The sequence below is a fragment of the Reyranella sp. genome (genome assembly GCF_052439685.1).
In the GTDB taxonomy this organism is placed as follows: Bacteria; Pseudomonadota; Alphaproteobacteria; order Reyranellales; family Reyranellaceae; genus Reyranella.
The window spans coordinates 1-42254 of the sequence record NZ_JBQVQG010000037.1 but is presented as its reverse complement, the minus strand read 5'-3'; the positions used below and the strand labels follow the sequence as shown (position 1 = coordinate 42254).

The following is a 42254-nucleotide window of genomic DNA, read 5'->3' as shown; positions in this document are numbered from 1 at the left end:
CGCTGTGGAGCCGCGCAGCGGCAACAGCCTCCGCTACCAGACCACGCAGATTCAGAACGGCAACAAGCGCGAGACGAAGGGGCGGGTCCAGCGCGCCCAGGGCGAACTGCGCGCCGAGATCGCGACGGCCGGCACCCAGCCCTCCCAGTTCTTCCTACCCTTCGCCACATTGATGCCGGTGGCGGCGATCGACCACCTCACCGAACGGCTGCGCGCCAACGCCACGTCGTTCCCCGCGCTGATGTTCGACCCCGAGGTGATGGGCGACGGATTCCTGATCGACGTGACGCAGCTGGAAGACGGCCGCCTGCGGGCGGCTCGGCCGGTGGACAAGCAAGTTGCCCTGCCCAAGGGCAAGTCCTGGCCGGTGTCCATGAGCTTCACGCGTGGCCGCGACCAGGCCCAGCGCCCGCTCTTCTCCGTGACGGCACAGGTGTTCGAGAACGGCGTCCTCGACCGGCTGACCGTCGATACCCGCATGCTCACCGTGACCGCAGATCTCCAGAGCCTGGAGATGCGGCCGGCGCCCAACTGCCCGCGCTCCTGACCTAGCTCAAGGCTGATCATCCGTTCGTCCGCCATGTGCGTATCCCGCACATGTCGGTTTCGATCGTCTGGTTCCGCTGCGACCTACGCCTCTCGGACAACCCCGCGCTGATCAAGGCGCTGGAGGCCGGGCGTCCGGTCGTGCCGGTGTTTATTCTGGACGAAGAAACCCAGGGCGTGCGGCGGCTCGGTGCCGCTTCGCGGTGGTGGCTGCACTACAGCCTCCACGCGCTCGACGCCTCCCTGCGTCGGCTGGGATCGCGCCTTGTCTTGCGCCGCGGCCCCGCCCACAAGGTCCTCGGCGACCTCGCGGCCGAATGCGGGGCCTCATCCGTGTTCTGGAACCGGGTGTACGACCGGGCTGCACGCGAGCGCGATGCACGGTTGAAGACGTCGCTGTCCGAACGGGGTATCACGGTCGGGAGTTGCAAGGCCAACCTGCTCTACGAACCTTGGGACGTGACGACCCGCGGCGGCGACGCATTCAAGGTGTTCACGCCGTTCTGGCGCGCCTGCCGCACCCTGCCGCCGCCCTCCCCCCCGTTGCCTGCCCCGCAGCATGTCCCGGCGCCCGAATCGTGGCTGGCCGGTGACCCGCTCGCCTCATGGCACCTGCTGCCAACCGCGCCCGATTGGGCAGGCGGAATCCGCAACGCCTGGACGCCGGGCGAAGATGGCGCGAAGCAGCGGCTCGCCCATTTCCTCGACGAGGCGCTCGAAGATTATCGACAAGCGCGCGACCTGCCGGCGGTAGAGGGGACGTCCCGCCTGTCTCCCCATCTCGCGTTCGGCGAGATTTCACCCCGTCAGATCTGGCACGCCGCGATGACCCGGGGCGCCTCGGCCGCCACCGAAAAATTTCTGTCGGAAGTCGGCTGGCGCGAATTCGCCTACCACTTGATCTTCCACAACGACGGTCTGGCGGAGCGAAACTTCCGGCCCGAGTTCGATGCGTTCCCGTGGGCCGATCCCAACGAGGCGCTCACGGCCTGGCAACGCGGTCGGACGGGCTATCCCATCGTCGATGCCGGGATGCGCGAGCTCTGGACGACCGGCTGGATGCACAATCGCGTGCGCATGATCGCGGCGTCCTTTCTGACCAAGGACCTGCTGATCGACTGGCGCCAAGGGGAGCGCTGGTTCTGGGACACCCTGGTCGACGCCGACCTGGCGAACAATGCCACAGGCTGGCAGTGGGTCGCCGGCTGCGGCGCCGATGCCGCCCCCTACTTTCGTGTGTTCAATCCGGTTCTTCAGGGCGAAAAATTTGATCCTGACGGGGATTACGTCCGGCACTGGCTGCCGGAGCTCGCCCACCTGCCCGACAGCGCGATTCATCGTCCCTGGGAGGCTGCCGTGCCAACCGGTGTTTATCCGGCGCGGATCGTCGAGCACGGCGCCGCCCGGGACCGGGCGCTGGCCGCCTTCCAAACCATCAAAAAATCAGCTTAGAAGCATCGAGGGGAGCTTTCGAAAATGAAAATCGCCGTCATCGGCGCCGGCGTCTCCGGTCTCGGAGCCGCCTGGCTCCTCAGCCGCCGCCACGACGTGGTCGTCTACGAACGTGAGAACCGTTTCGGCGGACACTCCTGCACCGTCGAAGCCCCCACGACGCAGGGACGCCTGCCCGTCGATGTCGGCTTCATCGTCTTCAACGAGCGCAACTATCCCAACCTGATTGCGCTGTTCGACCATCTCGGCGTGCCGACCGAACCGTCCGACATGTCGTTCGCCGTCAGCCTCGACGAGGGCGGGTTCGAATATGCGAGTTCGTTCGCCGGCTACTTCGCCCAGCGCAGCAACCTCGCCCGTCCCTCCTTCCTGCGGATGACCCACGACATCCTGCGGTTTAACCGGATGGCGCCGCAGCTGCTCGACAAGTCGGAAGACCTAGACTTCACGATCGGCGACTTCATCGAGGAGGCAGGCTTTGGCGCGGCCTTCCGCGACCGCTATCTCGTGCCGATGGCGGCCTGCATCTGGTCGATGCCGTTGGGACGCATGCTCGACTACCCGGCACAGACATTCGCGCGCTTCTTCAACAATCACGGCCTGTTGACCATCGGGCCGCAGCTGCAATGGCGCACGGTGAGCGGCGGCAGCCGTTCCTATGTCGAGCGGATCGTTGCGCCGCTGCGCGCGCGCGCGCGGCTGGCGACGCCCGCCAGCGCCGTCCGGCGTCTTGGCGAGGGCGTGGAAGTGCGCGACGCGGGCGGCCACTGGGATCGCTTCGACCGGGTCGTGCTCGCCTGCCATGCCGACCAGGCTCTTTCCCTTCTCACCGACGCCGACCAGTCGGAGCGCGACCTGCTCGGCCGCTTCGCCTACTCGACCAACGAGGTATGGCTGCACGGCGACGAAAGCCTGATGCCGAAGCGCCGCAACGTCTGGGCGAGCTGGAACTACGTTGCCGACAGCCGCAGCCGCGACACTAACGTCAGCGTGACCTACTGGATGAACCGGCTGCAGAACCTGCCCGACAGCGCCCCGCTGTTCGTGTCGGTGAATCCCGGCCGCACGCCCGCGCCGGCGACGGCGCATGCCCGCTTCTCGTTCGAGCATCCGATGTACGACGCCGCAGCTATCCGAGCGCAGCGCGATCTGCATCGCATCCAGGGGGTACGCGGCACCTACTTCTGCGGCAGCTACTGCGGCTATGGCTTCCACGAGGACGCTTTGTCGGCGGGCCTCGACGTTGCCGAGCAACTGGGCGTCCACCGCCCCTGGCCGCGTCCCGACGAGCACCGCCGGATCGGCGACCCGCCGCGAGTCGTGGCCGACAGGCCGTCGATCCCGCCGCTGCCGATTCCGGTGGCCGCCCGCACCGCGGCCGAGACACCGTGAGCCGCGCCTCACCTCATTCGATCGTCGCCGCCACCGTCGTCCATCGGCGGCTGAGGCCGCGCGAGAACACGTTCCGCTACAAGGTGGGCTATCTCTGCCTCGGCCTCGATGCGGTCGAAACCGCGGCCGGCCGCTGGCTGAAGGTCGATCGCCGCGGCACCGTCTCCTTTCGCCGTGCCGACCATGGCGCAAGGGATGGTTCGGACCTCAAGCTCTGGCTCGGGGAAATCCTGCGCCAGCAGGGCGTCGCCGACTTCTGCGACGGCGAGGTCGTGCTGATGACGATGCCCCGCATGCTGGGCTACGTGTTCAACCCGGTGAGCTTCTGGTTCTGCCGCGACCAAACGGGGGCGCTCCGGGCCGTCCTCTGTGAGGTCAACAACACGTTCGGCGAAAGCCACTGCTACCTGGTCCATCACGACGACGGGGCGCCGATCGAGCCGGACCAATGGTTCGAAGGCCGCAAGGTGTTTCACGTCTCGCCTTTCCTGCCGATCGAGGGCGGCTATCGCTTCCGCTTTCGCCTCGACCACGAGCGCGCGCATGTCGACGTGAACTACCATGACGACCAGGGCCTGATGCTGGCGACGTCAGTGGGCGGGCGACGCGAGGCGCTGGACGATCGCGGCATCCTGCGGCGCTTCCTCGCCAACCCGACCATGACGCTGGGCGTCATGGTCCGGATCCACTGGCAGGCCTTGCATCTGTGGCGGAAGCGGGCGAGATTTTACACTAAGCCAGCACCGCCGTCGGAGCTCGTGACCCGCTGACTTGAACTTCGGACCGCATGCCCCTCGCCGCCCGGTTTATCCTTAAGTCCCTGGAACGTCTGTCCGTCGGTCGCCTGAGCGTGCGACTTCCCGACGGCAAGGTGCGCGTCTTCGGAAAGCCCGACGCATCGCCTTACGCCGAGATCGACGTGCGTGACTGGCGTTTCTTTCGCCGGGTGCTGCTCGACGGCGACATGGGGTTCGCCGAAGCCTACATGGAGGGCTTCTGCGAGTCGCCCGACCTGCCGACCCTGATCGGCCTGCTGCTCGCCAACGAGCAGGCTCTGGGGAAGATCACACGAACGAATTTCTTGCACGGGCTGCTGCTGAAGTTCCTGCACCGGCGGCATGAGAACACACGCGAGGGATCGAAGAAGAACATCCATGCCCACTACGACCTGGGCAACGAGTTCTATGGCCTGTGGCTCGACCCTTCCATGACCTACTCCTCCGCCCTCTACGAGGGCGCGGCGGAGAAAGCGCTCGAAGCCGCCCAGACAGCCAAGTACGAGCGCATCCTCTCTCAGCTCGGTGCACGCCAGGGGGACAGCATCCTGGAAATCGGATGCGGCTGGGGTGGCTTCGCCGAGGTCGCGGCGCGGCGCGGCATGCGGGTGACCGGCGTGACCATCTCCAAGGAGCAGCTCGACTATGCCCGTGCCCGGCTGCAGAAGGCCGGGCTGGCCGATAGCGTCGACCTCCAGTTCCGCGATTATCGCGACATCGAGGGCCGCTACGATCATATCGTCTCGATCGAGATGATCGAGGCGGTCGGCGAACGGTACTGGCCCGACTATTTCGCGACGCTGAAGCGCCATGTGGTGCCGGGCGGTTCGGCGATCGTACAGGCCATCGTCATCGCCGACGATTTCTTCGAGCGCTACCGCAAGCATCCGGACTTCATCCAGACCTACGTCTTCCCCGGCGGCATGCTCCTGTCTCCCTCGAGCATGCGCGAACAGTGCCGGCAGGCCGGCCTCAAGGTCGCCGAGCTCTACAGTTTCGGACTGGACTATGCGCGAACGCTGGAAACCTGGCTCGGGCGCTTCGACCGTGTCGCCGACCAGGTCGGTCGCATGGGCTTCGATGACCGCTTCCGGCGAATGTGGCGGTACTACCTGGCCTATTGTGCCGCAGGCTTTTCCATGCGCCGGACAGACGTTTTGCAGGCACACTTCAGGCATATATAACTGTCGGCAATCAAGAGGCCGCCGGTCAAAGGTGAGCCGAACAGGAAGGCAAAATCCGCGTGCATGCGCCCAAGTCCGGCCTCAGCTCGACGACGTCCATAAGGCTGCGTTTCGACCGTCTCGTCGCCTACTCCACCAACCAGCTGCCGCTCAACATGGCGGCCCTGCCTGTGGTTCTCAACGTCAGCCACTTCTACGGGGAGGTGCTCAAGGTGCCGCTCGGCATCATGGGCCTGATCTTCATCGCGACACGCGTGATCGACGCGGTGCAGGATCCGGTGATCGGCCTGATCAGCGACAAGTTCACCCATCGAGGCCCGCGCGGCCGCCTCACCTTCGTGGCGCTCATGCTGCCGCTGCTGATCGGCGGCTTCTATATGCTGTTCCATCCGCCGCAGTCCGTGTTCACCCAACCGGTATTGCTGGCGACCTGGCTGTTCGTCGCCCTTCTCGTAGTCCATCTCGGCTATGCTGGCGTGTCGATCAGCTATCACGCCCACGGGGCGGAGCTGACCGACGACTACAACGAGCGCACCCGGGTCACGGTCGGCCGCGAGGTCTTCGGCCTGATTGGCATGACCATGGCGGTCGTGCTCCCCACCTACTTCACCGCCCAGATGGGCGAGCATGCCGGCTACGTCTACATGGGGCTGATCTTCATCCCGATCGCCGTGCTTTTCTCCCTGCCGACCCTGCTCTGGTCGCCGCCGTCGGTGCATCCGCCGGTCGTGCGCGAAAATCCGGAGATCCATGTCCGGTATTTCCGCGACTGGTTGATCAGCCTGATGCCGTCGCTGTCGCGACCGACCCGAAACATGGAGCGAAGCTCCACGATCAAGACGCTGATCCCGTTCTTCGCGCCGCTGAAGAACAGGCTGTTTCGTCGCCTGCTGCTCGTCTTCATCGTCAATGGCGCGGCGCTGGGCGTCGCGGTCTCGGTAATGCTCTTCTACGTCGAGCATGTGCTGAAGGGGAACAAGCTGCAGGCCGGCATCATCCTGCTGGTCTATTTCGGCGCCGCCGCCGCCAGCGTGCCGCTCTGGATGCTGCTGTCCCGCCGCTTCAGCAAGACCGCCGCCTGGTTCATCGCCATGGTCCTGACGGCGGTGGCGATGTCGTTCGGCGTCTTCCTCGGCGCCGGCGACTTCGTCTGGTTCATGCCGATTGCCATCATCACCGGCTTGGGCATCGGGGCCGACTACGGCCTGCCGCCCTCGGTGCTGGCCGACATCATCAACTCCGATGAAGGCAAGGACACGAAGGGCGACACCGGCGCCTATTTCGGGCTGTGGGCGCTCTCGACCAAGTTGGCGACGGCCATCGGCGCCGCCGGCTCCCTGCCCGTGGCCGCGGTGCTGGGGTTCAATCCGTCGCAGGACCAGTACAGCGGGACGGCTCTGGTCATCGTCTATATCGTCGTTCCCGTGATCATCAAGATCATCGCAGCGCTGCTGATCTGGTACATCCGGATCGAGGCCGACCGCGGATCCGTGCGAGACGAACTCCTCGGGCGGGGCGTCTCCACGATCAACTAAGAGAGGAAACTCAGCCTCTGCGGCTGGCGCAGGCCGAAATCGTACGACTGGCCCCAGCAGCCCCGGGCCAGCGTGGCGAAGACGTTGCGGAAGTCGACCGCATGCCTGAGGTCTCCGTCCTGGAGATCCGACAGTGACGGGTAGGCGCCGTGGAGGCCTCCTTGTACGCTGCCTCCCATGACAAACTGCGGCGCTGACGTGCCGTGATCGGTACCGCCGCTGGCGTTCTGCTTGGCGCGACGGCCGAACTCCGAATAAGTCATCACGACGACGTCGCGCCACAGGTCGGCCGCGATCAGATTCCGACGCAACGTTGCGAGGCTCGCGGCAAGAAAGGCCAGCAGACGCTCGTGCGTGGGCGCTTGGTTGGCATGAGTGTCGAAGCCGCCCAACGCCACCTTGATGGCCACCACCGGCACCTTGGCCGCGAGGATCCTCGTCGCGAGGTCGAGTTGTCGACCCAGCTGATACTCCTGGCCATAGGCTTCGGCTGGCGCCGGCACGTCGTGAAGCCGGTCGCGGAGCCCCGCCGCTGCGGCATTGATCTCGCGCCGTACCGAGAGCAGGTGATGGAGAGCTGGATTGCCGCCATCGCCGGGCGCTGACGCCGAACGGATCGCGCCGGCCTGGCGCAGGAAATTCTCGGCGTCCTGCATCACGATGGTGCGCAATGACGGTCCGGTCGCCGGCAGCGCATTGGTGTCCGCCACGATGCAGTCGACGCCGACGCCCTTGGCCAGGCTGGCGCCGTTGAACGCCTGCGCGACCCAGCCCTCGCTCAATGTCTGCGACGACGCCGAGGCCGTATCCCAGATCTCGATCGACCGGAAATGCGAGCGGTTTGGATAGGGGTAACCGACGCCCTGGACGATCGCGAGATCGCCCGCCTCCCATGACTCCATCAGAGGCACGAGCTTCTCATGGAGACCGACCCTTTCGTCGAGCTGCAGGATGCGATCGCGGGGAACGCCGATCCCGGCGCGCAGTTCGCGGTACCTGGGGTCGGCATAGGGCACGAGCGTGTTCAGCCCGTCATTGCCCCCCTTCAGCTCGACCAGTAGGAGCGTACGGCCCATCCTGCCCTCCTCACTTCAGCTGGTAGGACGTGTCGAGCAGCGCCGACGCCACGATCGCGCCCGCGGACCCGCTCGGGTCCATGCCGTCGACCGGGTCACCCGGCAGGAGCGTGCGCAGCAGTGTGGCACTGTCGGCACTGGCCAGAGAGGGGCCGAGGCGCACCTCGTTGCCGGCATTGCGCAGGCTGCGGCCTTCGACGGGACGCGGCGGTTCCATCATCGTCCTGGCATCGGCGGCAGGAAGCTGCTCGCGGCGATCGGCCCGTCGATTGGGGCGGTCGGCCATCCGCATGCCCGCCTCCATCGGCGCTACGGTGGTCGCCTCGATCATGCGACGCAGGAACTGCTGGCGAAGCAGCAGCGTGTAGGTCGAGATCCAGCTCTCGCCGCCCGCCCACCCCTTCACGTTCGGCGGATCGAACGGCACCTGCCCCAGCCCCTGCAGCATACGCACCAGGCCCGTCTTCTCCGGCACCGGCAGGCCGAGCACATGGACTGATCCCACGATGAGGTCGACCGGCGACTTGATGAGCGCGCCGCGGTTGGCGCGGTCGCGGAAGGCAGCCGACAGGAAGAGCTCACGCATCAATGGCCCGATCTCGTAGCCCCCCTGGCGAAACCCTGCGGCGAGGCGCGTCACTTCGATAGGGTCGGGCCGCAGCGACACGAATTCGTGCCACAGCTTCTCGACGATCATCTCGGCCGTGCGCGGATGGGTGAGCAGGATCGTCAGGATTTCATCGCCGCCGAAGCGGCCGGACTTGCCGAGGAAGGTCTTCTGGCCGCCGTCATGCTGGCCAGGATGATCCACGAACTGTCCCGACTCGCGGTCGACGCTCCAGCCGGTGAACGCGCGCGCCGCCGCTTTTATGTCGGCCTCGCTGTAGTGCCCCTCACCCAGGGTGAAAAGCTCGAGCAGCTCGCGGGCGAAGTTCTCGTTGGGCTGCCGCGCCACCGACCCCCGGCCGTCGAGATAAATCAGCATCGCGGGATCGCGCGCGACGGCCTTGAGCAGGGTCGCGTAGTTGCCGAGCGCCTCCCGCCGGAACAGCGCGTTCTGGCGAAACAGGGACGACGGATAGCGCACCTTCGCCAGCGAGGAGGTGAAGTGGCCGTGCCAGAAAAGAGTCATGCGCTCGACCAGCGGCTGATCGGTCGCGATCATCTCCTCGACCCACCAGTTCTTCAGCTCGCGCCCCTGCTCCCGAACCGGCAGCGTGACCTCCAGTTTCTTGCCGTCGATACCCTGCTTGCGCTGGGCCTCGGCCGCCCTTTGACGGCGCTGGAGTTCCGTCGGTCCCATGCCGATCCAGTCGGGCGCGGGGGTCGTCGCCTCCCGGCGCGGATTGGAGACCAGCCGATCGACCGCGGCCGTGTAGTCGAGCACTTCGAATGCGTGGATTTCGGCCGGCGTCACACCGAACGAGGTGCGGGACAGCAGATGCCGCGCCTCGTCGAAGCCCATCGCCTGGGCCGCTCGTGCCGAATGGGCGAAACACAGCCCCGAGGAGAGGCCCACCGACAGGGCGGTGGCGCCTCCCACGAAGCTGCGACGGCCGAGGCGTGCACTCATGACAGCCCTCCTATTGCTGCGGTCGCGGCGGGCCTCCCGCCGGCGGACGAGGCGGTGCCGGCGGCGGAGCGACCCGATCGACCAGCAGTTCCAGCAAGCGTTCGCGCTGGTCCGGCCGCAGGGATGGCTGCAGTTCCATCAGGGTGCGCAGCGTTTCCTTCTGCTGCTCCGCGCGCAACTGGCTGACCTGGTCGATGAGACCGTCGATCTTGGCCATGTCCACGGGCGTACGTCCTATCTCGATACCCGTCTGCTCGCGGACTTGCTGAATCTGCCGCAGCCTCTCGCGGCGCTCGTTGGCGTAGCGATCGAATAGGTCCTTCATCCTCTGGCGCTGTTCGCCATCGAGACCGAGATCGCGGACGACCATCTCGACGGGATTGAAGCGCGGACCGCCCGGCTGTCCGGGCTGACCAGGTCCACCGCGTGGCGGTGGGGGTGGGTACATCTCGGACGGCGGGGCGATCCAGCTCCGATAGACGAAGCCGACCAGCACGAAGGTGTTCAGAAGCAGCGAAAGCGCCAACAGGGCGTGGAGAAGACGCGAATTCATGTCAGATGCCGTCGCCCGCGAAAAACTCGCTGACCTCGTTGGAGGCCGTCGTCTTCACATAGGCCGACTCGGTCGCCGAATATCCGTCGCGCTGCTGGGCGAGCGATTCGCCCAAGCCGCCGCCGACAACGAAGCCGCCCGTCGCGATCACCAGAGCCGCCACCGCCATCACGCCCTGCTGAAGCGCCTGACGCGGACCAGCGAAGAACCCCCGTCCGGAGAACCACCGTCCGAACAGGCCGCCGCGGGCGGTCCCCCGCTCCATCCCGAAATCGACCAGCGCGCGCGCCCGCACGATCATCCGCTCCGGCGCGGCCGGCAGCGGCGCGCCCAGGATATCGGCAAGGTCGAGCGCGGCCCGGCGCAGCACCGGATCGGCCGCGACAGCCGCCTCGATCGGCGCAGCCGCCTCTTCCGTAAGCCTGCCTTCGAGCCACGCGGCAAGATCCATCTCGCCGACCGCGGCAGGCGCGACCGACGGCTGGCTGGCGAGGCTCCGCCACAGCTCCTTGTCGCTCCTCGGGGTCCGCTGGGTACTCATGGGTTGCTCCTGCCCATACTACGCCAAAACATCGCACTTCATCCCCCGCCACCAGGCTCTTCCTCGCGGAAATGCGCCCGCAGCCGCTGCAGCGCCTTGTGATGGGTGCTGCGGATGGTCTGGGCATCCACCGACAGTATTTGTGCGACTTCCGTAACGTCTCGTTCCTCGTCGTACAGATACTTCAGGATCAGGACCTGTCGAGCCGTGAGCAAGCCGTCGGGGATCTTCAGCTTCTCGACATGCCGGTCCTCGACGCCGAGGAAAGCCTCCGGGACGTCGTCGATCGGCTCGGTTGCCTGTCGGCGCCGGCGCATATGATCGATGGCGCAGGACCGTGCCACCACCGACAACCATGTCGGCAGGCCAGCCCGGGCCTGATCGTAGGTTTTCAACAGCCTGAAATCCTGCGCGCACAGGCGGACGAACACGTCCTGGGCGGCGTCCATCACGTCGTCCTCTCCGACCCGGTAAGAGCTGAGCGTCCGGCGGACGACGGCGTTGATCAACGGCGCGGCGGCAAGGACGAACGCATCCCATGTGCGCTTGTCGCCCTTGGTGAGCGCCTGCAGATCGATCTGGTTCAGTTCAGCCACGCCCACGATCTTTCTGCCTGTCCGCCCTGCAGTTTAACGGGCTTTGTGGCGAAAAGGGGCCCCGCTACAGTCACTTCCCCACCTGAGGAGTATTGATGAGCGAGTCGCTGACACGGCAACTGAAATTCACAAAGCATGCGGTTCGCGGCAAGGGCGTCGTCGTCGCCCAGAACGCCAAGGCTGCCGAGGTCGGTGCCTCGATTCTGCGCAAGGGCGGCAACGCGATCGACGCGGCGGTGGCCACCGGCATGGCCATCGGCGCCCTCGAACCCTGGATGAGCGGCATCGGCGGCGTTGGCTTCATGACGATCTGGAGTGCCAGGGAGCGGCGCGCCTGGACGATCGACTACGGCCCCGTCTCGGCCAAGAAGCTCGATCCGTCGGTCTATGAGATCGTCGGCCCCGGCCCCGCCAACCCGTTCGCCTGGCCCGACATCAAGGAACAGCGCAACGAGGTCGGCTATCACTCGATCGCCGTACCCGGCATGGTCGCGGGTCTGGCCAAGGCGCTGGAACGCTTCGGCACCGTCGCCTGGAAGGACGTCCTGCAGCCCGGAGTCGAGATCGCCCAGCGCGGCATGGAACTCGACTGGTACATGCAGGTGATGATCGCCAACGGCGCCAAGCATCTCGAGAAGTTCCCCGCCTCCAAGGCCAACTATCTGTGCGACGACGGACGCGTCCCCGCCAGCGACTGGGCCGGCACCCGCCGCTACATCAAGCTCGGCAACCTCGGCGAGACGATGCGCCGGCTGGCCGAAGCGGGCCCGCGCGAATACTACGAAGGCAGCCTGGCGCGCGACATCGCCGCCGATCTGCAGGCCGGCGGCTCGGCCATTTCCTACGACGACCTGGCGAGCTACGAAGCGAAGATCGTCGATCCCCTCGCGTTCGAGCATAACGGCGTCACCATCAACGTCGCGGGCGGCCTCACCGCCGGTCCGACCCTGCGCCGTGCCATCGAACTCGCGGGCGCCGCGACCAAGGGCACGGGCGCGCCCGGCGCCGACTTCTTCGCCGCCATCGCCGAGGGCATGCACAAGGCCTACGAAGAGCGGCTGAAGACGCTGGGCGACAAGCCGACCGATACCTGCACCACGCATTTCTGTGTCGCCGATTCCGAAGGCAACATGGTGGCGCTGACCCAGACCCTGATGAGCCTGTTCGGCTCCTGCGTGATGCTGCCCAAGACCGGCATCACCATGAACAACGGCATGCTGTGGTTCGACCCGGAACCCAACCGCCCCAACTCGATCGCCCCGGGCAAGAAGCCGCTTTGCAACATCTGCCCTGTCGTCGTGGTGAAGGACGGCCAGCCGTGGTTCTGCATCGGCGCGTCCGGCGGGCGGCGCATCGTACCGGCCGTCTCCCAGCTCTCGCTGATGATGATCGACCGCGGCATGGACGTGGAAGCGGCCTTCCATCAGCCGAGGGTCGACATTTCCGGCGTCGGCCCCATTCGGGTGAACCGCGACCTGCCCGACGAGGTGAAGAAGGCGATCGCGGCGAAGCTGCCGATGGTCGAGGTCGACAATCCGGTCTCGCCGCTCGGCTTCGCCAATCCGTCCTGCATCGTTCGCGATCCCAAGACCGGCGAACTCACCGGCATGAACGAAATCATGTCGCCCTGGGCGGGTGGCGCGGCGCAGTAGTCTCCAGCCTCCTCCCGCTGGCGCCCTGCCGGCGGGAGGATATTCGGCGCGCCGTCGCGGTCGTTCAGTGATGGCGGCCGGGCGGCTGGGAGATGCGGTCGACGATGGCGATGCCCACGGCCGACAGGATGAACAGGGCGTGGATGATCGCCTGCCACATGATGGCCGCTTCCGTGTACGTGGCGTTCGGCTTTCCGAGGCTGCCGGCTTCGATGAAGGTCCTGAGCAGGTGGATCGACGAGATGCCGATGATCGCCATCGCCAGCTTGATCTTGAGCACGCTCGCATTGACGTGGCTCAGCCATTCCGGCTGGTCGGGATGGCGGTTCAATTCCATGCGCGACACGAAGGTCTCGTAACCGCCCACGATCACCATGATCAGCAGGTTGGAGATCATGACCACGTCGATCAGGCCCAGCACGATCAGCATGGCCTGCAATTCGGTCACGCTGGGGCTCTCGACGACGAGGTGCAGCAGTTCCTTCAGGAACAGGAAGACGTAGACGACCTGCGCCACGATCAGCCCCAGATAGAGCGGAAGCTGGAGCCATCGTGACGCGAAGATGAACCGGGGGATCGGCCGCAGGCTGCGGGGGTCACGTGCGGGTTCGGAACGCGCTTCTTCGGTCGCCATGTATGCCCTCTCCAGAGATTCGGGAGGCGCATTTGCCCGATCTGCCCGGGCACGGCAACCGGTCTGCGACTACAGCCTCGAAGAAAGCTCCATCAGCCCGCCGCCGCCGGCACGTTAGCGGGTGGAGGAACCAGTGGCAGGCCGTCGTTGCCCGAATCGTTAGAGGCCGAGCCGGTGTGCACGACGACGTTGGCGCCGTCCTTCGCGAATTCGAAGCCGAGAGCCGGGAACGTGCTGAACATGCGCTTCATGGCCTCGCGCTGGATGGCGGCCGGATTGCCCGGCCGGGCCGTGAACTTGAACCGCACGAGGATGGCGTTGCCGGTGATGTCCGCCACACCCTGCATCTTGAAGGGCGCCAGAATCTGGTCGGCGATGGCCGGCATCTCCATCATGTCGGCGCCGATCTTCTTGGACGCCTTGCGCAGCTTCTCGATGTCCGTGTCGCGGGCGAAGCGCAGGTTGAACTTGGTGGTGATCCAGTCACGGCTGAAATTGGTGATCTGGCCGAGCTGTCCGAACGGGATCGTGTGCACCTGGCCGTTCTGATGGCGCAGCTTGATCGAGCGCAGGGTGAATCCCTCCACCGTGCCCTTGGCCTTGCCGCAGTCGATATACTCGCCGACCCGGAAGGCATCGTCCGAAAGGTAGAACAGCCCCGAGACGATGTCCTTCACCAGCGTCTGGCTGCCGAAGGAGATGGCGATGCCGAACACCGAGGCGCCGGCGATCAGCGGGGTGATGTTGATGCCGAAATCCTGCAGCGCGATCATCACCGCGACCAGGATGATCAGAACAGCCGCGGTACGCCGCATCAGCGGCATCATGGTGCTGAGCCGCGAAGCCGGACCAGCCGCCGCGTCGCCGTCGGCAATCGCCTGGGCGGCATCCTTCGTCTTCGGCCCCATATAGGGCTCGGTCATATATTTGAAGAGCTCCCAAGCCACGAAGGCCACGAACAGCGTGACTCCCGCAGTCCGCGAAGAATTCGTAAGCTGCTCCCATTCGCTGACGTTCACCAGACCCAGCACATTCACGACCCAGCTTTCGGCGATCACCACCGCGGCGCCGATGAGAACCGCGACGCGGATGCAGCGTGCCACCACGTCCGGCAGCTTCGGCGTCGAGCTGGCCGGGGTGCGACCGGCGAGCTGTGAGTCGAGACGACGCACGAAGGCCTGCATCAGCGTCTCGAAGATCAGAACGCCGACGACCAGGTTCAGCGTCAGGACCATCGCCGAGCCGACATGCATGGCCCCGGAAACGGCGCCGTAGATGAGGGTGATGCCCAGTGCGATGAAGAACAGGGGTGCGATCGGGATCCACCTGCGGCCGAGGCCGCCGATCACGGGCGCAAGCTCTCCCAGGCCGCCGAACCACTGCTGCGCGGCAACGCGCGAGCGGTAGGCCAACCACAGGAACGTCACCAGATAGAGGAAGCCGCCGAGGACCTGGAATGCCGCGAGGGCGTCCACCGGCGTACGAATGGCGACCAGTATCTGGCCCACGATACGCATCAGGACGATGACCAGCATCACCGCAGCGATCCGCAGGTACATGGCCTTTGCCTCGCGGTCGTCGACCGCACAGAGCCGCGCCGTCGGCAGCTCTGGCTGCAGGACGATGCGAAACAGCAGGACATAGAGACGCCAGGAGAAGATGCCGGCCAGCACCGCGGCGGCCAGCCTGTCCTGCCCGGTGGTTCCGGTGAACCAGGCGCCGGTAGCAGCGTTGCAGATCAACCAGACGGCAAGCACGCCCAGCCCGTCCAGCAGGGCGAGGCCCACGAGATGGGCGATTGATCGCACGCCAAGCTCGGGGGCCGCGCCCGCCGCGAGGCGCACCCTGAACCGGTGGAGAAGGAGGCGCAGGATGGCCTCGGCCGCGACGGCCGCCACCGCCACCGCGCACAGAAGAAGCAGGAAGGTCGACGCCCCTCGTCCGCCGACCGTCTGCTGGTCGAGGAGGTTGGGAATGCGCGCAAGCTGAGTGCCAAGCACCGGAATCGCATTGGCGACCTTGACCGTGCCATCGATGAATGCGGCGAAAGGATCGGGCCCGGTCTTCGGTTCAACCCGCACGATCTTGGGCGGCGGCGGCGCCTTGGACTTTGCCTTGGATTCGGACGCTGCGGGCGCCGGAGTCGCGGCTGGCGCCGACACCGCGGCCGGCGCGTGGGCACCTTCGGCCTTCAGCTTCTCGGAGACGGAATTGCTGATCGCATCGACCAGCGAGTCGAACTGCTCCTGCGATAGTCCGGCGGGCGGCGACGTCGGCACCTGAGCCTGAGCCGAGACGCCCAGACCCACGGCAAGCGTCAACGCCAATGCGAGCATGCGAAGAGCGTTCACAATCCAGATCCTTCCGTAAGCCAGGTGCCGTCGAGGCAGTAGTTTCCGTCTTCTACACTACTTCCGTATGTTTTCGAACCCTGTTCAGGGTTGCGTGGGGACGGCCTTGTCATTGGGCGAGCGGCTCGTCACATTTCCGCTCAACCGGCGAATGAGCTTCGCGCGACGTCATGAACAAGGAGTTGTTGCTCCTGGCCTGGCTAGCGCTGCCCTTCACCTCACCCCAGGTGCGAGCCACCGTCCCCAGCTGGTTCGGACGCTGATTATCCCAGGTCCATTTCGCGGTAGCCGGCGGCCGCGACCTCGTCGCAGCGGGCACGATAGGCCGGGGCGCTGCCGCTATAGCGCGCGATGCGCCGGATCTGCTTGCCCTCGACATTCGTATTCACGCCGGTGAACCACGAATTAACCTCGTTGGACAGCAGACCGGCCGACGCTTCTTGGACGGTCTTCATCCAGGCCTCCACCCCGTCCGGCCGCGCATCGATCCTGGTCAGGCCGCGATCACGCATGAAGCGCAACAGATCGGTCACCCATTCGACGTTGTATTCGATACTGCGCGGGATGTTGCCCAGCGCCGTGTGAGGTCCGAGCAGCATCAGCATGTTGGGGAAACCCTCCACCGACATGCCGACAAAGGTTTCCGCCCCCTCCGCCCACTTGTCCTTGAGCTTCGCGCCGCCGACGCCGCGGATGTCGATGCGGTCGAAGGCGCCGGTCAGGGCGTCGAACCCCGTGGCATAGATGATCATGTCGAAGTCATAGTCGCGCGCGCTGGTTCGGATGCCGGCCGGGGTGATCCTTTCGATCGGCGTCTCGGTGAGATCGACCAGCTCGACGTTGGGCTGGTTGTAGACCTCATAATAGCGGGTCTCGAGCGGCACGCGGCGGGTGCCGAAGCCGTGGTTCTTCGGAATGAGCTTCTCGGCGACCTTGGGATCCTTTACCCGGCTCCTGATCTTCCGAGCGACGAAGTCGGAAATCAGGGCGTTGGCTTCCCTGTTGGTCAGGATGTCGTTGAAATTCCCCACCCAGATACCGAATCCGGGCTCGCCATAGAGCTTTTCGAAGAACGCCTCTCGCTCCTCGGGCGTCACGTCGAACGTGCCACGCGGATCGGCGGTGTGCAGGAAGCAGGCAAAGGTCTCCTGGCAACGCCGGAAGATCTCCGGATAGTCCGCACGGATACGTGCCATCTCGGCGGAATCGATCTTTCGGTTGTGCAGAGGTGCGCACCAGTTGGGCGTGCGCTGGAAGACGGTCAGGGACTTGGCCGTCTTGGCCACCTCCTGAATGGTCTGCACGCCGGTCGCGCCGGTGCCGATCACCGCTATTCTCTTGCCCTCGAAGCTCACCGGCTCATGCGGCCAACGCGCAGTATGGCAGCTCTGGCCCTCGAAACTGTCCACGCCGTCGATGCGCGGCATCGTGAAGGCCGACAGGGGCCCGATGGCCGTGATCAGGAAACGGGCCGTGCTACGGCTGCCATCCTCGAGCGTCACCTGCCAGCTCCGGCTTTCCTCGTGCCAGTGGGCGGACATGACCTTGCTGCGGAACTGGATGTCGCGGCGCAGGTCGAACCGGTCGGCGACATGGTTGAGGTAACGCAGGGTCTCGGGTTGGGGCGAAAAGTGCTCGGTCCAGTCCCACTCCTCCAGCAGCTCCTGGGAAAAGGAATAGCCGTAGGAATAGCTCTCCGAGTCGAAGCGTGCGCCGGGATAGCGGTTCCAGTACCAGGTGCCGCCGAGACCCGTACCAGACTCGAACACTCGGACTTTCAGGCCGAGTTCGCGAAGGCGGTAAAGCTGGAACAGGCCGGACATGCCGGCACCGACGATGATCGCGTCGAAATCAGGACCTTGCTCGGAAGACATGGCGCTACCCTAGCGGCCCGTGTGGCCTGTCTGCAACGCATCACCACCGCACAGCGCCCTGCGTTCGGACGCAACCGATGTGCATGGTTCCCGTTGCGCTCCATCAATTGAAGTCAAAGGAACGCCCATGATCAAGTCAATCGTTATCGTTACGCTGATCGGCACGGTTGTCGCCGGCTGTTCGGTTCGCAGCGAACGCGTCGTGGAGGTTCCGGCCCAGACCACGACCCAGCGGACCACGACTGTCTCGTCCGATCCCTATACGCCGACGACGACCACCACGACTTATTCGACCCCTACCCGCTAATCTTTTCCGAGAGACGTCTAAGGGCGCGGCTTCACCGGATTCGGGAGAGCCGCGCCTTTACCTTGTCGAGATAGGTTTCGCGCGACCTCGGGGTGGAATGATCCATATCGTAATGGGCCAGCCAGAAGGTCGACACGCCCTTGGCGCACATCTGCTTCAGCCCGCGCGTGAACACCTTGCGACCAGGGTCGCCCGCGAACAGGCGAACAATCCACCACGGCGAGCCGAAGGTCGTAACAACCCCCAGCAGCTTGATGTTTCGGAGGTTCGGCTCGAGGTGGTTGTCTGTGGCATCGTAGACAAACGCGGTGCCCGGTCCCCAGACGCGATCGACATATCCCTTGAGCATGGCGGGCATCGAGTACCACCAGTGCGGAAAGCAGAAGATGACCCCGTCGACGGTGGTCAGGGTTTCGACGTAAGGAGCGACGGCCGAATCGTCGTACCCGTTGCCCATATAGGTTCGGCGCTCGGTCTCCGTCATCGCTGGTTGGAAGCCCTCCTGGTAAAGATCGGTTGCGACCACGTCGTGACCGCTCTCCTCCAGTGTCTCCACGATCGCCTGGAAGAGTGCGTGGTTGAAGCTGTCTGGGAGCGGATGGCAGTAGATGACCTGAATGCGCATGACGGACCCCAACGCTGTCGGTAAGGCCGCGTTGCGCGACCAGCCCCCCGCCCTAACGCCCGGAGCAGGTTCCAGCGTAGTAGGCCTCCGCCTCGCACAGCTTGCCGTTCGGAAGGGCACAATTTCCGAGTTCCGGCATCGCACCGGGAGGGGACGTGACCGAATAGCGCCCGCCGGTAATGGCGCAGTAACGCCCCGCCGGGGTAGCGAAGCCGGTGACCCGCAGGCCCGTCTTCGGGCACTCACCCCGCAGGAGCGCCCATTCCTCGCACTGGTAATTGTCCGCGAAGACGCAGACCCCGAATTCGCCGCCGTCGGGCCGACGGTCGATCGTCAGCGTACCGCCCTGCTGCCCGCAGTTCACCGACGCCGGATTGGCCAAGCGGGGCTGAGCGCCGGCGCCTGCCGCCCATAGCAGAATTATGACTGAAACGATGGTCCGGTACATGCAGGCCTCCTGTCGAACACTATACGAATCGGTGCATTGCGTCCGCAGCCGGTCCGGGGCCAGACTGAGAACGAAACAGACATGAGCGCGCCTTCCTCCCCCCTGCCCGACGACAGCATCAAGCGGCTCCTTCCCTGGCTGGTCGCCGTGGCGTTCTTCATGCAGTCGCTCGACACGACCATCCTGAACACCGCCGTGCCGGCCATTGCCCAGGCGATGGACGTGACGCCCCTCAATGTGAAGTCGGTGCTGGCGAGCTATACGCTGAGCCTTGCGGTCTTCATCCCCGTGAGCGGCTGGATGGCCGACCGGTTCGGGACGCGCCGCGTCTTCGTGGCCGCGATCGCCGTATTTTGTCTCGGATCGCTGCTCTGCGGCATCTCGACCAGCATCGATATGCTGGTGGCGTGCCGCGTGCTGCAGGGTGTGGGCGGCGCCATGATGATGCCGGTCGGCCGCATGACCCTCGCCCGCACCTACGGCAAGGCTGATCTGGTCAGGGCCATGAGCTTCGTCGCCATTCCCAGCCTGATCGGCCCCATGATCGGCCCGGTGGCGGGCGGTGCGATCGTCCACTGGCTGCACTGGAGCATCGTCTTCTTCGTCAACATTCCCGTAGGAATCGTCGGCCTTTACTTCGTCGGCCGCTACCTGCCCGACTATCGCGAGCAGAAGACCCATCGGCTGGACATCCTTGGCTTGGTCCTGTTTGGCGGGGGCATCGCCCTGCTCTCCTATGTGCTCGAAGTTTTCGGCGACAACACCCTCTCAGGCCAGGAGATCGTCGTCCTTCTGGCGGTGTCGGCGGCGATGCTCGCGGGCTACGGCATCCGCGCCATGCTGACCGAATTCCCGCTGCTCAATCTCGGCCTGTTCAGGATCCGCACCTTCCGGGCGGCCGTGAACGGTGGCTTCTTCACCCGGCTGGGGCTGGGCGGCATCCCGTTCCTGTTTCCCCTGCTCTATCAGATCGGGCTCGGCTTCTCGCCGATCCAGTCGGGCCTGCTGGTGCTGCCGCAGGCCGTCGCCTCGATCGGGCTCAAGAGCTTCATGCCGGCGATCCTGGCCCGCTTCGGCTATCGCAACGTGCTGGTCTTCAACACGATCGTCGTCGGACTGCTCATCATGTCGTTCGCCACCGTCGGCGCCGAAACGCCGATCTGGCGCATCGTCCTGCAGGCCTTCGTGCTGGGGCTGTTCACATCGATGCAGTACACGAGCATGAACACGCTGGTTTATGCCGATGTGTCAGGGCCACAGACCAGCGGCGCCAGTACGATCGCATCCACCGGCCAGCAGCTCTCGATCAGCTTCGGCGTGGCCGGGGCCTCCCTGATCGCCGCGATGTTCGTGCCCGCCGAGATGCACTCCCATGCCGGCGCCATGATCTACGGCGTACAGCGGGCCTTCCTGATCCTGGGCGTCATGACGATAGCCTCATCCGTCGTGTTCATGGAGCTGAAGGCCGACGATGGCGGCGACATCAGCAAGCACGACAAGTCCGCCGATCATCCGCACGAGCACTAGTTCAAGCGCCAGACGGCAATGTTCAGGATCGTCGCGAAGGCGATCCAGGCCAGATAGGGTATCAGAAGCCACTCTGCGAAGCGGTCGACCCGCCGGAACATCAGGGCCGTTGCCAGCACGAGCAAATCGAGCGCGATGATGACGATCACGGCGAGGCCGGGATTGCGGAGTCCGAAGAAGGCCACGCTCCAGCCCAGGTTGACCGCCAGTTGCAGGGCGAAGACCGCGAGCGGGCCACGGGCCGTGTCGCGGTCGGCCGCGCGCCAGACCCGCCAGGCGGCCACGCCCATCATGACGTAGAGCGCGGTCCAGACGGGGCCAAAGACCCAGTTCGGCGGATTGAACGACGGCTTGTTCAGCGTCGGATACCACTCCATCACGCTGGAGGCGGTCACAGCACCGCCCAGGCCCCCGATACCGAGGCAGATGCCGACCGACAAGGCGAGGGCCAGCAGGTCTCTGCCGGTGCCGGGATCAGATCGTTTGGCGCTCATGACAGCAGGCTCGCTCCGACGTTGATGGTGAGGGCGAGGATCGCCGTATTGAATACGAACGAAACGATGCCGTGGACGAGTGTCACGCGCCGCATGGCAGACGACACCGTGCCGACGTCGCCGGTCTGCGCCGCGCAGCCGATCACGAAGGAATAGTAGACGAAGTCCCAATAGTCCGGCGGACGGTCGCCCGGGAATTCCAGGCCGCCAGGCCCGTCATCGTCGGGCCGGTAATAGACATTGGCATAGTGCAGCGTGAACACGAGATGCGTGAACGTCCAGGAAAGGGCCACGGTTGCGCCGGTGAGCACGAGCGCCTGCCAGAGGGAGCCCTGCGGCGCCTTGAGGACCGCCAGTTCGGCGAAGATCGTGGCGAAACTCGCGCTGGCGCTTACGACGACCACCAGGAGGATGACCCAGTCGCCTTCGTCGTAGTAGGCCGCCCGGGCGTAGCAGGTTTCGACCGTGGACCTTGCGATCATGACGAGTGTCATGACGATGTAGGCCAGGGCCATCAGGTCCCATCCGAGGAGGATCCTCGTAGCCATCCGCATGTCCTGCGGCAGCATCAGAAACAGGGCGAACCCTGCCGCCAGTGCGATCAGCAGCCTCGTGCGGGCTCGGACGAAGCGGCGAAAGCCGCTGGACGGGACGGAGGACTCGGTCATGCGGGTTCCCATTTAGCACTCGGCGGCTCGGCGGCGGACGGCAATCGCTGTAATGTCCCGGGATGTTCTTCGACGCGATGGATCTGGCCGCTACGTTCGTGTTCGCCATCAGTGGTGCCACGCGGGGCGTGCGCAAGCAGCTGGATCTGTTCGGCGTGCTTGTGGTCGCCTGGCTGGCCGGAGTCGCCGGCGGACTGGCGCGCGACCTTCTGATCGGCGCCGTGCCGCCGGCCGCCATCGTCGACTGGCGCTATCTGGCGGCAACGGCGGCGGCGGGGCTGCTTGGATTCTTCGCTTCAGACGTGATCGACCGGCTACGCACGCCGGTCCTGCTATTCGACGCCGCCGGCCTCTGCCTGTTCGCCGTCACAGGGACCGAGAAGGCCCTTCTGTATGGTCTCAGCCCGCTGATGGCGGCCATGCTGGGCACGGTGACCTGCATCGGCGGCGGCGTGGCGCGGGACCTCCTCACCCTCCAGGTCCCGACGGTGCTTCGCTCCGAGCTCTACGCCGTAGCGGCCCTCGCGGGAGCCGGCACGATCTCCCTGGGCTTCTGGGTCGGCTGGCCCATGCTTCCTACCGCACTGGCAGGGGCCGGCATCTGCCTGTTCCTGCGCCTGATGTCGATCTACCGGGGGTGGCGCCTGCCCGTTGCGGTCACCCGGCACAAGTTTCACCCGGAGACTGACTAATATTTCGCCTTCTTCTCGCCTGATTGCTCCTCCTGCCCTTGCCGGGTGGGGTGCGTGGAGGCTAAACACACGGCCGTCATTTTGTCGCAAGCGGCGTGGGGGAAAAGAGCAGCATGGCGACGAAGAAGAAGACCAAGTCGGCTGGAACCGCGCCCGCAACCAAGGCGGCCAAGAAGTTGACTCCAAAAGCGAATTCGGACCGCGCCAGTGGGACACCGGAAGCGCGCGACACCGCCCGTCTCCTGCTGGAGATCGAGGCCATTCATTGCCGCCCGGAAAACCCGTACATCTTCACCTCCGGGCGGGCGAGCCCGGTCTATATTGACTGCCGCAAGATCATTTCCTTTCCGGAGGCCCGGGCCAAGATCATGGCCCACGCCTACAAGGTGATCGAGAAAGCGATCGGCTGGAACAAGATCGACGTGGTGGCCGGCGGCGAGACCGCGGGCATCCCGTTCGCCGCCTTCCTGGCGGCCCTCTCCAAGAAGCCCATGATCTACGTGCGCAAACAGCCGAAGGGATTCGGGCGCATGGCTCAGATCGAGGGCGAGCTGAAGCCCGGCAAGCGCGTCCTCCTCGTCGAGGACCTCGCCACCGATGGCGGCAGCAAGCTGGTGTTCATCGAGGCACTGAAGAAGGCCGAAGCCAAGGTCACCGACTGTTTCGTGGTCTTCCACTACGGCATCTTCCCGCAGAGCATCGAGATGCTGGCCGCGGCGGGCGTCAAGCTGCATGCGCTGGCCACCTGGTGGGATGCGCTGGAAGCCGCCGAAAAGCACAAATACTTCGACGAGATGGGCCTGACCGAGACCCGCGCCTTCCTCGAGGAGCCCGAGAAGTGGTCGGCCAGCCACGGCGGCCGTCCGCCGTCGCGCGCGCTGGGCCGCTAGCCGCCTGTTTGATACGGTGCGGCGGACATGATCCGCCGCCTCCTCTCGACCCTTCTGGCGCTCGGCGCCCTCGCCTCTCCTGCCGCCGTCAAGGCGCAGGCCAAGGACGAACTCGTCGTGGCCATGACCCAGATGCCAGGCACCTGGAACCCGATCATCAGTTCCATGCTCGCGAAGTCGCTGATCGCCAACATGACGGCGCGGCCGGTCACGGCGTATGACGCCGACTGGAAGTTGGTCTGCCTGGTTTGCACGGAATTGCCGACGATCGAGAACGGCAAGGCCCGCGTGGTCGATCTTGGCAACAACAAGAAAGGCATGGAGATCGACGTCGAGCTGCGCGACATGCGCTGGGGCGACGGCACGCCGGTAACCGCGAAAGACGTGGCCTTTACCCTGGAGGTTGGCAAGCATCCACTGTCGGGTGTCGCTTCTTCAGAGGGTTACAAGCGGATCATCAAGCTCGACGTGAAGGACGACCGTCGCTTCACCATGACGATCGACCGCGTCACCTTCGACTACAACAGCATCGGCCTGCAGCTCCTGCCCGCGCATATCGAGAAGCCGATCTTCGACGCCAACCCGGCCGAGTATCGCAACAAGACCGCCTACGACACCCAGTCGACCAATCCCGGCCTCGCCTTCGGCCCCTACCGCCTCACCGAGATCGTTCCCGGCAGCCGGGTCGTGCTGGAGCAGAATCCGACCTGGACGGGCGAGAAGCCGCATTTCAAGCGCATCACGGTGCGCATCATCGAGAACACCGCCGCGCTGGAAGCCAATCTCCTGTCGGGCAGCGTCGACTATGTACTGGGCGAACTCGGCCTGTCGCTCGACCAGGCCATCGCCTTCGAGAAGCGCCACAAGGACAAGTACAACGTCGTCTACAAGCCGGCGCTGATCTGGGAACATATCGACGTCAATCTCGACAACAAGCTGCTGGCCGACCGGCGGGTGCGCCAGGCCATGCTGCTGGCGATCGACCGCAAGGCCATCTCGGAGAAGCTTTTCGAGGGCAAGCAGCCGATCGCCCATGGCGGGATCAGCGAACTCGACCCGATGTTCAGCCCGGCGGCCCGCCAGTACGGCTACGATCCGGCGGCCGCCCGCAAGCTGCTGGACGAAGTCGGGTTCTCGACCCTCCGCAACAACGTCCGCCACAACGCGGCCGGCGAGAAGCTGTCGATCGAGCTGGGCACGACCGCGGGCAACAGGGTGCGCGAACTGGTGGCGCAGGTGATCCAGAGCCAGCTCCGCCAAATCGGCATCGAGGTGCGCCTCAAGGCAGAGCCCCCGCGCATCTTCTTCGACGCGATGGGCAAGCGGACCTACAGCGGGCTCGGCATGTATGCCTGGGTGCAGCGGCCGGAGGGCGTGCCGCGCTCGTCGCTCCACTCCCAGGAAATCCCCTCGGTCGCCAACGGCTGGAGCGGCCAGAACTACCCGGGCTACGCCAACCCGGAGATGGACAAGGCACTGGACGCCGCCGAACGTGAATTTGACGTCGTCAAGCGACGTGCTCTGTTCGCCGAAATCCAGAAACTGGCGGCCGACGACCTGCCGTCCCTGCCGCTGTTCTTCCGCGTCGACCCGTTCGTGATCCCCAAGCCGCTCAAGGGCGTGACACCGACCGGCACACTCAACAGCTCGACCCTGTGGGTCGAACAGTGGCGCTGGGAAAATTAGATGACGACAAGATCTCCGGGATGAGGGCATGAGCCGCTATTTCGTGGCGCGCGCCGTCCAGACCGTCGCCACCCTCCTGCTGATGAGTCTCGTCGTCTACCTGCTGATCGGGCTGATGCCGGGCGATCCGATCGACATGATGATCTCGGGCGATCCGACCATGACCAGTCAGGACGCCGCCCGCCTGCGCGCCGCCTACGGTCTCGACAAACCGCTGTTCGAGAGATACCTGGCCTGGCTGCTGCAGGCCCTGCAGGGCAATTTCGGCTACTCCCGCTCGTTCGGCCAGCCGGTGCTGACCGTGCTGTGGCCCCGTCTGCTGAACACGCTCCTCCTCGCCGGCGTCGCCTTCGTCATCTCGGTGGCCGTCGCCCTGCCCCTCGGCATGTGGGCCGCCGCCCATCCGCGTAGCCGGGCCGACTATCTGATCAACCTGCTGTGCTTCGGCGGCATCTCCGCCCCGCCCTTCTGGCTGGCGCTGCTGCTGATCACCCTGTTCGCCGTGAAGCTCGGCTGGCTGCCGGCCGGCGGCATGGCCGACATACGCGCCGACACGCCGTGGACGACGGCCCTGGCCGAGCAGCTGCGCCACCTCGCTTTGCCCGTGCTGACGCTCACCCTGGTGCAGCTGGGCGGCTACACCCGCTTCATGCGCGGCGCGATGATCGAGGCGCTGCGCCAGGACTATGTCCGGACGGCCCGGGCCAAGGGCGCCTCCGAGCGCGTCGTGCTGTGGCACCACGCCTTCGCCAACGCGCTGTCGCCGGTTCTGACGATCCTCGCTTTGTCGTTCGGCGGGCTCGTCTCGGGTGCGCTGATCACGGAGACGATGTTCGCCTGGCCCGGCATGGGCAAGGCGATCTACCAGGCCATTCTCGAGAACGACTACAATCTCGCCCTGGTCGGCCTGCTGGTGGCGACGGCCGCCACCATTGGCGGCAACCTGCTGGCCGACCTGGCCTATGCCTGGGTCGACCCGCGCGTCTCCCTCGCGGATGCCAGATCGTGACGGCGGCCGCCCTCCAGCCAACGGCTTGGCGGCGCATGCTGCGCCATCGGCTCGCCTGGATCTCGCTGGCCTTCCTCGCGGTCATGGTGGTGCTGGCGCTCGCCGCACCCCTGCTTGCCGAGCTGCGCGGCATCGATCCGACCGAGACCGATCTGTTCCGCCGCTTCGAAGGCCCCTCTTCCCAACACTGGCTCGGCACCGACGATCTCGGACGCGATCTCTTCCAGCGCTTGCTCGACGGCGGCCGGGTGTCGCTGCTCGTCGGCATCTCAGGTGCCGTCCTGTCGGCGATCCTGGGAGCCTTCATCGGCGTCCTGGCAGGCTATCTCGGCGGGCGGCTCGACGCGTTCCTGATGCGCCTCACCGACGGTGTCATCTCCCTGCCGCTCCTGCCGCTGCTGATCGTGCTGGCGGCCGTCGATCCGCGGAAGCTGGGCGTGCCCACGGAGATCGCGCAGTCCGAGATGTTCTCGCTCTATCGCATCGTGATGATCGTGGCCCTCACGGGCTGGACGACCGTGGCCCGCTTGGTGCGCGCCGAGACGCTGTCGCTCAAGGCACGAGACTTCACCCGCGCCGCCGTGGCGCTGGGCGCCCGCCCGCAGCGAATCATGTTCCGCCACATCCTGCCCAACACGGCCGGTACGCTGGTCGTCGCAACCACCATGTCGGTCGGCACGCTGATTCTCTTCGAATCGACCCTGTCATTCCTCGGTCTCGGCATCCAGCCTCCGGCCGCCAGCTGGGGTAACATGCTGACCGGTGCCCAGGAGTTGCTGCAGGAGGCCCCCGTGCTGGCCCTGTGGCCGGGCCTGCTGATCTTCCTGACCGTCATCGCCTTCAATTTCCTGGGCGATGGACTACAGGATGCCCTCGATCCCAGAAGCGAGAGACGCTGATGACCGACACGACGCTCAAGTCCACGGAGTTCACCGCGATGAGCCGGCTGACGCCGGACATCGACCTCAATGCCGAGGGCAAGGCCACGGGCTTCGTGCGCGTGCCGCATTCGGTGCATCGCTCGGCTTATGGCTGGATCCCGATCCCGATCGTGCGCATCAAGAATGGCGAGGGGCCGAACGTGCTGATGCAGGCCGGCAACCATGGCGACGAATGGGAAGGCCAGATCGGCCTCGGTAACCTGATCCGCGCCCTCTCCCCGAAGGACATCAAGGGCCGCCTGGTGATCCTGCCCTCGGCCAACTTTCCGGCCGCGATGGAAGGCAGGCGCACCTCGCCGATCGACGAGGGCAACCTGAACCGCTCCTTCCCCGGCGACGCCGAGGGCACGATCACGCAGCAGATCGCCTACTGGATCGAGCATGCGCTGCTGCCGGGCTTCGACTACGCCTTCGATTTCCATTCCGGCGGCAGCTCGCTGACCTATATTCCCAGCGCGCTCGCCCCCCGCCATCAGGACGCCGCCCGCATGGAGAAGGTCATGGGCCTGCTGAAGGCGTTCGGCGCCCCGGTGAGCTACATCTCCGCGGCGCCGCAGGGCGGCGGCCGGACTTTCACGTCGGCCACCTATCGTCAGGGCGTCGTCGGCATGGGAACGGAACTTGGCGGCGGGGGTCTCGTGACCCCCGGTTCGCTCAAGGTCGCAGAGGACGGCATGCGCCGCGTGCTGGCCCATGTCGGCCTGCTGCAGGGGCCGGTGCCCGCGCCGACCGAGACGCGCTTCACCGAGATCGGCGGCGACGACTACTACGTCTATGCGACGGACGGCGGCCTGTTCGAGCCGCTGGTCGAGCTCGGCGACGAGGTGAAGGCCGACCAGCCGGCCGGCCGCATCCACTTCCATCACACGCCGTGGCGCGAGCCCGAGGTGGTGAAGTTCAAGCGCGCCGGCCTCGTCCTCTGCAAGCGCATCCCGGCGCGCTGCGAACGCGGCGACTGCCTGTTCCATCTCGCGACGGATCTGTCGGCTTAGTTTCATTGGAGCGCGCCACTCCTGTGGCGCTCATATCTTGAGAGCTTGAAGCGCCACTGGAGTGGCGCGCTCCATTGCTACGCCGTGCGACAGCTCTTGCAGGAGAGCTTCGGCGCGGTGCGTCGCCCGTCCTTGCGCGGCCGGGCCTCGGCGTAGCCGCAGGCATTGCAGCCGTCGATCTCGAAGTCGATCCAGTGGGTGGGATCGCCACAGGATTCGCAGGGCAGGCCGCGGCGCGACTGGATGCGGCCAAAGCCCGGCGCGTGGCACTTCGGGCAGAGACACTGCAAGCGTTTGGCGAGCTGCCAACCTGCCGCGCGCAGCACCTTCATGCGGGTCGGATTGCGGTGCGCGCGCATGTCCGAATAGAGCACGGCGAGCCCTTCCGTGGAGCGCTCGGCCTCGCGGTCCATAGTGGCGATCACCTCCGCCTCGGTGGCGAGCCCCTTCACGGGATGGTCCATGTCGCTGCTGCAGGCGACGAACACGCCGTAGCGCGGGAAGCCCATGGCGCGCAGCACCGCAAGGCGCGCGGGATCGCCGGCCCGAAAGCGCGACAGCCTCCAGGTCGTATGATGCGTCGGGAAAGTATCGACCAGCCGGATACCGCGTTTGCGATCGATGAAAGCCAGGATCTCGACGCCGCTCGAGACCAGCGGCACGCGATCGATCGGTCCGTAGCTCCCCTCGCTCGCGATCGCGCAGTCGACGTCCATCGTCCGGAAGGCCAGCTCGGCCTTGAGCAGCGAAGTCTCGACCAGCGCATCCGGTCGCGGTACCTCGCCGGAAAAGGTCCCGAGCGTGTCGGTGTCGAGTTCGGGCACGGCAACGATGTCCGCCCCGAGCACGCGGCGGAAGGCGGGCCCCAGCGCCCGCTCCTTCTCATGCATCGTCGCCAGCGCGATGCGGGCGCTGGCGTAGGGGTGCGTGCCTGACACGACCGTGCCCGCGGACACGGGAAGCCGGTCTACTCCGCCGCCTGCGGCAGGGCCTCGCGGGCGAGTTGCTGCTCGACCAGCGTCGCCCAATAGGACGCGCCGAGCGGCAGGATCTCGTCGTTGAAGTCGTAGCCCGGATTGTGGACCATGCAGCTGCCAACGCCGTCGCCGTTGCCGACCCAGATGTAGCAGCCCGGCTTCTTGAGCAGCATCCAGGCGAAGTCCTCGGAGCCCATGGCCGGCGTCGGATTGCGGTTGACATTCTCCAGCCCGACCAGCGAGGCCGCGGCCTGGGCGGCGAACTCGGTCTCCTGGACGCTGTTCACGGTCGCGGGATAGCGCTTCTCGTAGCGCCACTTCACCACCTCGGCGCCAAAGCCCGCGGCGACGTTGCGCGCGATCTTCTCGATGTTCTGCTCGATCAGGTCCTGCACCGGCTTCTTGAAGGTGCGGACGGTGCCGCGCAGCACGCATTCCTGCGGGATCACGTTCCACGCGTCGCCGGCATGGATCTGCGTCGTCGAGACGACGGCGGTGTCCATCGGATCGACGTTGCGCGCCACGATCGACTGTAGTGCGGTCACGATGTGCGCGCCGACGACCACCGGATCGATCGTGTATTGCGGCATCGCGCCGTGGCCGCCGACGCCCTTCAACACCACCTCGAAGATGTCGTAGGCGGCCATCATCGGGCCGGGGCGGACGGCGAACTTGCCGACCGGGATGCCCGGGATGTTGTGCATGCCGTAGACGCCCTCGACCGGGAACTTCTCGAACAGCCCCTCTTCCACCATCACACGCCCGCCGCCCTCGTTCTCCTCGGCCGGCTGGAAGATGAAGTAGACCGTGCCGTCGAAGTTCTTCGTCTCGGCGAGATACTTGGCGGCGCCCAGCAGCATAACCGTGTGACCGTCATGACCGCAGGCGTGCATTTTGCCGGGGATCGTCGACTTGTGATCGAACTGGTTGGTCTCGTGGACGTCGAGCGCATCCATGTCGGCGCGCAGGCCGATCGCGCGCTTGGACGTGCCCGAGCGCAGCACGCCCACGACGCCGGTCTTGGCGAGGCCGCGATGGACCTCGATGCCGAAGCTCTCCAGCTTCGCGGCGACCACGTCGGCCGTCCGCACCTCCTCGAAGGCCGTCTCCGGGTGGCTGTGAATGTCATGACGCCACGCGGTCATATCCTTGTGGAACGAGGCAATGCGGTTGATGACCGGCATCCTTAAGTCTCCGTTGAAATTGTTGCGGCGGATCGTAAGCGAGCCCCGGCGCAGATCAAGCGCACTCGGCGTCCGCCTATGCACATCAGGCCTGACGCAGGAGTGGTCCTGCCGGACGCGTCAGGTGTTGAGCGCGTAGGTCCGGTCCTCGATCGGCAGGCGACCCTCCTCGATCGCGTGGCAGGCCACCGTGCCGCCTTCGATCGGCAACGCCTTGGGGCGCTCGGCCTTGCAGCGGTCATTGGCGAACGGGCAACGCGGGTGGAAGGAGCAGCCCGAGGGCGGATTGATCGGGCTCGGGACCTCGCCGCCGACCGGGCTGCGCTCGCGGCCCGTCATTTCGAGGTCGGGGATCGTGTCGAGCAGCATCCGCGTATAGGGGTGCTTGGGCCGCCGGAACAACGTGTCGGTCGGCGCAACCTCGACCAGGCGGCCGAGGTACATCACGCCCACCCGCGTGGAGATGTGATAGACGACCGCGAGATTGTGGCTGATGAAAAGATAGGTGAGCTGCAGCCGGCGCTGCAGGTCGACCATCAGGTTCAGGATCTGCGCCTGCACCGAAACGTCGAGCGCCGAGGTCGGCTCGTCGCACACCAGGAATTCCGGCTCGCTGGCGAGCGCGCGCGCGATCGAGATGCGCTGCCGTTGGCCGCCCGAGAATTCGTGCGGATACTTGCGGCCGTCGGCCGGGTTCAGCTTCACCTGCCGCAGCAGCGCCGCGACACGCGCTTCCAGATCGGCCTTGCCGGTCGAGAGGCCGAAGGCGCGGATCGGCTCGGCGATGATGTCGAACACGCGCCAGCGCGGATTGAGGCTGGCAAACGGATCCTGGAAGATCATCTGCATGCGCCGCCGCAGCGCAGCCATGTCGGACCGGCTATGGTGGCCCGACATGTCGTTGCCGTCGATCTGGATGCGGCCGGCCGTCGGCGGATAGAGGCCGACGACGAGGCGGGCGACCGTCGACTTGCCGCAGCCGGACTCGCCCACCAGCGAGAAGGTCTCGCCCTTGGCGATCTGAATATCGATGCCGTCGACTGCCTGCACGACCTGGCGCGGCCGGCCTTCGAGCTTGCGCACCAACCAGGGCGCGGAGACATCGAAGTGGCGCTTCAGCCCTTCGATGTGGACAAAATCGGCGCTGCCGTCAGGCATCGACCGTCTCCTTGAGGATGGGCGCGCCGACGCCGCCACGATCGTGGAGCCAGCAGGCTGCCCGTGTGGCGCCGGCCGGCATCAGGTTCGGGCGCTCGACCAGACAGCGCTGGCCTTTGAACGTGCAGCGCGGGTTGAAGGCGCAACCCGTCGGGATCTCGGTGAGACGCGGCATGGCGCCGTCGATCTGGGTCAGCTTCTCGGTGCGCACGCCGAGGCTCGGGATCGAGCCCATCAGGCCCTTCGTGTAGGGATGCTTGGCGTGCTTCACGACCTCGCGCACCGGACCGATCTCGGCCACCCGGCCGGCATACATCACGGCAACCCGGTCGGCGGTCTCGGCGATCACGCCCATGTCGTGGGTCACCAGCATCACCGCCGTACCGTGCTCGCGGCACAGACGTTTCAGGAGGGCGATGATCTGCGCCTGAATCGAGACGTCGAGCGCGGTCGTGGGTTCGTCGGCCACGATCAGCCGCGGGCCTGCGCACAGCGCCAGCGCGATCACAACTCTCTGGCGCATGCCGCCAGAGAACTGGTGCGGATAGTGGTCGATGCGCATCTCGGCGCCGGGAATACCCACTTCCTTGAGAAGTTCGATCGCCCGCGCCTTGGCCTGGCTGCCCGAGAGCGGCATATGGGTCTGGATGGTCTCGACGAGCTGGCGGCCCACCGAATAGAGCGGATTGAGGCTGGTCAGCGGATCCTGGAAGATCGCGCCGATACGCGCGCCGCGGATTTTGCGCATCTCCTCGTAAGGCAGGTCGTCGATCCGCCGCCCTTCCAGCCGGATCTCGCCGCCGGCCACGCGGCCCGGCGGCTCCAGCAGGCCGATGATGGCGTTACCGGTCAGCGACTTGCCGGCGCCGGACTCGCCCACCACGCCCAGCACTTCGCCGGGCGCGATGTCGAAGGAGACGTCGTCGACGGCAAGCAAGGTGCCCCGGCGCGTCGGAAACTCGACCCGCAGGTTGCGGACTTCGAGGAGCGGTGCGGTGTTCGATGCGGCGGCCATCGTCGTGACTATCGCAGTTTGGGATTGAGGGCGTCGCGAAGCCAGTCGCCCAGCAAGTTGACCGCCAGGACCAGGGCCGCGAGCGTGGCGGCGGGGAAGACGGTGATCCACCAGTCGCCCGACTGCAGCACGTCGTTGCCGAGCCGAATCAGCGTTCCGAGCGACGGTTCGGTCGACGGCAGGCCGACTCCCAGGAACGACAGCGTCGCCTCGGTGATGATGGCGAGGCCGAGATTGATGGTGGCGATCACGAGCACCGGTCCGGTCACGTTCGGCAGGACGTGGCGTACCATGATCAGCAGCGGCGACAGGCCGATTACCCGCGCCGCCTGCACATATTCCTTGTTCTTCTCAACCATGACCGAGCCGCGCACCGTGCGGGCATACTGGACCCAGAAGCTGAGGCCGATGGCGCCGACGATCACCAAGACCGCGATCTCATCGTGGCGCTGCACCGAGATCACGCTACGCACGATACCGTCGATCAGCAGCGCCACCAAGATCGCGGGGAAGGTGAGCTGCACGTCGGCGATGCGCATGATCAGCGCGTCGACGGCGCCGCCGAAATAGCCGCTGAGCAGGCCGAGCGCGATGCCGATCGACATGGCGACGACCACCGATGCGAAGCCGACGACCAGCGAGAGCCGCGTGCCGTACATGATCGAGGAGAGGATGTCGCGGCCCTGGTCATCGGTGCCGAGCGGAAAGGCCCAGTCGCCATCGGGCGACAGCAGCACCGGCGGCTTCAACCCGTCGCTGAGGCTGAGCGTCGCCGGATCGAACGGTGTGTGCGGCGCCAACACCGGGGACAGGAAGGCGATCAATATGATCAGGATCGTGCCGATGGCAGCGACAACCGTGAGCGACGAGGACTTGAAGCTCCACCAGATGTCGCTGTCGGTCATCCTGTGCAGCCAGCCGGGCTGAGTGGTCGAACGCTCGCTCATCTCAATGCCCCGCCACGCGCGCCGCCCCGCCCTGGCTGCGCAGCCGCGGATCGACGACGAAATAGAGAAGATCGACCGTGAGGTTGATCAACACGAACAAGAGACCGATCAGCATCAGATAGGCTGCCATCACCGGGATGTCGGAAAACTGCACGGACTGGATGAACAGCTGGCCGACGCCCGGCCAGGCGAACACCGTCTCAGTCACGATCGCAAAGGCGATCAGGGCGCCCAGCTGCAGGCCGGTGACGGTGATCACCGGCACCAGCGTGTTCTTGAGCGCATGGCCGAAATTGATCGCCCGGTTGGTGAGCCCCCTCGCCCGCGCGAACTTGATGTAGTCGGTGCGCATCACTTCCAGCATCTCCGAGCGGACCAACCGCATCAGGAGCGTGAGCTGGAACAGGCCGAGCGTGATCGATGGCAGGATCAGCGCCTGCAGCCCCTTGATCGTCAGGAAGTTGGTAGGCCACCAGCCGAACAGCATCACCGTCTCGCCGCGACCGAAGGACGGCAGCCAGTGCAGCCAGACCGCAAAGACGAGGATCAGCAGGATGCCGATCACGAACGTGGGAAGCGAGATTCCTATGAGGGAGACCGCCTGCATCAGCCGGCTCGACCAGTGCTTTGGATAGAGCCCGGTATAGACACCCATCGGCACGCCCACGAACAGGGCGAAGACGGCCGCGCAGAACGAGAGCTCGAGGGTGGCCGGCAGCCGTTCCAGGATCATCCGGCCGACCGGCTCCGAGGTCCGGTAGCTCAGGCCGAATTTGCCCTGCGCCGCGTTGCCGATGAAGCGCAGGAACTGGATCGGCGGCGCGTCGTTCAGGCCCAGCCGCTCGCGCAGCGCCTCGCGCTCGCTGGCCGGCGTGTCCTGGCCGACCATCGAATTGATGGGATCGCCGACGTAGCGAAAGAGTGAAAAGGATACGAGACCGACCGTCAGCAGGACGGCGATCGATTGAAGAAGTCGTCGGAGGATGAAGGCGAGCATGTGCTGTTCTTGGCTTGGCGCAGCCCTAGCAGGAATGACGCCATAACGGAACCGGCCTCGGTCGCAGGATATCTGCGCCGAGGCCGGTCGTCGGTTGCCGGAGCTACTTCAGGTTGACGAAGCGCAGCGGGAAGCTGTTGTCGGCCGGCTGGACCAGGTCGACGTTCTTGCGGGTCGCCCAGACCAGCGCCTGCTGGTGCAGCGGGATGTACGCGAAGTCGTCGACGTAGATCTTCGTGGCTTCGGCGATCATGGCGTCGCGCTTGGCCTTGTCCGTCTCGACCTCGACCTTGTTCGACAGTTCGTCGAACTTCTTGTTGGAGTAGCCGCCGGCATTGTAGAGGCCCTTCTTGGCCTTCACGTCGGGCGTCTGGATGATCTGCTCGAAGACGTTGTGCACGTCGTAGGTCGTCGCCGGCGACCAGCCCAGCATGTAGAAGCTGGTGTTGCTCGGCTTGCCGTCGGCGGTGCTGCGCAGGATCTTGGCGAAGTAGAGATTGCGAGTCTGGGCACGCAGATTCACCTTGATCCCGATCTTGGCGAGCATCGCCACGACGGCCTGACAGATCTTCTCGTCGTTGACGTAGCGGTCGTTCGGGCAGTCCATGCCCGTCTCGAAGCCGTTGGGATAGCCGGCATCGGCCAGCATCTTCTTGGCCTCTTCCGGCTTCAGCAGCGGCGGGCGCTTGTCGAGGGCCTTGGTGTAGCCATTGATGCCCGGCGCGACCATCAGGTTGGTCGGGAAAGACTGGCCCCGCATCACGGTGCGCTTGATCGCGTCGACGTCGATCGAGCGGTGCATCGCCTCACGGACGCGCTTGTCCTTGAAGGGGTTCTTGCCCTTGACGTTGGACTCGACCAGTTCGTCGCGCTCCTGGTCGAAGCCGAGGAACACGACGCGCGTCTCCGGCCCTTCCAGGACCTTGATGTTGGCGTCCTTCTTGAGGTTGTCGGTGTCGGCCGGCGGCACCTCGTAGGTCATGTCGATGTCGCCCGCCTTGAGCGCGGCGATGCGGGTCGCGGCGTTCGGAACCGGCGTGAACACCACCTCGGTCAGGTTGTGGACCGGCTTGTCCCACCAGGTCGGGTTCGGAACGAGGACTGTCTTCTCGCCGGCGCGGCGCTCCTTCAGCATGAAGGGGCCGGTGCCCATGGCGTTACGGGTCGCGAAGTTCTCCTCGTTCTTGATCATGTCCGCGGGCTGCACGGCGTTGTTCTTCTCAGCCCAGGCCTTCGACATGATCGAGATCGACGCCCACTTGTCGGCGAGCAACGGATCGGGAACGCTGGTCGTGACCTCGACGCGATGGTCGTTGACCTTGCGGATCTCCTTCATCGAGGAGAAGTTGCCGTTGACGTTCGAGCCTGGGCCGTTGGCGCGATTGATCGAGAAGATGACATCGTCAGCCGTGAACGGCGTGCCGTCGCTGAACTTCACGCCCTGGCGCAGGTCGAAGAACCACTCGGTCGGGCTGGTCTGGCCCCATTTGGTGGCGAGCGCCGGCTCGAGCTTCAGGTCCTTGTCGCGACGGACCAGCGGGTCGTAGATGTTGGCGGTGAAGGTCAGGAGGAACGTCTCCTGGCGGGCGTACGGGTCCATCGAGCTGACGTCGCCCGAGTTGGCCCATTTGAATGTCTTGGCATCGGCCGAAGGCACGAAGCCGAAACCGGCGCAGGCGAGCGCGGCCAGCGCCACTGAATGCCGCAGTTTGAAATGCATGAATACAACCCCTTCGATGGTCCCCGTCCACGTTCGCAGGTGAGCCTCCCCGGCCGCCGACCCTGCATACGCGAATATTTCAGTGAAATTGCACCGCGGCTCCGAGGCCGTCAATTGCACAAAAAATTTGCATGGCCAGATACAGTGTACTTCGGCCTCGGGCGGGCTATCGTGTAAGCCACCATAGTCCAGGGGTACCGGTATGAATGACGTTTCTCGCAGCTTCCGCGGCAATTCCAACGCCTCGCGGGACATCGCCCACCATCTCCACCCCTACACCAACTTTAAGAAGCACGAGCAGACCGGTCCCCTGACCATCGTGCGCGGTCGCGGCGTCTACGTCATGGACGACGATGGCAAGGAATATATCGAGGGCATGGCCGGCCTGTGGTCGGCGGCGCTCGGCTTCAGCAACGAGCGGCTGGCGACGGTCGCCTACGAGCAGATGAAGCAGCTGCCCTTCTATCACGCCTTCAACCAGCGCTCCCATGAGCCCGCGATCAACCTCGCGGAAAAGCTCAAGTCGATGGCGCCCGTCGAGATGTCGAAGGTTTTCTTCGCCAACTCCGGATCCGAGGCCAACGACACCGTCGTGAAAATGGTGTGGTACATGAACAATGCGCTGGGCCGTCCGCAGAAGAAGAAGATCATCTCGCGTACCAAGGGCTATCATGGCGTGACCGTCGCCTCCGCCAGCCTCACCGGTCTGCCGGCCAACCATCGGTCGTTTGATCTCCCCATCCAGGGCGTGCTGCACACGACATGCCCGCACTTCTACCGTTTCGGCGTCGAGGGTGAGACCGAGGAGCAGTTCGCCACGCGTTGCGCCGAGGAACTCGAGGCGCTGATCATAAAGGAAGGTGGCGCCGACCAGGTGGCCGCGATGATCTGCGAGCCGGTGATGGGCGCTGGCGGCGTCATCGTTCCGCCCAAGGGCTACTACGAGAAGATCCAGGCGGTCTGCACCAAGTACGACATGCTGTTCGTCGCCGACGAGGTGATCTGCGGCTTCGGGCGCACCGGCAATGTCTGGGGCAGCCAGACGATGAATATCAAGCCCGACATCCTGACCTGCGCCAAGGCTCTGTCGGCGTCGTTCCTGCCGATCTCGGCGGTGATGGTGAGCGAGAAGGTCTACCAGGCGCTGATGAGCGAGAGCGACAAGATCGGCACCTGGGGCCATGGCTTCACCTACTCCGGCCATCCGGTCGCCGCCGCGGTCGCGCTCGAGGCTCAGAAGATCTACGACGAGACCGACCTGTTCGGTCACGCCAAGCGCATGAGCCCGGCCTTCACCAGGCACGTCCAGTCGTTCGCCGATCACCCGCTGGTCGGCGAAGCGATGAGCATCGGCATGATGGGCGCGATCGAGATCGTCGCCGACAAGAAGACCAAGACGCCGTTCGACCTCGTCGCGGTCGGCGCCGGCCTGCGCGTCTACAACCACGCCGTAGCGCGCGGCCTGTTCATCCGCAACATGGGCGATCGCGTCGCCATCTGTCCGCCGCTGGTCATCAACGAGAGCGAGCTCGGCGACCTGTTCGGCCGCCTGCGTCAGGCGTTCGACGCCACGCTGGCCGACCTCAAGTCGGAAGGCCTGTTCAAGGGCTGACCGTGAGCGCCGGTTCCGAAGGCGGCGGCGCGACGGCCGTTCGACCGCCACCCTTCGGAACGGGCCAGCGAATCCGTACCCGCGCGATCTGGGCGGTGTCCCTGTTCACCGCCGCAATCCCGCCGGCCGTCGTCGGCTTCGGCATCTCGACGGCCACCGACGACCAGGTGAACGTCGCAATGCCCCTCGCCCTCCTGTTCTGGGTGCTGGGGTTCTTGTTCGCCCTGTGGGCTGCCGTGCCGACGCTGCGTCACTGGGACGGACTCCCGTCCCAGACGCGCTGGCTGGGCGCCCTCCCTCTCCTCTCGGTCTCCCTTTTCCTCAGCGTCGCGCTCCTCGTTCCGTTGCTGCGCTGACGCTCACTGCGAACCGTTCTCGTTTGACGCACGTCAACGCGACCAATTGTGGCTGCGGACAAAAAGCACCTTGCGCCTAGAGTGAGTGCGCGGGAGACACCTACCCATGGACTACGAAGCCTTCTTCAACGGCCATCTGTGCCGCCTTCGCGACGAAGGGCGCTATCGCGTCTTCGCCGAACTGGAACGCATCGTCGGTGCCTTCCCGCGCGCCCGACTCCATCGCGAGGGCGAGGCGCCGCGCGATGTGACGGTGTGGTGCAGCAACGACTATCTCGCCATGGGCCAGCATCCGGCGGTGGTCGAGGCGATGCAGACGGCGATCGGCGCGCAAGGTTCCGGCGCCGGCGGCACGCGCAACATCTCCGGCACCAACACGCTGCATGCCGCGCTGGAGCGCGAGCTGGCCGGCCTGCACGGCAAGGAAGCCGCCCTCGTCTTCACCTCGGGCTATGTCGCCAACGAGACGACCCTGCAGACGCTGGGTGCCCTGCTGCCGGGCTGTGAGCTCTATTCCGACGCCTTCAACCACGCCTCGATGATTGCGGGCATCCGCCACTCCGGCGCCACCCGCCGCATCTTCCGGCACAACGATCCGCGCCATCTCGAGGAGCTTCTCGGCGCCGCCGATCCCACGACGCCGAAGATCGTGGCCTTCGAGTCGGTCTATTCGATGGACGGCGACGTGTCGCCGATCGGCGAGATCTGCGACGTCGCCCATCGCCATGGCGCCCTCACCTATTTAGACGAGGTCCATGCCGTCGGCATGTACGGCCCGCGCGGTGCAGGCGTGGCCGAGCGCGACGGCGTCCTCGACAAGGTCGACATCGTCCAGGCGACGCTCGCCAAGGCGTTCGGCGTGGTCGGCGGGTACATCGCCTCGACGGCCGCCACCGTCGACTTCGTACGCTCCTGCGGCTCGGGCTTCATCTTCACGACCTCGCTGCCGCCGGCGATCGCCGCCGCGGCCCTCGCCAGCGTCCGTCTCGTGAGTGGCCAGCCGGAACTGCGCGTCCGCCACCAGGAACGCGCCGCCACCCTGAAGCGCCGCCTCGCCGCCGCCGGCCTGCCGGTGATGCCCTCGACCACGCACATCGTGCCGGTATTCGTGGGCGATGCCGCGCTCTGCAAGCAGGCGAGCGACCTGCTGCTCGACCGCCACGCGATCTACGTCCAGCCGATCAACTACCCCACCGTGCCGCGTGGCACCGAGCGCCTGCGCCTCACGCCGACGCCGCTGCACGGCGACGACGACATGACCCGGCTGGTCGCCGCCCTGCAGGACGTGTGGCAGACACTGGGCCTCGGCTCCCGCGCCGCCGCCGAATAGGCGCTAGACTAGTCTCGGGTCCAAGCAATGATTTTGCTGATCACGTCATCATGGAGTTTCTTCCATTGATCGAGGTGATCTGCAGGAAAACGAAGAATCACTTTGAGATCACGGAAAGGAATTTCCGATCGACACGTCGGTACAAGCCCCGGGCTATGAGGACGTCCGTCAACTCCTCCAAACCCACAAATTATTGTAAAACGAAACCCGTCACGCTCTGCAACGAACTCGCTTTCGTAGGGGTTGGACCTCGGAAACCCGCCCACGAGTTCGACCAAGCCGAAAGGGCCAGGCACCTCAACGGGAACAGGGCCGCCTCCTTTGATCCGATTGCGAACCGCCTGATCCCAAGAGATTGGTGGACCGTGCACTGTCAGAGCAATGGAAGTCGTCGCCATTCCTCGAGACATTTCACCCAGAAAGAAACGACGGTTGTCTTCCGGCGCCGGTAATCTCAAGTCCGGCATCATGAGCGACATCGCAACGACGTCCTGTCGCAGCTTGCTTCGTTGGTAAATTTCGAGCGCCGCTTTTGGGAAACAATACAGGTGATTCCCCATTTGCATCTCGACGCAGACCACCGACTTGCCATCTGCTGGCGCCGTTGCCTTCGAGTGTGTTTCTGACTGAGCAATCGCCGGTGAAATCGAGCACAGCAAGTTGCCCAACACCGTTGCCAACCCAAGCCAAGACTGGACGAGACGGCGCGGCAGAGGAGGTTCGTAGGCTTCAGAATGCCGCGACCAATACTTCACTGCCGCATCTCTTCTCGCAATCGGCGATGACTGTCTCGATGCATGGTGGAGAGTTTCGCCCACCGTTCACAACTAGGCAAACCTATCGTGCAGCCTATCCGAAGAGCCATCCATGGCGGCAAGACCGGCGTTTCCCGCCCTACTCCACCGTCCGCATCGCCCAGAGGCGCGACTTTAGCAGGACGATCGCGATCATCAGCAGCATCGCGATCGCGGGGATCAGCAGCGCGGCCTTGAGGCCCCAGACCGAGCAGATCGTGCCGGTCAGGAAGGCGCCGATCGGGCCGCCGCCGCTGAGACCCAGCTGAAACAGCGACATCAGGCGCGCGCGGTGGCTGGCGGGTGCCACGATCTGCACCACCGTCCGGCTCTGGGTCATGGTGATGCCGGCGCCCAGCCCCCAGACGAAGATCAGGGCGAGGAACACCGGGAACGGCGGCAGCATCGCGAGCGACAGGAGCACCATCGCGCCCACCAGCACCGCACTGCCGATCAGGCGTCCGCGCAGGGTCAGCCGGCGCGCGAGGCCGACCAGCGCCATGCTGGCCACGATGGTCGCGGCCCAGAAGGCCAGGTTCATGTAGGAGAGCTCGGCCGCCCCGCCGGCATAGTGATCGCGGATCGCCAGCGGCAGCACGGCCATGAACGGCCCGACATAGAAGATGCCGACCCCGAAGTTGAGCAGCAGCACGGGCCAGATCTGGTCCGACTTCGCGGCAGCCGAGACGCCCTCGCCGATGCTGCGCCAGAAGCCCGGATGCTCGGTCTTCGGATGCGGCGGCGGGTCGGGCAGCCGGCGCACGAAGATGCAGCCCGCCAGCACCATGCCGGAATGCAGCAGCAGGAGCGGCAGGGCGCCGAACCGGTCGGCGGTCGAGGCGCAGGCGATACCCAGCAGCTGGCCGCCGAACTGAAGCGCCGTCGCCAGCGCCACGGCTTTGGGCAGGCCGCCCTTGGGGGCCACGACGGGCAGCAGGGCATCGCGGGTCGGGATGGCGAAGGCGCCGATCGCGCCGGCGACCACGCCGTAGGCGATCAGCAGCGGGTAGCTCAGCCCGTCGGACCACAGGACGAGTGCCAGGGCGAGCGGCGGCAGGGCGTAGATCAGGTGGTATCGCAGCAGGAGCCGGCGGGCGTTACCCCGGTCGGCGACCAGTCCGCCCAGCGGCAGGAAGAGCAGCGACGGCGCCATGACGGCTGCCTGCGCGACGCCCACGGCAAAGGCGTCCATGTGGAGAACCACGGCCACCAGCCACGGAAACAGCACCATCTGGATGCCGAGCGGCACGAACCAGCTGGCGAGGCCCGCGAGGTAGACCGGGAAAGCGTTAGCAGGGGTCTTGCCTTGATCCAAGGCACATCCATCTATATCTTGTAGGCACTTAGTGCCCGTTGCTCACGCGATAGTCAAAGGCGCCAAACGCAAGTGTCCACCTTCAATCGCAACACCCTGGTCAAGGTCCTCGAGATCCTCGACAGCAGCCACGCCCAGGAGGCCCTGGCCGCCGCCAAGCTTGCCTCGGCCATGGTGCGCGAAGCGGGCCTCACCTGGGACCAGGTGATCGACGACGCCATCCTGCCGCGCGTGGCCGCCCCCTCTTCCCTTGCGGCGCAGGAACCGGCCCAGGCCCGCGCCCCCGGCGCCGGTCCATTCGGCTATCGTCGCGAGCGCGAACTCTCGCCGCACGAGCAGTTCTTCATGGTGCTGCTGAGCCCGCGCACACCGGTCGACATCAAGCGCAAGCTGCGTTCGTGGGAAGGCCGCGTCCTCGACGGCGAGATCACGCCGCAGGAAAGCGCCGACCTCCAGTTCATGTACCAGAGTTTCGTCGTCGGCTGACCGCCCATCTTCCTCACCTCCCGAGGAAGAACTGTACGGGGACGACGATCTCCAGGCTTTCGCCGGGCTGGTCCTGGGGCAACGGCGGCAGCGGCTGTGCCCGCTGCAGCAGGTCGAGTCCTTACTGGTCGAGCTCGGCATGCCCCGACGGCCGCTCGATGCGCGCGGCGAGGATGCGCCCGTCGCGGCTCATCGTGAACCGCACATAGGTCACACCCTCGTGCCGCGACCGCTGCGCCTCCGACGGGTAGCGCTTGTGCCGCTCCAGATGCCGCAGCAGCAGGCCCTTCCAGGTCGGCAAGGTCGCCGATGGCGGCTCGACCGAGGCGCCCGGCATCGGCGCCGCCGC

The 42254-nt window shown here is 65.7% G+C and carries 41 protein-coding genes; 19 read left to right on the top strand and 22 right to left on the bottom strand.

The window, feature by feature from the left end; all coding sequences use genetic code 11:
* From ACT6UX_RS27635 to ACT6UX_RS27610, 6 genes are all read left to right on the top strand, one after another.
* Window positions 1-547: EipB family protein (locus tag ACT6UX_RS27635; RefSeq protein ID WP_444778376.1), on the top strand; the 547-nt coding region annotated here is incomplete at its 5' end.
* 50 nt (window positions 548-597) lie between these two features.
* Entirely contained in the window at window positions 598-1998 is a 1401-nt protein-coding gene (locus tag ACT6UX_RS27630) for a cryptochrome/photolyase family protein (protein ID WP_444778375.1), read from the top strand.
* Window positions 1999-2022: 24 nt separating this feature from the next.
* Window positions 2023-3390, top strand: a complete 1368-nt coding sequence (locus ACT6UX_RS27625) for an NAD(P)/FAD-dependent oxidoreductase (RefSeq protein WP_444778374.1) — start codon at window positions 2023-2025, stop codon at window positions 3388-3390.
* Window positions 3387-4160: a DUF1365 domain-containing protein gene (locus tag ACT6UX_RS27620; RefSeq protein WP_444778373.1), complete on the top strand. Its 774-nt coding sequence runs from the start codon at window positions 3387-3389 to the stop codon at window positions 4158-4160. The genes ACT6UX_RS27625 and ACT6UX_RS27620 overlap by 4 nt, the downstream gene beginning before the upstream one ends.
* 80 nt (window positions 4161-4240) lie before the next feature.
* Entirely contained in the window at window positions 4241-5350 is a 1110-nt protein-coding gene (locus ACT6UX_RS27615) for a class I SAM-dependent methyltransferase (protein WP_444778372.1), read from the top strand.
* 59 nt (window positions 5351-5409) lie between these two features.
* Entirely contained in the window at window positions 5410-6885 is a 1476-nt protein-coding gene (locus ACT6UX_RS27610; RefSeq protein WP_444778371.1) for an MFS transporter, read from the top strand.
* On the opposite strand, the gene ACT6UX_RS27605 is transcribed toward ACT6UX_RS27610, so the two are convergent.
* The 5 genes from ACT6UX_RS27605 to ACT6UX_RS27585 are packed head-to-tail and all read right to left on the bottom strand — an operon-like array spanning window position 6882 to window position 11224.
* A complete protein-coding gene (locus ACT6UX_RS27605) occupies window positions 6882-7961 on the bottom strand; it encodes a DUF1501 domain-containing protein (RefSeq protein ID WP_444778370.1) in 1080 nt (359 codons plus the stop codon). The genes ACT6UX_RS27610 and ACT6UX_RS27605 overlap by 4 nt on opposite strands.
* A gap of 10 nt (window positions 7962-7971) precedes the next feature.
* Window positions 7972-9534 carry a DUF1800 domain-containing protein gene (locus tag ACT6UX_RS27600; RefSeq protein ID WP_444778369.1) on the bottom strand — a complete coding sequence of 521 codons (1563 nt, stop codon included), beginning with the start codon at window positions 9532-9534 and terminating at the stop codon, window positions 7972-7974.
* Between the two features lie 10 nt (window positions 9535-9544).
* Window positions 9545-10087 (bottom strand): Spy/CpxP family protein refolding chaperone, encoded by a 543-nt coding sequence (locus tag ACT6UX_RS27595; RefSeq protein WP_444778368.1) that lies wholly within the window; start codon window positions 10085-10087, stop codon window positions 9545-9547.
* 1 nt (window position 10088) lies between these two features.
* Entirely contained in the window at window positions 10089-10628 is a 540-nt protein-coding gene (locus ACT6UX_RS27590) for a hypothetical protein (RefSeq protein ID WP_444778367.1), read from the bottom strand.
* A gap of 38 nt (window positions 10629-10666) precedes the next feature.
* Window positions 10667-11224, bottom strand: coding sequence for an RNA polymerase sigma factor (locus tag ACT6UX_RS27585; protein WP_444778366.1), 558 nt, complete (start codon window positions 11222-11224; stop codon window positions 10667-10669).
* A gap of 95 nt (window positions 11225-11319) precedes the next feature.
* On the opposite strand from ACT6UX_RS27585, the gene ACT6UX_RS27580 reads away from it, so the two are divergent.
* A complete protein-coding gene (locus ACT6UX_RS27580) occupies window positions 11320-12876 on the top strand; it encodes a gamma-glutamyltransferase family protein (protein WP_444778365.1) in 1557 nt (518 codons plus the stop codon).
* 64 nt (window positions 12877-12940) lie between these two features.
* On the opposite strand, the gene ACT6UX_RS27575 is transcribed toward ACT6UX_RS27580, so the two are convergent.
* The 3 genes from ACT6UX_RS27575 to ACT6UX_RS27565 all read right to left on the bottom strand — a co-directional run bounded on the left by ACT6UX_RS27575 (window position 12941) and on the right by ACT6UX_RS27565 (window position 17735).
* Entirely contained in the window at window positions 12941-13510 is a 570-nt protein-coding gene (locus ACT6UX_RS27575; RefSeq protein ID WP_444778364.1) for a TIGR00645 family protein, read from the bottom strand.
* A gap of 92 nt (window positions 13511-13602) precedes the next feature.
* Window positions 13603-15861 (bottom strand): mechanosensitive ion channel family protein, encoded by a 2259-nt coding sequence (locus ACT6UX_RS27570; protein WP_444778363.1) that lies wholly within the window; start codon window positions 15859-15861, stop codon window positions 13603-13605.
* Window positions 15862-16124: 263 nt separating this feature from the next.
* On the bottom strand, window positions 16125-17735 hold the full coding sequence (locus ACT6UX_RS27565) for a flavin-containing monooxygenase (RefSeq protein WP_444778362.1): 1611 nt from the start codon (window positions 17733-17735) through the stop codon (window positions 16125-16127).
* Window positions 17736-17862: 127 nt separating this feature from the next.
* Between ACT6UX_RS27565 and ACT6UX_RS27560 the strand changes: the two genes are divergently transcribed.
* A complete protein-coding gene (locus ACT6UX_RS27560; protein WP_444778361.1) occupies window positions 17863-18042 on the top strand; it encodes a hypothetical protein in 180 nt (59 codons plus the stop codon).
* A gap of 31 nt (window positions 18043-18073) precedes the next feature.
* Here the strand turns inward: ACT6UX_RS27560 and ACT6UX_RS27555 are convergent, their stop codons facing one another.
* Both ACT6UX_RS27555 and ACT6UX_RS27550 read right to left on the bottom strand, forming a co-directional pair.
* Window positions 18074-18667 (bottom strand): NAD(P)H-dependent oxidoreductase, encoded by a 594-nt coding sequence (locus ACT6UX_RS27555; protein WP_444778360.1) that lies wholly within the window; start codon window positions 18665-18667, stop codon window positions 18074-18076.
* A 52-nt stretch (window positions 18668-18719) separates the two neighbouring features.
* The gene (locus tag ACT6UX_RS27550; RefSeq protein ID WP_444778359.1) at window positions 18720-19115 is read right to left on the bottom strand and encodes a DUF333 domain-containing protein; all 396 of its coding nucleotides are present in this window, start codon (window positions 19113-19115) and stop codon (window positions 18720-18722) included.
* An 81-nt stretch (window positions 19116-19196) separates the two neighbouring features.
* Here ACT6UX_RS27550 and ACT6UX_RS27545 point away from each other — a divergent pair, with 81 nt between their 5' ends.
* The gene (locus ACT6UX_RS27545; RefSeq protein ID WP_444778358.1) at window positions 19197-20642 is read left to right on the top strand and encodes a DHA2 family efflux MFS transporter permease subunit; all 1446 of its coding nucleotides are present in this window, start codon (window positions 19197-19199) and stop codon (window positions 20640-20642) included.
* Here ACT6UX_RS27545 and ACT6UX_RS27540 read toward each other — a convergent pair.
* Both ACT6UX_RS27540 and ACT6UX_RS27535 read right to left on the bottom strand, forming a co-directional pair.
* Complete coding sequence (locus tag ACT6UX_RS27540; protein WP_444778357.1) at window positions 20639-21136, bottom strand: TspO/MBR family protein; 498 nt, start codon at window positions 21134-21136, stop codon at window positions 20639-20641. The two genes, ACT6UX_RS27545 and ACT6UX_RS27540, sit on opposite strands and share 4 nt — an antisense overlap.
* Window positions 21133-21804 (bottom strand): DUF1345 domain-containing protein, encoded by a 672-nt coding sequence (locus tag ACT6UX_RS27535; RefSeq protein WP_444778356.1) that lies wholly within the window; start codon window positions 21802-21804, stop codon window positions 21133-21135. Before ACT6UX_RS27535 ends, ACT6UX_RS27540 begins: the two co-directional genes overlap by 4 nt.
* A 62-nt stretch (window positions 21805-21866) precedes the next feature.
* Here ACT6UX_RS27535 and ACT6UX_RS27530 point away from each other — a divergent pair, with 62 nt between their 5' ends.
* The 6 genes from ACT6UX_RS27530 to ACT6UX_RS27505 all read left to right on the top strand — a co-directional run bounded on the left by ACT6UX_RS27530 (window position 21867) and on the right by ACT6UX_RS27505 (window position 28014).
* A complete protein-coding gene (locus ACT6UX_RS27530; protein ID WP_444778355.1) occupies window positions 21867-22496 on the top strand; it encodes a trimeric intracellular cation channel family protein in 630 nt (209 codons plus the stop codon).
* Between the two features lie 113 nt (window positions 22497-22609).
* Complete coding sequence (locus ACT6UX_RS27525) at window positions 22610-23386, top strand: orotate phosphoribosyltransferase (protein WP_444778354.1); 777 nt, start codon at window positions 22610-22612, stop codon at window positions 23384-23386.
* A 27-nt stretch (window positions 23387-23413) separates the two neighbouring features.
* Window positions 23414-25072 (top strand): peptide ABC transporter substrate-binding protein, encoded by a 1659-nt coding sequence (locus tag ACT6UX_RS27520; protein ID WP_444778353.1) that lies wholly within the window; start codon window positions 23414-23416, stop codon window positions 25070-25072.
* 28 nt (window positions 25073-25100) lie between these two features.
* Window positions 25101-26081, top strand: coding sequence for an ABC transporter permease (locus tag ACT6UX_RS27515; protein ID WP_444778352.1), 981 nt, complete (start codon window positions 25101-25103; stop codon window positions 26079-26081).
* A complete protein-coding gene (locus ACT6UX_RS27510; RefSeq protein WP_444778351.1) occupies window positions 26078-26980 on the top strand; it encodes an ABC transporter permease in 903 nt (300 codons plus the stop codon). Before ACT6UX_RS27515 ends, ACT6UX_RS27510 begins: the two co-directional genes overlap by 4 nt.
* Window positions 26980-28014, top strand: a complete 1035-nt coding sequence (locus ACT6UX_RS27505) for a succinylglutamate desuccinylase/aspartoacylase family protein (protein WP_444778350.1) — start codon at window positions 26980-26982, stop codon at window positions 28012-28014. The genes ACT6UX_RS27510 and ACT6UX_RS27505 overlap by 1 nt, the downstream gene beginning before the upstream one ends.
* Before the next feature lie 77 nt (window positions 28015-28091).
* On the opposite strand, the gene ACT6UX_RS27500 is transcribed toward ACT6UX_RS27505, so the two are convergent.
* The 7 genes from ACT6UX_RS27500 to ACT6UX_RS27470 all read right to left on the bottom strand — a co-directional run bounded on the left by ACT6UX_RS27500 (window position 28092) and on the right by ACT6UX_RS27470 (window position 36012).
* A complete protein-coding gene (locus ACT6UX_RS27500; RefSeq protein ID WP_444778349.1) occupies window positions 28092-28970 on the bottom strand; it encodes a DUF6671 family protein in 879 nt (292 codons plus the stop codon).
* Window positions 28971-28981: 11 nt separating this feature from the next.
* Window positions 28982-30175 carry a M20 aminoacylase family protein gene (locus ACT6UX_RS27495; protein WP_444778348.1) on the bottom strand — a complete coding sequence of 398 codons (1194 nt, stop codon included), beginning with the start codon at window positions 30173-30175 and terminating at the stop codon, window positions 28982-28984.
* A gap of 120 nt (window positions 30176-30295) precedes the next feature.
* Window positions 30296-31333 (bottom strand): ABC transporter ATP-binding protein, encoded by a 1038-nt coding sequence (locus ACT6UX_RS27490; protein ID WP_444778347.1) that lies wholly within the window; start codon window positions 31331-31333, stop codon window positions 30296-30298.
* Window positions 31326-32348, bottom strand: coding sequence for an ABC transporter ATP-binding protein (locus ACT6UX_RS27485; protein ID WP_444778346.1), 1023 nt, complete (start codon window positions 32346-32348; stop codon window positions 31326-31328). The genes ACT6UX_RS27490 and ACT6UX_RS27485 overlap by 8 nt, the downstream gene beginning before the upstream one ends.
* A gap of 8 nt (window positions 32349-32356) precedes the next feature.
* Window positions 32357-33295 carry an ABC transporter permease gene (locus ACT6UX_RS27480; protein WP_444778345.1) on the bottom strand — a complete coding sequence of 313 codons (939 nt, stop codon included), beginning with the start codon at window positions 33293-33295 and terminating at the stop codon, window positions 32357-32359.
* A 1-nt stretch (window position 33296) separates the two neighbouring features.
* Window positions 33297-34292, bottom strand: coding sequence for an ABC transporter permease (locus ACT6UX_RS27475; RefSeq protein ID WP_444778344.1), 996 nt, complete (start codon window positions 34290-34292; stop codon window positions 33297-33299).
* Window positions 34293-34395: 103 nt separating this feature from the next.
* Window positions 34396-36012: an ABC transporter substrate-binding protein gene (locus ACT6UX_RS27470; RefSeq protein ID WP_444778343.1), complete on the bottom strand. Its 1617-nt coding sequence runs from the start codon at window positions 36010-36012 to the stop codon at window positions 34396-34398.
* A 202-nt stretch (window positions 36013-36214) separates the two neighbouring features.
* Here ACT6UX_RS27470 and ACT6UX_RS27465 point away from each other — a divergent pair, with 202 nt between their 5' ends.
* The 3 genes from ACT6UX_RS27465 to hemA all read left to right on the top strand — a co-directional run bounded on the left by ACT6UX_RS27465 (window position 36215) and on the right by hemA (window position 39310).
* Window positions 36215-37624, top strand: coding sequence for an aspartate aminotransferase family protein (locus tag ACT6UX_RS27465; RefSeq protein ID WP_444778342.1), 1410 nt, complete (start codon window positions 36215-36217; stop codon window positions 37622-37624).
* Between the two features lie 2 nt (window positions 37625-37626).
* Window positions 37627-37980, top strand: coding sequence for a hypothetical protein (locus tag ACT6UX_RS27460; RefSeq protein ID WP_444778341.1), 354 nt, complete (start codon window positions 37627-37629; stop codon window positions 37978-37980).
* A 106-nt stretch (window positions 37981-38086) separates the two neighbouring features.
* Window positions 38087-39310, top strand: a complete 1224-nt coding sequence (gene hemA / locus ACT6UX_RS27455; RefSeq protein ID WP_444778340.1) for a 5-aminolevulinate synthase — start codon at window positions 38087-38089, stop codon at window positions 39308-39310.
* A gap of 8 nt (window positions 39311-39318) precedes the next feature.
* On the opposite strand, the gene ACT6UX_RS27450 is transcribed toward hemA, so the two are convergent.
* On the bottom strand, window positions 39319-40065 hold the full coding sequence (locus ACT6UX_RS27450; RefSeq protein WP_444778339.1) for a hypothetical protein: 747 nt from the start codon (window positions 40063-40065) through the stop codon (window positions 39319-39321).
* A gap of 139 nt (window positions 40066-40204) precedes the next feature.
* Window positions 40205-41419 (bottom strand): MFS transporter, encoded by a 1215-nt coding sequence (locus ACT6UX_RS27445; RefSeq protein ID WP_444778338.1) that lies wholly within the window; start codon window positions 41417-41419, stop codon window positions 40205-40207.
* A gap of 72 nt (window positions 41420-41491) precedes the next feature.
* Here ACT6UX_RS27445 and ACT6UX_RS27440 point away from each other — a divergent pair, with 72 nt between their 5' ends.
* Entirely contained in the window at window positions 41492-41905 is a 414-nt protein-coding gene (locus tag ACT6UX_RS27440; RefSeq protein WP_444778337.1) for a hypothetical protein, read from the top strand.
* 121 nt (window positions 41906-42026) lie between these two features.
* On the opposite strand, the gene ACT6UX_RS27435 is transcribed toward ACT6UX_RS27440, so the two are convergent.
* The coding region (locus ACT6UX_RS27435; protein ID WP_444778336.1) for an energy transducer TonB at window positions 42027-42254 on the bottom strand (228 nt) is incomplete at its 5' end.

Excerpts from the sequence above, each read along its gene's own strand:
- ACT6UX_RS27580 (WP_444778365.1), top strand. The coding sequence starts at position 11,320 with ATGAGCGAGTCGCTGACACGGCAACTGAAATTCACAAAGCATGCGGTT.
- ACT6UX_RS27480 (WP_444778345.1), bottom strand. The coding sequence starts at position 33,295 with ATGAGCGAGCGTTCGACCACTCAGCCCGGCTGGCTGCACAGGATGACC.
- ACT6UX_RS27515 (WP_444778352.1), top strand. The coding sequence starts at position 25,101 with ATGAGCCGCTATTTCGTGGCGCGCGCCGTCCAGACCGTCGCCACCCTC.
- ACT6UX_RS27525 (WP_444778354.1), top strand. The coding sequence starts at position 22,610 with ATGGCGACGAAGAAGAAGACCAAGTCGGCTGGAACCGCGCCCGCAACC.
- ACT6UX_RS27495 (WP_444778348.1), bottom strand. The coding sequence starts at position 30,175 with ATGCCGGTCATCAACCGCATTGCCTCGTTCCACAAGGATATGACCGCG.
- ACT6UX_RS27475 (WP_444778344.1), bottom strand. The coding sequence starts at position 34,292 with ATGCTCGCCTTCATCCTCCGACGACTTCTTCAATCGATCGCCGTCCTG.
- ACT6UX_RS27600 (WP_444778369.1), bottom strand. The coding sequence starts at position 9,534 with ATGAGTGCACGCCTCGGCCGTCGCAGCTTCGTGGGAGGCGCCACCGCC.
- ACT6UX_RS27485 (WP_444778346.1), bottom strand. The coding sequence starts at position 32,348 with ATGGCCGCCGCATCGAACACCGCACCGCTCCTCGAAGTCCGCAACCTG.
- hemA (WP_444778340.1), top strand. The coding sequence starts at position 38,087 with ATGGACTACGAAGCCTTCTTCAACGGCCATCTGTGCCGCCTTCGCGAC.
- ACT6UX_RS27630 (WP_444778375.1), top strand. The coding sequence starts at position 598 with ATGTCGGTTTCGATCGTCTGGTTCCGCTGCGACCTACGCCTCTCGGAC.
- ACT6UX_RS27625 (WP_444778374.1), top strand. The coding sequence starts at position 2,023 with ATGAAAATCGCCGTCATCGGCGCCGGCGTCTCCGGTCTCGGAGCCGCC.
- ACT6UX_RS27535 (WP_444778356.1), bottom strand. The coding sequence starts at position 21,804 with ATGACCGAGTCCTCCGTCCCGTCCAGCGGCTTTCGCCGCTTCGTCCGA.
- ACT6UX_RS27465 (WP_444778342.1), top strand. The coding sequence starts at position 36,215 with ATGAATGACGTTTCTCGCAGCTTCCGCGGCAATTCCAACGCCTCGCGG.
- ACT6UX_RS27520 (WP_444778353.1), top strand. The coding sequence starts at position 23,414 with ATGATCCGCCGCCTCCTCTCGACCCTTCTGGCGCTCGGCGCCCTCGCC.
- ACT6UX_RS27530 (WP_444778355.1), top strand. The coding sequence starts at position 21,867 with ATGTTCTTCGACGCGATGGATCTGGCCGCTACGTTCGTGTTCGCCATC.
- ACT6UX_RS27545 (WP_444778358.1), top strand. The coding sequence starts at position 19,197 with ATGAGCGCGCCTTCCTCCCCCCTGCCCGACGACAGCATCAAGCGGCTC.
- ACT6UX_RS27470 (WP_444778343.1), bottom strand. The coding sequence starts at position 36,012 with ATGCATTTCAAACTGCGGCATTCAGTGGCGCTGGCCGCGCTCGCCTGC.
- ACT6UX_RS27575 (WP_444778364.1), bottom strand. The coding sequence starts at position 13,510 with ATGGCGACCGAAGAAGCGCGTTCCGAACCCGCACGTGACCCCCGCAGC.
- ACT6UX_RS27560 (WP_444778361.1), top strand. The coding sequence starts at position 17,863 with ATGATCAAGTCAATCGTTATCGTTACGCTGATCGGCACGGTTGTCGCC.
- ACT6UX_RS27605 (WP_444778370.1), bottom strand. The coding sequence starts at position 7,961 with ATGGGCCGTACGCTCCTACTGGTCGAGCTGAAGGGGGGCAATGACGGG.
- ACT6UX_RS27550 (WP_444778359.1), bottom strand. The coding sequence starts at position 19,115 with ATGTACCGGACCATCGTTTCAGTCATAATTCTGCTATGGGCGGCAGGC.
- ACT6UX_RS27540 (WP_444778357.1), bottom strand. The coding sequence starts at position 21,136 with ATGAGCGCCAAACGATCTGATCCCGGCACCGGCAGAGACCTGCTGGCC.
- ACT6UX_RS27565 (WP_444778362.1), bottom strand. The coding sequence starts at position 17,735 with ATGTCTTCCGAGCAAGGTCCTGATTTCGACGCGATCATCGTCGGTGCC.
- ACT6UX_RS27595 (WP_444778368.1), bottom strand. The coding sequence starts at position 10,087 with ATGAATTCGCGTCTTCTCCACGCCCTGTTGGCGCTTTCGCTGCTTCTG.
- ACT6UX_RS27555 (WP_444778360.1), bottom strand. The coding sequence starts at position 18,667 with ATGCGCATTCAGGTCATCTACTGCCATCCGCTCCCAGACAGCTTCAAC.
- ACT6UX_RS27490 (WP_444778347.1), bottom strand. The coding sequence starts at position 31,333 with ATGCCTGACGGCAGCGCCGATTTTGTCCACATCGAAGGGCTGAAGCGC.
- ACT6UX_RS27505 (WP_444778350.1), top strand. The coding sequence starts at position 26,980 with ATGACCGACACGACGCTCAAGTCCACGGAGTTCACCGCGATGAGCCGG.
- ACT6UX_RS27590 (WP_444778367.1), bottom strand. The coding sequence starts at position 10,628 with ATGAGTACCCAGCGGACCCCGAGGAGCGACAAGGAGCTGTGGCGGAGC.